This window comes from Rhodococcus sp. C3V, assembly GCF_029269915.1.
GTDB lineage: Bacteria > Actinomycetota > Actinomycetes > Mycobacteriales > Mycobacteriaceae > Rhodococcus_F > Rhodococcus_F qingshengii.
Window position 1 is genome coordinate 115,344 of record NZ_JARJBE010000012.1, and the last position, 57,671, is coordinate 173,014.

Annotated in this window: 50 protein-coding genes and 2 tRNA genes (2 of these 52 cut by a window edge); 33 read left to right on the top strand and 19 right to left on the bottom strand. The window is 63.0% G+C overall.

Annotation, left to right across the window (positions count from 1 at the left end; translation table 11 throughout):
• Positions 1-1,100: the 3' portion of an amidohydrolase family protein gene (locus P3G66_RS26200; protein WP_054187325.1), read on the top strand. Its footprint begins 133 nt before the window's first position; the window shows 1,100 of its 1,233 coding nt (coding positions 134-1,233); its start codon lies beyond the left edge, outside the window; it ends in the stop codon at positions 1,098-1,100.
• Between the two features lies 1 nt (position 1,101).
• Here P3G66_RS26200 and P3G66_RS26205 read toward each other — a convergent pair whose 3' ends face one another.
• Together P3G66_RS26205 and P3G66_RS26210 are read right to left on the bottom strand one after the other, a co-directional pair.
• On the bottom strand, positions 1,102-1,803 hold the full coding sequence (locus P3G66_RS26205) for an HNH endonuclease family protein (protein ID WP_042923156.1): 702 nt from the start codon (positions 1,801-1,803) through the stop codon (positions 1,102-1,104).
• Between the two features lie 80 nt (positions 1,804-1,883).
• Positions 1,884-2,804, bottom strand: coding sequence for an NADP-dependent oxidoreductase (locus P3G66_RS26210; RefSeq protein ID WP_276117328.1), 921 nt, complete (start codon positions 2,802-2,804; stop codon positions 1,884-1,886).
• A 63-nt stretch (positions 2,805-2,867) separates the two neighbouring features.
• On the opposite strand from P3G66_RS26210, the gene P3G66_RS26215 reads away from it, so the two are divergent.
• From P3G66_RS26215 to P3G66_RS26225, 3 genes are all read left to right on the top strand, one after another.
• Positions 2,868-5,684: a DEAD/DEAH box helicase gene (locus P3G66_RS26215; RefSeq protein ID WP_276117329.1), complete on the top strand. Its 2,817-nt coding sequence runs from the start codon at positions 2,868-2,870 to the stop codon at positions 5,682-5,684.
• Positions 5,681-6,454, top strand: coding sequence for an SWIM zinc finger family protein (locus tag P3G66_RS26220; protein WP_162114681.1), 774 nt, complete (start codon positions 5,681-5,683; stop codon positions 6,452-6,454). Before P3G66_RS26215 ends, P3G66_RS26220 begins: the two co-directional genes overlap by 4 nt.
• 149 nt (positions 6,455-6,603) lie before the next feature.
• Positions 6,604-7,353, top strand: a complete 750-nt coding sequence (locus P3G66_RS26225) for a GntR family transcriptional regulator (protein ID WP_007726130.1) — start codon at positions 6,604-6,606, stop codon at positions 7,351-7,353.
• Between the two features lie 54 nt (positions 7,354-7,407).
• Here P3G66_RS26225 and P3G66_RS26230 read toward each other — a convergent pair whose 3' ends face one another.
• Positions 7,408-7,866: a glucose PTS transporter subunit IIA gene (locus P3G66_RS26230; protein WP_019749215.1), complete on the bottom strand. Its 459-nt coding sequence runs from the start codon at positions 7,864-7,866 to the stop codon at positions 7,408-7,410.
• Entirely contained in the window at positions 7,863-8,093 is a 231-nt protein-coding gene (locus P3G66_RS26235; protein ID WP_003941324.1) for a PTS glucose/sucrose transporter subunit IIB, read from the bottom strand. Before P3G66_RS26235 ends, P3G66_RS26230 begins: the two co-directional genes overlap by 4 nt.
• A 327-nt stretch (positions 8,094-8,420) precedes the next feature.
• On the opposite strand from P3G66_RS26235, the gene P3G66_RS26240 reads away from it, so the two are divergent.
• The 11 genes from P3G66_RS26240 (at position 8,421) to P3G66_RS26290 (ending at position 20,041) form a co-directional block, all read left to right on the top strand.
• Entirely contained in the window at positions 8,421-9,764 is a 1,344-nt protein-coding gene (locus tag P3G66_RS26240) for a PTS transporter subunit EIIC (protein ID WP_003941307.1), read from the top strand.
• A 2-nt stretch (positions 9,765-9,766) separates the two neighbouring features.
• On the top strand, positions 9,767-10,036 hold the full coding sequence (locus P3G66_RS26245) for an HPr family phosphocarrier protein (protein ID WP_003941322.1): 270 nt from the start codon (positions 9,767-9,769) through the stop codon (positions 10,034-10,036).
• Entirely contained in the window at positions 10,036-11,709 is a 1,674-nt protein-coding gene (gene ptsP / locus P3G66_RS26250) for a phosphoenolpyruvate--protein phosphotransferase (RefSeq protein ID WP_083059485.1), read from the top strand. Before P3G66_RS26245 ends, ptsP begins: the two co-directional genes overlap by 1 nt.
• Complete coding sequence (locus P3G66_RS26255) at positions 11,706-12,947, top strand: N-acetylglucosamine-6-phosphate deacetylase (RefSeq protein ID WP_276117330.1); 1,242 nt, start codon at positions 11,706-11,708, stop codon at positions 12,945-12,947. Before ptsP ends, P3G66_RS26255 begins: the two co-directional genes overlap by 4 nt.
• Positions 12,935-13,714, top strand: a complete 780-nt coding sequence (gene nagB / locus P3G66_RS26260) for a glucosamine-6-phosphate deaminase (protein WP_007726140.1) — start codon at positions 12,935-12,937, stop codon at positions 13,712-13,714. The genes P3G66_RS26255 and nagB overlap by 13 nt, the downstream gene beginning before the upstream one ends.
• 1 nt (position 13,715) lies before the next feature.
• On the top strand, positions 13,716-14,438 hold the full coding sequence (locus P3G66_RS26265) for a copper homeostasis protein CutC (RefSeq protein ID WP_042445509.1): 723 nt from the start codon (positions 13,716-13,718) through the stop codon (positions 14,436-14,438).
• 129 nt (positions 14,439-14,567) lie between these two features.
• The gene (locus P3G66_RS26270; protein ID WP_042445510.1) at positions 14,568-16,118 is read left to right on the top strand and encodes a CoA-acylating methylmalonate-semialdehyde dehydrogenase; all 1,551 of its coding nucleotides are present in this window, start codon (positions 14,568-14,570) and stop codon (positions 16,116-16,118) included.
• 14 nt (positions 16,119-16,132) lie between these two features.
• On the top strand, positions 16,133-17,293 hold the full coding sequence (locus tag P3G66_RS26275; RefSeq protein ID WP_054187331.1) for an isobutyryl-CoA dehydrogenase: 1,161 nt from the start codon (positions 16,133-16,135) through the stop codon (positions 17,291-17,293).
• Entirely contained in the window at positions 17,290-18,348 is a 1,059-nt protein-coding gene (locus P3G66_RS26280; protein WP_042923165.1) for an enoyl-CoA hydratase/isomerase family protein, read from the top strand. The genes P3G66_RS26275 and P3G66_RS26280 overlap by 4 nt, the downstream gene beginning before the upstream one ends.
• A 23-nt stretch (positions 18,349-18,371) precedes the next feature.
• Entirely contained in the window at positions 18,372-19,265 is an 894-nt protein-coding gene (gene mmsB / locus P3G66_RS26285) for a 3-hydroxyisobutyrate dehydrogenase (RefSeq protein ID WP_003941308.1), read from the top strand.
• Positions 19,265-20,041: an enoyl-CoA hydratase gene (locus P3G66_RS26290; protein WP_054781510.1), complete on the top strand. Its 777-nt coding sequence runs from the start codon at positions 19,265-19,267 to the stop codon at positions 20,039-20,041. Before mmsB ends, P3G66_RS26290 begins: the two co-directional genes overlap by 1 nt.
• Before the next feature lie 93 nt (positions 20,042-20,134).
• On the opposite strand, the gene P3G66_RS26295 is transcribed toward P3G66_RS26290, so the two are convergent.
• Positions 20,135-20,668 (bottom strand): MarR family transcriptional regulator, encoded by a 534-nt coding sequence (locus tag P3G66_RS26295; protein WP_020970065.1) that lies wholly within the window; start codon positions 20,666-20,668, stop codon positions 20,135-20,137.
• Between the two features lie 85 nt (positions 20,669-20,753).
• On the opposite strand from P3G66_RS26295, the gene mraY reads away from it, so the two are divergent.
• Positions 20,754-21,830: a phospho-N-acetylmuramoyl-pentapeptide-transferase gene (gene mraY, locus P3G66_RS26300; RefSeq protein WP_276117331.1), complete on the top strand. Its 1,077-nt coding sequence runs from the start codon at positions 20,754-20,756 to the stop codon at positions 21,828-21,830.
• Here mraY and P3G66_RS26305 read toward each other — a convergent pair.
• A complete protein-coding gene (locus P3G66_RS26305) occupies positions 21,827-23,077 on the bottom strand; it encodes a multidrug effflux MFS transporter (RefSeq protein ID WP_276117332.1) in 1,251 nt (416 codons plus the stop codon). The two genes, mraY and P3G66_RS26305, sit on opposite strands and share 4 nt — an antisense overlap.
• Before the next feature lie 233 nt (positions 23,078-23,310).
• Here P3G66_RS26305 and P3G66_RS26310 point away from each other — a divergent pair.
• Positions 23,311-23,381, top strand: a tRNA-Cys gene (locus P3G66_RS26310).
• A 159-nt stretch (positions 23,382-23,540) separates the two neighbouring features.
• On the top strand, positions 23,541-24,836 hold the full coding sequence (dcm, locus tag P3G66_RS26315; protein WP_065456555.1) for a DNA (cytosine-5-)-methyltransferase: 1,296 nt from the start codon (positions 23,541-23,543) through the stop codon (positions 24,834-24,836).
• An 82-nt stretch (positions 24,837-24,918) separates the two neighbouring features.
• On the opposite strand, the gene P3G66_RS26320 is transcribed toward dcm, so the two are convergent.
• Positions 24,919-25,044: a hypothetical protein gene (locus P3G66_RS26320; protein ID WP_255246884.1), complete on the bottom strand. Its 126-nt coding sequence runs from the start codon at positions 25,042-25,044 to the stop codon at positions 24,919-24,921.
• 394 nt (positions 25,045-25,438) lie between these two features.
• A complete protein-coding gene (locus P3G66_RS26325; RefSeq protein ID WP_042923173.1) occupies positions 25,439-26,086 on the bottom strand; it encodes a TetR/AcrR family transcriptional regulator in 648 nt (215 codons plus the stop codon).
• 97 nt (positions 26,087-26,183) lie between these two features.
• Between P3G66_RS26325 and P3G66_RS26330 the strand changes: the two genes are divergently transcribed.
• Positions 26,184-27,974, top strand: a complete 1,791-nt coding sequence (locus P3G66_RS26330) for an amidohydrolase family protein (RefSeq protein WP_276117333.1) — start codon at positions 26,184-26,186, stop codon at positions 27,972-27,974.
• The gene (locus P3G66_RS26335) at positions 27,971-28,816 is read left to right on the top strand and encodes an alpha/beta fold hydrolase (protein WP_276117334.1); all 846 of its coding nucleotides are present in this window, start codon (positions 27,971-27,973) and stop codon (positions 28,814-28,816) included. Before P3G66_RS26330 ends, P3G66_RS26335 begins: the two co-directional genes overlap by 4 nt.
• A gap of 73 nt (positions 28,817-28,889) precedes the next feature.
• On the opposite strand, the gene P3G66_RS26340 is transcribed toward P3G66_RS26335, so the two are convergent.
• The 3 genes from P3G66_RS26340 to P3G66_RS26350 are packed head-to-tail and all read right to left on the bottom strand — an operon-like array spanning position 28,890 to position 31,988.
• Complete coding sequence (locus tag P3G66_RS26340) at positions 28,890-30,029, bottom strand: sulfotransferase (RefSeq protein ID WP_003941406.1); 1,140 nt, start codon at positions 30,027-30,029, stop codon at positions 28,890-28,892.
• A 7-nt stretch (positions 30,030-30,036) separates the two neighbouring features.
• Positions 30,037-30,819: an SDR family oxidoreductase gene (locus P3G66_RS26345; protein WP_054801046.1), complete on the bottom strand. Its 783-nt coding sequence runs from the start codon at positions 30,817-30,819 to the stop codon at positions 30,037-30,039.
• A 2-nt stretch (positions 30,820-30,821) separates the two neighbouring features.
• A complete protein-coding gene (locus P3G66_RS26350; protein ID WP_064075259.1) occupies positions 30,822-31,988 on the bottom strand; it encodes a hypothetical protein in 1,167 nt (388 codons plus the stop codon).
• A gap of 116 nt (positions 31,989-32,104) precedes the next feature.
• Between P3G66_RS26350 and P3G66_RS26355 the strand changes: the two genes are divergently transcribed.
• The 5 genes from P3G66_RS26355 (at position 32,105) to P3G66_RS26375 (ending at position 37,473) form a co-directional block, all read left to right on the top strand.
• Positions 32,105-33,040: a helix-turn-helix domain-containing protein gene (locus tag P3G66_RS26355; RefSeq protein WP_030537323.1), complete on the top strand. Its 936-nt coding sequence runs from the start codon at positions 32,105-32,107 to the stop codon at positions 33,038-33,040.
• Between the two features lie 143 nt (positions 33,041-33,183).
• The gene (cysD, locus tag P3G66_RS26360; protein WP_003941285.1) at positions 33,184-34,110 is read left to right on the top strand and encodes a sulfate adenylyltransferase subunit CysD; all 927 of its coding nucleotides are present in this window, start codon (positions 33,184-33,186) and stop codon (positions 34,108-34,110) included.
• Complete coding sequence (cysC, locus tag P3G66_RS26365) at positions 34,110-35,954, top strand: adenylyl-sulfate kinase (RefSeq protein WP_276117335.1); 1,845 nt, start codon at positions 34,110-34,112, stop codon at positions 35,952-35,954. The genes cysD and cysC overlap by 1 nt, the downstream gene beginning before the upstream one ends.
• On the top strand, positions 35,951-37,105 hold the full coding sequence (locus P3G66_RS26370; protein WP_047270166.1) for a 3'(2'),5'-bisphosphate nucleotidase CysQ: 1,155 nt from the start codon (positions 35,951-35,953) through the stop codon (positions 37,103-37,105). Before cysC ends, P3G66_RS26370 begins: the two co-directional genes overlap by 4 nt.
• The gene (locus P3G66_RS26375; protein ID WP_007726173.1) at positions 37,102-37,473 is read left to right on the top strand and encodes a limonene-1,2-epoxide hydrolase family protein; all 372 of its coding nucleotides are present in this window, start codon (positions 37,102-37,104) and stop codon (positions 37,471-37,473) included. The genes P3G66_RS26370 and P3G66_RS26375 overlap by 4 nt, the downstream gene beginning before the upstream one ends.
• A 9-nt stretch (positions 37,474-37,482) precedes the next feature.
• On the opposite strand, the gene P3G66_RS26380 is transcribed toward P3G66_RS26375, so the two are convergent.
• Together P3G66_RS26380 and P3G66_RS26385 are read right to left on the bottom strand one after the other, a co-directional pair.
• Positions 37,483-38,634, bottom strand: coding sequence for a N(5)-(carboxyethyl)ornithine synthase (locus tag P3G66_RS26380; RefSeq protein WP_030537325.1), 1,152 nt, complete (start codon positions 38,632-38,634; stop codon positions 37,483-37,485).
• 233 nt (positions 38,635-38,867) lie between these two features.
• Positions 38,868-39,245: a MarR family transcriptional regulator gene (locus P3G66_RS26385; RefSeq protein WP_003941367.1), complete on the bottom strand. Its 378-nt coding sequence runs from the start codon at positions 39,243-39,245 to the stop codon at positions 38,868-38,870.
• 85 nt (positions 39,246-39,330) lie between these two features.
• Between P3G66_RS26385 and P3G66_RS26390 the strand changes: the two genes are divergently transcribed.
• Positions 39,331-40,860: an MFS transporter gene (locus tag P3G66_RS26390; protein WP_212634098.1), complete on the top strand. Its 1,530-nt coding sequence runs from the start codon at positions 39,331-39,333 to the stop codon at positions 40,858-40,860.
• A gap of 73 nt (positions 40,861-40,933) precedes the next feature.
• Here the strand turns inward: P3G66_RS26390 and P3G66_RS26395 are convergent, their stop codons facing one another.
• From P3G66_RS26395 to P3G66_RS26410, 4 genes are all read right to left on the bottom strand, one after another.
• A complete protein-coding gene (locus P3G66_RS26395) occupies positions 40,934-42,811 on the bottom strand; it encodes an FAD-dependent monooxygenase (protein WP_065456556.1) in 1,878 nt (625 codons plus the stop codon).
• A 2-nt stretch (positions 42,812-42,813) separates the two neighbouring features.
• Complete coding sequence (locus tag P3G66_RS26400) at positions 42,814-44,142, bottom strand: MFS transporter (RefSeq protein WP_007726181.1); 1,329 nt, start codon at positions 44,140-44,142, stop codon at positions 42,814-42,816.
• Between the two features lie 128 nt (positions 44,143-44,270).
• On the bottom strand, positions 44,271-45,197 hold the full coding sequence (locus P3G66_RS26405) for a LysR substrate-binding domain-containing protein (protein WP_276117336.1): 927 nt from the start codon (positions 45,195-45,197) through the stop codon (positions 44,271-44,273).
• An 89-nt stretch (positions 45,198-45,286) separates the two neighbouring features.
• Positions 45,287-45,362: transfer RNA gene (locus tag P3G66_RS26410), tRNA-Arg, on the bottom strand.
• 243 nt (positions 45,363-45,605) lie between these two features.
• Here P3G66_RS26410 and P3G66_RS26415 point away from each other — a divergent pair.
• Entirely contained in the window at positions 45,606-47,975 is a 2,370-nt protein-coding gene (locus P3G66_RS26415; protein ID WP_276117337.1) for a phosphoketolase family protein, read from the top strand.
• Positions 47,976-48,030: 55 nt separating this feature from the next.
• Here the strand turns inward: P3G66_RS26415 and P3G66_RS26420 are convergent, their stop codons facing one another.
• A complete protein-coding gene (locus tag P3G66_RS26420; protein ID WP_276117338.1) occupies positions 48,031-48,750 on the bottom strand; it encodes a DUF305 domain-containing protein in 720 nt (239 codons plus the stop codon).
• Positions 48,743-49,570 (bottom strand): DUF3105 domain-containing protein, encoded by an 828-nt coding sequence (locus tag P3G66_RS26425; protein ID WP_003941378.1) that lies wholly within the window; start codon positions 49,568-49,570, stop codon positions 48,743-48,745. The genes P3G66_RS26420 and P3G66_RS26425 overlap by 8 nt, the downstream gene beginning before the upstream one ends.
• Before the next feature lie 216 nt (positions 49,571-49,786).
• On the opposite strand from P3G66_RS26425, the gene argS reads away from it, so the two are divergent.
• From argS to rho, 6 genes are all read left to right on the top strand, one after another.
• Positions 49,787-51,439, top strand: coding sequence for an arginine--tRNA ligase (gene argS, locus P3G66_RS26430; protein WP_003941360.1), 1,653 nt, complete (start codon positions 49,787-49,789; stop codon positions 51,437-51,439).
• On the top strand, positions 51,436-52,857 hold the full coding sequence (gene lysA / locus P3G66_RS26435; protein ID WP_030537331.1) for a diaminopimelate decarboxylase: 1,422 nt from the start codon (positions 51,436-51,438) through the stop codon (positions 52,855-52,857). The genes argS and lysA overlap by 4 nt, the downstream gene beginning before the upstream one ends.
• On the top strand, positions 52,854-54,167 hold the full coding sequence (locus P3G66_RS26440; protein ID WP_030537332.1) for a homoserine dehydrogenase: 1,314 nt from the start codon (positions 52,854-52,856) through the stop codon (positions 54,165-54,167). The genes lysA and P3G66_RS26440 overlap by 4 nt, the downstream gene beginning before the upstream one ends.
• Positions 54,164-55,246: a threonine synthase gene (gene thrC / locus P3G66_RS26445; RefSeq protein ID WP_003941280.1), complete on the top strand. Its 1,083-nt coding sequence runs from the start codon at positions 54,164-54,166 to the stop codon at positions 55,244-55,246. The genes P3G66_RS26440 and thrC overlap by 4 nt, the downstream gene beginning before the upstream one ends.
• 44 nt (positions 55,247-55,290) lie before the next feature.
• Entirely contained in the window at positions 55,291-56,235 is a 945-nt protein-coding gene (gene thrB / locus P3G66_RS26450) for a homoserine kinase (protein WP_007726194.1), read from the top strand.
• A 503-nt stretch (positions 56,236-56,738) separates the two neighbouring features.
• Positions 56,739-57,671 carry the 5' portion of a transcription termination factor Rho gene (rho, locus tag P3G66_RS26455; RefSeq protein WP_276117339.1) on the top strand. It continues 1,206 nt past the right edge of the window, so the window shows 933 of its 2,139 coding nt (coding positions 1-933); it begins with the start codon at positions 56,739-56,741; its stop codon lies beyond the right edge, outside the window.

A 57,671-nucleotide genomic window follows, 5' to 3' on the forward strand; every position in this document is an offset into this window, starting at 1 on the left:
TGCTGGACTGCGCTGGGCTGACAATCACGCCCGGCCTCATCGACGCACACGTTCATCTCGGTGGATCGAGCGATCTCGCACCGAGCCTGCGGCGTCAGATCTCGGTAGCCGAGCTCGCTGCAGACATGTTCGCGACCTGCGCATCGACCCTCGACGGGGGATTCACCACTGTTCGTGACTGCGGCGGAATCGACGGTGGACTCGCCGGAGTTGTCGCCTCGGGCAAGATTCCGGGTCCGCGGATCATTCAGTGCGGCCCGATCCAGTGCCAGACCGGTGGACACGGACACCTGGCGGCCGAATGGGAGCCGACTTCGGACTGGTCCGATCATGACATCCCCGGATTACGGTGTATGTCTCTGCTTTCCGACGGTCCGCACGAAATGCGAAAGAACGTTCGCGAGACGTTCCGCAGGGGTGCGGACTTCCTCAAACTGTGTGTTACCGGGGGAGTGGTATCCACTCATGACAAGCTCACCGATACCCAGTTCACGGTCGACGAGATCGAAGTTGCCGTCGAGGAAGCCAATGCGCGCGGTACCTATGTCACGGTGCATGCTCACAACAACGAGGGAATCCGTAACGCTGTCACTGCCGGCGCGAAATGCGTCGAGCACGGCTCTGATATCGACGACGAGACCGCCAAGTTGATGGCCGAGCACGACGTCGCCTTGGTGCCGACGTTGGCTGTGGTGCAGGCGCTCTCGGACAGCGCGGCGTCAGCAGGTCTACCCGAATCGATTTCGGCTCGGATCGGCCAGATGATGCAAGGTCAGATCGACGGGCTTCTTGCTGCTCGAAATGCCGGCGTCAGAGTGGGCTTGGGATCGGACCTCATCGGTACCGATCAAACGGGCCGTGGGATGGAGTTGGTCCTGCGCGCCAAGGTCGAAACACCCATGGATGCACTGGTTTCCGCTACCCGGATCAACGCCGATATTCTCGGAATCGCCGACGAGGTCGGCACCATCGAAGTCGGTAAGTTCGCCGACCTCGTTGCCTTCCGCGGCAATCCGTTGACGGATCCCTCGATCTTTGCCGATCGTGAGCGGATCGCACTCGTCATCCAGAGTGGGCGAGTGGTGAAGGACTGCCGCTAGATCAGCAGCGAGTGGCAAGGTCCGTCAGGGTCGAATGATCAGCTCGGCTGACTGGTAAGCCATAGGAAATCGCGACGGTCAGGTACTTGCCGGCGTAGAAGCATCGGTAAGCAGGATCGGGCGGCAACCAGTCACTGGGCGTGCTGTCGCCTTTCGCCTGGTTGTCGGGGCCGTTGACGGCCAACAGGTTCAGAGACATGTCGTTCGCGAACCTCATCCGCAACGCAGGAGTCCAGGAGTTCGCGCCGAAGTCCCAGGCCGCGGCGAGCGGGAAGACGTGGTCGATCTGGACGGACTTGGCCTGGCTGCGTTCGAATTCGATGCGATCTCCGGAGTACGGGTCGGTCATCGCGCCGGACAGTACGACGCAGTCACGTGTTCCTGGTTTGAACACCACGTCCGAGAGATCTTGGGCCAGGACGTTGTTGCGGGTATCGCACCCGTCGTGGCCACCAGGTGCGTCCTGGTCGTCGGACCACGCGGGGCCGAAGACGCAGGCCTCGCCGTTACCGCAGCCGCGCTGGTATCCACCCGGATGTGGTCGGGTGTCGACAATCGCTGTCCGGGACAGCAACTCTTCCAGTTCCGATCGCGTGGGGCTGCCAGGGGCCGACTCGAGACGCTCGTCCCCGAACCATCCGCAGGACGCGACGAGACATACGAGCGCGAGCGTCGACAGGATCGCAAATAACCGTGCAACCACCTGTGCCCCCGTCCGTCGTAGACGGTGATTCAACGCCGTCCGTCGTAGACGGTGATTGAACCATCGGGGGCCGACAGGAATCAGCCGAACTCGATCACCACTTTGCCGGCGGCATGGCCGTCTTCGACTGCAGCGAGCGCTTCCCCAGCGCGGGAGAATGGGTACCGCCCGGACACGGACGGGTCGAGGATCCCGTCGGCCACGAGCGCCGCGATCTCCGTGAATACTGCTGTAGTTCTTCGGCGTTCGACACCACCGCCGCCGAGTCGGCTCGCCGCCAGAGGATCGGCGATGCTCAGGATCGGTGCGTCCGGTCGGGCGAGCTCAGCGCCGCGAGTGAGAGTGTCCCCGCCGACCAGGTCGAAAACCGCGTCCACTCCGACTGGGGACAACGCGGACACGTCGTCTGCGAAGCCGTCCCCCGACGCAACCCAACGTGCTCCCGCTTCCTCGATCGCGGTTCTCTTGGACTCGCTCGCGACACCGATCACGTTGATACTCCGCGCCAGAGCAAGCGCGATCGTGCTGCGACCAACGCCGCCGCCGGCGCCGAGCAGCAGGAGTGTCGCCCCGGGTTTCAGACCGACATCGTGGAGTGCGTCGTAGGCCGTTCCTGCCGCAACCGTCAGCACTGCGGCATCGGCCCAGGACACGGTAGGCGGCTTGTGTGCTGTCGAGGAGACGTTGAGCAATGTCGACGCGGCGTAGCCGCCGAAGCCGGTCGCGGTAGCGCCGAACACTTCGTCGCCGACCTCGAACTCGGTGACCCGCGGACCTACTCCGATGACAACACCGGACACTTCGCGGCCCAGAACCGCAGGCAGCGTCACCGGGACAGTATCTTTTCGAGTACCCGCGCGAACTTTCCAGTCAGCGGGGTTGACGCCCGCCGCTCGGACCGACACCAGCAGTTGGCCGGCACCGGGCGGGGGCAAGGTGACGTCGAAGTAGGACTGTGTGTCGGGTCCGCCGTACTCGGTGAAGCCGTATGCCGTCGTCATGCCTGCCAGCCTATTGCCCGGTAGGCCGGAAGTGGTGTCGGTGGCACCTGATTGGATGGTCTGATGCTGCATGGACTCTGGTCACCGGGATCGGGGCTCAAACTGTGGGTCGACGGGCACGACGGTGCCGGGACCGACGATCCCCGTGATCCGGTCAGCGCTGTCCTGCATCGTAAGTTCCGTCATCGTGTGAATATCGCTATGCCGCCCGTACCTGGCGGACCTTTGCAGAGTGAGTACGCAGCTGTCGCGTTGGCGCCGCCGGACGCAGTCGATCTCCTGCTGCGGTTCAAGGCCGACGACCAGCGAATCGCGGGAGACCTGCACTTTCTCGTGCACGTGACGCGAGGAATCGACCGTTGGGTGCGCGCCGGGCGGGTGGTGCCGGCGCTGACGCGAGCCGAGGGTAGTTGGTGGCCGCGGTGGCAGTTGTCTGTGGGGGAACGCCAGCGCGTCTGGATCGGCGAATTGGTAGTGGCCATGCCGCCGGTGCAGCGGGCGGTCGGCTCGCCGAGGGCGACGATCGAAGACATCACGAACGAACTCACGGACCCGATCGTCCGTCGTGTTCTCGGTGACTCACATCCGGTGGTGCAGACCCCGCTGTGGCAGGCCGTGTTGTCCGGGGACGCTTTCGACGACGTGTCGGTACGAGCGGCCGAGGGACTCGCCGAATGGGGGGCGACGTTCACCGCCGGAGAGCCGGACCTGGTTCTGCGGCTGATCGAGCCTGAACTCGACGACAATTCCGATCCGGACGACGACGCGCTGTGGCGTCTGCAAGTGTGTTTGCGTCCCGAAGGTGAAGCGCCCGAACGTGTTCGACTGCACCGGGCCGATCCCAAACGTATCCAGCTCGGCAGCCGCAAGCTCGAAGACGCAATCAAGGCTTACCCACGTTTTCGCGACGTGCCGCGTGACGAGGACAGCCTCGACCTGTTGCTGCCCACACCTGTCGTGATGGACCTGGTCGGACACGGCGCGATTGTCCTGCGAGAGCGAGGGATCACGCTGTTGCTTCCTCGCGCATGGAACGTGGTGTCTCCATCCCTGCGTGTGCGCGTGACCTCGGCGGCATCTCCGATCGTTGCGGAGAATCGTACGGTCGGTATGGACCAATTGCTGGAATACGATTGGGAATTGGCGCTCGGAGACAAGGTACTCACCGCCGAGGAAATGACCCGACTCGTCGATGCGAAGTCCGATCTGGTCCAGTTGCGCGGCGAGTGGGTTCAGGCGGACAAAGACGTCCTGGCCCGCGCGGCTCGTTTTGTCAGTCAGCGGCACTCGAGCGGGGACCGAGCGATCGTCGATCTGATCAAGGATTTGATCGCCGACGACCTCAAAGACCTGCCGGTCGAGGAAGTGAAGGCAACCGGATGGGCTTCGGCACTGCTCGACCAGTCGGTGGCTCCGCGGCAGGTCGCGGTACCGTCGACGGTCAACGCGACTTTGCGTCCGTATCAACGACGCGGTCTCGACTGGTTGGCGTACATGAGTGCCCTCGGGCTCGGCGCGGTACTGGCCGACGACATGGGTCTGGGTAAGACGCTGCAACTGTTGGCGTTACTTGCGCACGAGAAGTCCAAGACAGCAACCCTTTTGGTGTGCCCGATGTCGGTTGTGGGTAACTGGCAGCGTGAAGCGGCGCGATTCGTGCCGAGCTTGCGCGTCTACGTTCATCACGGTTCGGATCGCGCTACCGGGGCGGAGTTGGAACAGGCAGTTCGTGAGAGTGACCTCGTGATCACCACCTACGCGCTCATGACCCGCGACGTCGCGGCCCTCAAGGATCTCGACTGGCGGCGCGTAGTGCTCGACGAGGCTCAACACATCAAGAACGCCAAAACATCTCAGGCGAGAGCTGCTCGCAGCATCCCCGCGGATCATCGCGTTGCTCTGACCGGAACGCCGGTGGAGAACCGACTGGACGAGCTGCGGTCCATCCTCGATTTTGCCAATCGCGGTGTACTCGGCTCGGAGCAGATGTTCCGCAAAAGGTTTGTCGTACCGATCGAGCGGGAAAAAGATCAGCTTGCCGTCTCGCGACTGCGAGCCGTCACGTCCCCCTTTGTGCTGCGGCGCGTGAAGACCGATCCCGCCGTGATCGCGGATCTCCCGGAGAAGTTGGAGATGACGGTTCGAGCGAATCTCAGCGAAGAGCAGGCCGCGTTGTACCGCGCCGTGGTGGACGAGATGATGGCGCAGATCAAGGGGACGGAAGGGATGAAGCGCAAGGGCGCCGTCCTGTCTGCGCTGACCAAACTCAAACAGGTGTGCAATCATCCCGCGCACTTCCTGCGCGACGGTTCGCCGGTGATGCGCCGCGGGCAACACCGTTCGGGAAAGCTCGGACTGGTCGAGGACATCGTCGAGTCGGTCATCGGCGACGACGAGAAGGTTCTGTTGTTCACACAGTTTCGTGAGTTCGGCGAATTGGTGGTGCCGTACCTGGCCGACCGGTTCACCACCGAAGTTCCGTTTCTCCACGGCGGAGTGTCGAAAGCCGGGCGCGACGCAATGGTCGAGGCATTTCAAGGTGAAGGCGGCCCGCCCATCATGGTGCTCTCGCTCAAGGCCGGCGGCACGGGTCTGAATCTCACGGCGGCCAACCATGTGGTTCACCTCGACAGATGGTGGAACCCGGCGGTAGAGAACCAGGCGACGGACCGTGTCTTCCGCATCGGTCAGAGAAAGAACGTTCAGGTACGCAAGATGGTGTGCGTCGGAACCTTGGAAGAGCGAATCGACACGATGATCGCGAGTAAAAGTGAACTCGCCGAACTTGCAGTCGGGACTGGTGAGAACTGGGTGACGGAGATGAGCGTCGAGCAACTGGACGAGCTGTTGCGACTCGGCGACGACGCGGTGGGCGAATGAGTCCGCGCGGTAAGGGCCCCGATTTCAGTGAGTACACCGGGCCTCGACGGCGAGCACCCGCGCCGGTCAAGCCTCGTCCAGCGTTCGGGAGGACGTTCTGGGGCAAGGCTTTTGTTCGGGTCGTCGAAGAGATTGGCGACAAACCTCGTGTCACGCGCGGGCGTACGTATGCGCGTTCGGGTCAGGTCTTGGCGCTCGACATCGAACCAGGAGTGGTGACGGCCGAGGTTCAGGGCAGCCAACTTCAACCGTTCGTTTCCACGCTGTCGATCGACACCCTTGATCAATCGGATATCGACGACATCATCACCAAGATCCGCCGCGTGCCGGGAAGTCTTGCCGCACTGGTGTCCGGCGTTGTCCCGGACATGCTTGCTGCTCAACTGATACCGGACGGTCCGTCGGCGTTTCGCTTCGACTGCACCTGCCCCGATGTCGGTTGGCCGTGCAAACACGCTGCGGCCGTGGCGTTCTTGACCGCGGAGCGAATCGACACCGATCCGCTCAGGTTGCTGAGACTTCGCGGGGTCGGCCTGGAGCAGTTGATCGGGGGAGTGGAAGACGAGTCGACTGTTTCGGTGGACGTCGAGAATTGGTTCGGAATCGCGGCTGCCCTCCCTGCGCTACCGAAGGTGCCTTTTCGCGCGGCGATCGACGATCTGGATATCAGGCGGTTGCGCGAGGCGGTTGCGGCATTGGGATTGGACATGGCTCAGCAGAACGTCGCCTTGGACGAAATACGGTCCATCTACCGACGGTTGGACGGTTGAAATCGGACAACTCCGGACTGGTGCTAGTTTCCTGTCGTAAATTCCAGTATCGTTAATTGGACCGGTCCGGTCGGGACCTGCCTGCGATTTCAGGTCGTTGTCGTCGGCGAATAGACGACTATTCATTTCTCGGAGGGACAGTCGCTGTGATGCCCGTTCATTTGCGCGACAGCGCAATACCCAAACACGAACAGTTGCGCACCATTCTCCTGCGCAAGTGCACCCAAGAACTCCAGCCTGGTGACTTGATGACCAGCGAGCGAAACCTGATGCAGGACTACGGCGTCAGTCGGATCACCGTTCGCGAGGCAATCGGGCAACTGGTCAATGACGGACACCTCGTTCGCGTGCGTGGCAAGGGAACCTTCGTTGCGCACCGTGCTGTCCAATCCAAGCTGCACCTTGCATCCTTCACCGAGGAAATGCGCGCCCAGGGGCATCACCCCACGACAGTGGTCCTGGTCAGCGAACAGGGGCCGGTCCCCGAAAACACTGCTGCCGCACTGAATATGCGACCGGGTTCCGACGGTTACCACGTCAAGCGCTTGCGCCTTGCCGACGGCGAGCCGGTGAGCGTGGACGACGGCTGGTTCAATCCCGAACTGTTGCCGGGTTTACTCGACATGGACTTGACGGGTTCGATCTATCGGGCAACCGCCGACAAGTACGACAAGCCGATCGATCGGGCAGAGCAGACGGTCAGTGCCGATGGTGCCAGTACGGAGATCGCGACTCTCCTGGGCACTCGTAAGGGCGCTCCGGTTCTGTACTTCGATCGAGTGTCGTTCAGCGAGATCGCACCGGTCGAGCACACTCGCAGTTGGTACCGATCCGACCGCTACCAGTTGCAGATGGAAGTCCAGGGCCAAGCGCGGCCCAAAACGCGCGGCGACCAATAGTCATCGTTCGAAGCGAAAGGGCGAGCACACCTTCCGGTGTGCTCGCCCTTTGCGTTACGCCGACCAGTCGAACAGAGTGTCGCCAGTGGCGACGTCCCCACCGACGGAAGGGGATTCGACGGTGTCCGGTTTGGAATCCATCACGACTACCGGGCAGATCGCCGAGTAACCGGTCGTGTCGATGTGCGCTGGATCGAAGCTGACAATGGGATCACCCGCATCGACGGTGTCACCCTCGGCGGCGATGAGGGTGAATCCGTCGCCTTCGAGCTTGACCGTGTCGATGCCGATATGGACCAGCACGCCGGTGGCTTTCTCGCCGAAGATCACGAACGCGTGGGGGTGAAGTTTCAGGATCTTTCCGCTGATCGGCGCCACGACCGTGAGCGGGCCCTGACCGCGAGCGGGTTCGATCGCGACGCCCGAACCGACCATCTGCTGAGCGAACACCGGGTCCGGTACGTCAGCGAGTGCGACGACCCGACCGGGGAGCGGGGCGAGGACGACCGTCACAGGATGTCCTCGATGTCCTCGGCAAGGGTGTCGGCCTCGGGCCCGACGATGACCTGGACAACCGTTCCGGCCTTGAGTACGCCGTGTGCGCCGGCAGCCTTGAGAGCGGACTCGTTCACCTTCGCTCCGTCCTTGACCTCGGTACGCAGGCGGGTGATGCAAGCCTCGATCTCGACGATGTTCTCTGCGCCGCCGAGGCCTTTGATGATTGCTTCCGCTTTCGACATTTGCTGCTCCTGATTGTCGGGTTGGTCGTGATCGTTGAACGGTCGTACAGGTGGGCTGACTAGTTGCTGGTCAAGGCTATCCCGGTTACGTATGTCACATTTGGGTGTTGACAACTCGCCTCCACCAGGTAAAACTACAACTGGTTATGACCGGACAGTACCCGTTGGAAGTCCGGCTCCACAACAGTTTCGACAAAACGGTTTCGGCCTCACTTCCGAGCAAGAACCGTGACCTGCATTTTCACGAAACCTGCACGTGTACGACACCCGAATTTCCAGAACCAGCGGCCGATCGCGACGCGGCCCGGCGAACGAAGAAGGTCCTTGATGACTCTCGAAGACACCCCGAAGAAGGAATCGAAAGTGTTCGCCGGGGTTCAACGCCTCGGCCGAAGCTTGATGCTTCCGATCGCCGTTCTGCCGGCTGCGGGAATCTTGCTCCGCCTCGGCCAGGACGACCTGCTCGGGCGATTCAGTTCGATGCACAGTGCTGCTGCAGTGATCTCTGCGGCAGGACAAGCAGTCTTCACGTGGCTGCCGCTGATCTTCGCCGTCGGTATCGCGATCGGCTGGGCCAAGAAGGCCGACGGATCGACTGCCTTGGCAGCCGTCGTCGGCTACATGGTGATCGACGGCGTGTTCAAGGCGATGTCGCCGATCGTCCTCGAAGGGAAGACGGACCCGAACGGGGATCAATCCCTGATCAACTACGGTGTGCTCGCCGGTATCGTGATGGGCTTGCTGTCGGCGATCTTGTGGCAGCGGTTCTATCGAACGAAGCTTCCCGATTATCTCGGGTTCTTCAACGGGCGCAGGCTCGTTCCCATCCTGACAGCGATCACCGGTCTTGTGGTCGGTGTCCTGATGGCATTCGTGTACCCCTTGTTCAACTCCGGCCTCAACTGGGTCGGTGAAGCAGTTGCTTCCAATACCGTTGTGGGCGGCGGCATTTACGGCGCAGCGAACCGCCTCCTGATCCCCACGGGCCTGCACCACATCTTGAACTCCGCCGTGTGGTTCCTGATCGGCGACTACCAGGACGCGAGCGGTCAGATCGTTCGCGGTGACCTCAACCGGTTCTTCGCCGGCGACCCCTCCGCCGGTACGTTCATGACCGGCTTCTTCCCGATCATGATGTTCGCCCTCCCCGCTGCAGCCTTCGCAATCTGGCGCAACGCCAAGCCTTCTCAGAAGAAGCTCGTCGGCGGCATCATGCTCTCCACCGGCCTGACCGCATTCCTCACCGGTATCACCGAGCCGCTCGAATTCTCCTTCATGTTCGTCGCGTGGCCCCTGTACGTCATCCACTCGCTCCTGACCGGAACGTCGATGGCCTTGGTCAATGCGCTGGGGATTCACGACGGATTCACGTTCTCCGCAGGCTTCTTCGACTACGTGTTGAACTTCGGCAAGGCAACCAACGCATGGATGTTGATCCCGATCGGACTCGGCTACGCCGTGATCTACTACTTCCTTTTCAGCTTCGTCATCAAGAAGTGGAATCTGCGCACGCCAGGACGAGAAGAAGAGGTCGAGGTGGCCGCAGGTGAGCCCGACCCAGCGCTGCTCGAAGCCGAACTGGCACTGGCTGCCGAAGGTGACAGCCGCACCGACGCCCCGCTCGTCGCCGAACTGGAAAACAAGCTCGACAAGGAACTGGAAGGACGCTGAACATGGCGATCGCAACCACGACAATCGGATCCCGCGTCGGACTCCACGCACGACCCGCAGCGCTCTTCGCGCGCGCCGCAGCCGATCTACCGGTAGACGTCACCATCGCGCTCGGCGACGGCGAACCCGTAGATGCCTCCAGCATGTTGTCTGTCATGACTCTCGGTGCAGCATTCGGGGATTCGGTGACCTTGCGTGCTGACGGTGACGGCGCCGACGCTGCGGTCGGTTCGCTCGCAGAGCTTCTCGCATCCGAACTGGACGAAGCCTGATGACGGCGAGTGTGGACAACCGCATCGCGGGTATCGGAGTGAGCGCGGGTTCGGTCTGCGCGCCGTGGTTGCGATTCTCCACGCCTGAGCCGACCTCGGCGGCGGACCCGATCACGGGCAGTCCCGAGGCGGAGCTGATCAGGATCCGTGAGGCACTGGACGCCGTCGCGGAGGAACTGCTCTCGCGTGCAAAGACAGTCGAGGGCGTCTCCGCGGAGATCCTGACGACGTCGGCTGCGATGGCGCGCGACGCGGGCATCGTGAAGGCGGCCAAGGCGAACCTGGAATCGGGGCTGCCGACCGCACACGCCGTCGCAGTCGCCTTCGACGCCTTCTGTGAAAAGCTCACGGCGCTCGGCGGGTACATGGCCGAACGGGCAACCGATCTGCGCGATCTCGGGCAGCGAGCCGTGGCCGTTCTTCGCGGGGAGCCGATGCCCGGAATCCCCACTCCCGGTTACCCGTACATACTGGTGGCGCGCGACCTCGCTCCGGCGGATACGGCGACGCTGGGCACCAGTGACGTGGTCGGATTGTTGACTGCCGAAGGAGGTCCGACCAGCCATACGGCTATCTTGGCGAAGTCGCTCGGAATCCCGGCCGTGGTCAACTGCTCGGGAACCGATCTGCTGGCGGAGGGGAAACTTCTCATCCTCGACGGCACCACCGGGACGGTCACCATCGATCCCTCGGCAGAAACGCGCGAGCGCGCAGTCCTCGAAGCATCGTTCGTGGCAGAGCAGTCGGCTTCGGCACAGGGTCCAGGACGCACGCGTGACGGGTTCGCGGTGAGGTTGTCGGCCAACATCGGAACCCTCGAGGACGCCGCGCGGGCCGGAGCGGCGGATTGCGAGGGCGTCGGACTGTTCCGTACCGAATTCTCGTATCTCGGGCGTCACGACGCACCGTCGGTGGAGGAGCAAGCACAGACGTACGCGTCGGTGCTCGGGCACTTCGCCGGACAGAAGGTGGTGGTCCGCACTCTCGATTCGGGTTCGGACAAGCCGTTGCCGTTTCTCGATCTCGGGGTCGAGGAGAATCCGGCCCTTGGTATCCGCGGGCTCCGTGTCGGCACGGTTTATCCCGACACCCTCATCAGCCAGCTCGACGCCCTCGCGGCGGCCGGCAATGCGACGGGTGCCGATCTGTGGGTCATGGCGCCGATGGTAGCTACGGCCGACGAGGCGAAAGACTTTGCAGAACTTGCGCGTTCGCGGGGGATCGGCAAGGTCGGAGCGATGATCGAGGTTCCAGCTGCAGCGTTGCGGGCGAAGGATATCCTCGAGCACCTCGATTTTGTCAGTATCGGTACCAATGATCTGAGCCAGTACACCTGCGCCGTGGATCGTATGGCCGGAGGCCTGGCGCAACTGCTCGATCCGTGGCAGCCGGCGGTCCTCGATCTGATCGCGATGGTCGGTCAGGCGGGCGCCGATGCCGGAAAACCAGTTGGTGTGTGCGGAGAATCCGCGTCGGACCCGCTGTTGGCTCCGGTTCTGGTCGGTTTGGGCGTGACGAGTCTGTCGATGTCGGTCCCGGCATTGGGCGCAGTTCGCGCGCAACTGGCCTCTCTCGATCTGGCGGTGTGCAAGGACATGGCCGCGGCGGCGCGGGGCGCGCGAAACCCGATCGAGGGTAGAGCGGCCGTCGCGCGGATTCGCGAGTCGGCATGAGTACATCAGGCTCGGCTGCTGTCGGCGATCCGATCGTATTGCGGGGAACTGTGATCGGATCTCCGGCCGGGAAGATTTACGACGGAGTCGTCGTCGTGGACGGCGAAAAGATCAGTTGGGTCGGCTCGGCTGCGGACTATGTGGCGTCCACACCCGTCGTCGTCATTCCGGAACGCACCGACACGGTGATCATGCCCGGCCTGATCGATGTCCACAGCCACGGCGCCGCGGGCGCCGGTTTCCCGAACACCGACGCCGATGGAGCGAGCCGCGCGGTGGCGCACCATTGTGAGCACGGCACGACCGGAATGCTGGCCAGCCTGGTCTCCGCACCGCGCGCAGATCTGGTGCGACAAGCAACGATGCTCGCCGATCTGGTCGAACGCGGAGAACTTCTGGGTATCCACCTCGAGGGGCCGTTCATCAACGGCGTCCGCTGCGGTGCCCAGGATCCGGCGGCGATCATTCCCGGTGATCCGGATCTGCTCGAAGCCGTGTGTGACGCCGCGCGTGGGACCGTGCGGTCCATGACCTTGGCGCCCGAGACCGAGAATTTCGAAGAGTTGCTCGCGATCATGCGTCATCGCAACATCGTGCCGAGTTTCGGTCACACCGATGCCGACGCGGCAACGACGTCGGCGCGGATCGATGCTGCGGTGCACGGGGATTGGGCCGGACAGATCAGCGCGACCCACCTCTTCAACGGGATGCCGCCCCTGCACCATCGATCTCCGGGTCCCGTCGCGGCGTGCCTGGCGGCTGCCGCGAGAGGCGAGATGGTGGTGGAACTGATCGCAGACGGTGTGCATCTTGCACCCGAGACCGTGTCGATGGTCTTCGATGCTGTCGGACCGGACCAGATCGCCTTGGTCAGCGATTCGATGGCCGCTGCGGGAATGGACGACGGCGACTACCAACTCGGTGCGCTCGACGTCACCGTACAGGCGGGCGTCGCACGGCTCGCGACGACCGACGGCTCGGTCGGCGCGATTGCCGGAGGGACCGCGAGGTTGCTCGACGTCCTGCGCAGCACCGTCTTCGACGGCGGCGTCCCGCTGGAAGATGCTGTCGCAGCGGCAACTCGGAGCCCAGCGCGTCTGCTGGGACTTGGCGACCTGATCGGATCGCTAGCCGTGGGCTGCCGAGCCGACATCCTGATCACCGATCGTCACTTGCGCCTGGGGCGTGTACTACTCGGCGGAAAAGTCGCCGGAAAGGAAAAATCATGGAAATCGTAATTCAGCCGACACCCGCGGAGGTCGACTCGACCGTCGCGGACATCGTCGAAGGCTACGTCAGAGCCGGGGCGACGACGCTCGGTCTCGCAACGGGGTCGTCGCCGATCGGAACCTATCGTGAACTGGCAGCGAGGCATCGCGACGCCGAACTCGACTTCTCGCTGGCTCGGGCATTCCTGCTCGACGAGTACCTGGGATTGCCGAAACGCCATCCGCAGTCGTACTACTCGGTGATTCGGTCGGAGTTCGTCGATCACGTCAACCTGGATCCCGCGATGGTGTCCAGTCCCAACGGTGAAGCGCCGTGCCCGGAGCAGGAGATCGCCCGGTACGACCAGAGCATCGCGGCGGCCGGGGGAGTGGACGTGCAGTTGCTCGGCATCGGTACCGACGGCCACATCGGCTTCAACGAGCCCGGATCGTCGTTGACCTCGAGAACCCGCGTGAAGACGCTGACCGAGCAGACCCGGATCGACAACGCACGCTTCTTCGACGGTGTGGACGACGTCCCACATCACGTGCTCACCCAGGGGCTCGGAACCATCAGCGATGCAAGGCATCTGGTGATGATCGCGACCGGAGAAGGCAAGGCTGACGCGATCGCCGCTGCCGTCGAAGGTCCGTTGTCTGCTTTCTGCCCGGCTTCGGTGATGCAATTGCATCGCCATGTCACCGTCGTCATCGACGAAGCTGCGGCCAGTTCACTCAAACTTGCCGACTACTACCGGTATGCGCTCGAACACAAGCCGTCGTGGCAGTCCTTCTGACATGACGGTTCTGGAGCTGGCTGTGCAGGACGTGCGGGGGGCGAGGATCGCGCGTTCGGTGGGAGCGACTCGAGTCGAGTTGTGTGCGGCACTCGGCCCGACGGGGGGATTGACGCCCAGCATCGGAGTGATCGAGGCTGTGTCGGAAGTGGGGATCGCGGTTCACCCGCTGATCCGTCCGCGCGCCGGAGGTTTTGTGTTCTCACCCGACGAAGTGTGGGTGATGGAGCACGACGTACATGCTGCTGTGGCCGGTGGAGCTTCCGGCATCGTGATCGGCGCGCTGACAGAAGATTATTCGATCGACACCGTCGTGCTGCGCCGCATCATCGGATGCGTGGACCGGGCGAGAGTCGAGGTGACAGTACATCGTGCGATGGACGTGGTGACCGACCGTCTGACCGCGCTGGACGAACTGATCGACCTGGGCGTGACCCGCGTGCTGACGTCCGGGGGTGCGGACACTTGCAATGAGGGACTCGACGAGATCGGTCGAATGGTCGAACATGCCGCGGGCCGGATCCAGATCATGGCCGGTGGCGGAATAACCGTCGACGACATCCCGGCAATCGCCGCCGTCGGCGTCGATGCGGTGCATCTCTCGGCGCGCAAGGTTGTCGCAGTTTCCGGCGGACCTGGTGGGGGATCGGACGGATACGACGTCACCGATGCAGTAGTCGCGCAGGAAGCGGCAGCCGCGCTCCGCGCTGTGCGCCTTTATTAACCCCCCGCGGTTAATAAAGGCGCACAGCCCTTGGGCTCTAGACATACATGGACATCCAACTATAGGATGGTAGACATATTCACTGCTGCCTCCTGGGCGGTCCATACGAGCAAGGAACGGGTTAGCACAATGGTTGAAAATGCGACGGTTCACGAGTTGACGCACTTCGTCGGTGGCAAGCGTGTTCCCGGGACATCTGATCGATTTGCGGACGTGTTCGATCCCAACACCGGCAAGGTGCAGGCCCGCGTTCCCCTCGCGAGCAAGGCCGAGACCGAAGCCATCATCGCCAATGCCGAAGAGGCGCAGCAGGTGTGGGCAGCGTTCAACCCGCAGAAGCGTGCCCGCGTGCTGATGAAGTTCCTGCAGCTCGCTCAGGCCGAGATGGATTCTCTGGCCCGCCTCCTCTCGTCCGAGCACGGCAAGACCGTCGCCGACGCCAAGGGTGACATCCAGCGCGGCCTCGAGGTCATCGAGTTCGCCGTCGGCGCTCCGCACCTGCTCAAGGGTGAATTCACCGAGAGTGCCGGCACCGGCATCGACGTGTACTCCATGCGTCAGCCGCTCGGCGTCGTTGCCGGCATCACGCCCTTCAACTTCCCCGCGATGATCCCGCTGTGGAAGGCCGGCCCCGCCCTCGCCGCCGGTAACGCCTTCATCCTCAAGCCCTCCGAGCGTGACCCCTCCGTGCCGCTGCGCCTGGCCGAGCTTTTCCTCGAAGCAGGACTGCCCGCGGGTGTGTTCAACGTCGTCAACGGTGACAAGGAAGTTGTCGACGTTCTGCTCACCGACGATCGCATCAAGGCCGTCGGCTTCGTCGGCTCCACGCCGATCGCTCAGTACATCTACGAGACGGCCGCAGCTCACGGCAAGCGCGCACAGTGCTTCGGTGGCGCCAAGAACCACGCGATCGTCATGCCGGACGCGGACCTCGACGAGGTTGCCGACGCCCTGATCGGTGCGGGCTACGGCAGCGCCGGCGAGCGTTGCATGGCCATCTCGGTTGCCGTTCCCGTCGGCGAGGAGACCGCGGACGCTCTTGTCGCGAAGCTGAAGGAGCGCGTCGCGAAGCTCAAGATCGGTCGCAGTGACGACGAAGGCGTCGATTTCGGACCGCTCGTTTGCCAGGATGCCCTCGACCGCGTCAACAACTACGTGCAGATCGGCATCGACGAGGGCGCAACGGCAGTCGTCGACGGCCGCGGCTTCACCCTCGAAGGCCACGAAGGTGGATTCTTCGCCGGCGCAACCCTGTTCGACAACGTCACCTCGGACATGCGCATCTACAAGGAAGAGATCTTCGGACCCGTCCTTCAGGTGGTCCGCGCTGCCGATTACGAAGAGGCACTGCGTCTTCCGACCGAACACGAGTACGGCAACGGCGTCTCCATCTTCACCCGCGACGGCGACACCGCGCGTGACTTCACCGCTCGCGTCAACGTCGGCATGGTCGGCGTGAACGTGCCGATCCCGGTCCCGATCGCGTACCACACCTTCGGTGGCTGGAAGCGCTCCGGATTCGGTGACCTGAACCAGCACGGTCCCGACTCCTTCCGCTTTTACACCAAGACCAAGACCGTGACGCAGCGCTGGCCTTCCGGCAAGAAGGAAGCAGGTCAGGAGGGTCGCTCCGTAGACTCCGCTCCTGACAACCACTTCGTCATCCCCACGATGAACTGATCGGAACACTTTCCATGTTTACTCTGACCGATGACGAGCGGGCGATTCGTGACACTGCCCGCGACTTCGCGGCCGAGCATCTGGCGCCCAACGCAGTGGAGTGGGATCAGACCAAGCATTTCCCGGTGGACGTCCTCCGTAAGGCGGCGTCCCTGGGAATGGGCGGTATCTACATTCGTGAAGACGTGGGTGGCAGTGAACTGAGTCGCGTCGACGCTGCCCGGATCTTCGAAGAACTGGCCAAGGGCGATCCGTCGATCGCAGCGTACATCTCCATCCACAACATGGTCACGTGGATGATCGACCAGTTCGGCAACGACGAACAGCGCCACAAATGGATCCCCGGACTCTGCTCGATGGATCAACTGGGCAGCTACTGCCTCACCGAACCCGGCGCTGGCTCCGATGCTGCGGGCCTGAGCACCAAGGCCGTCCGCGACGGTGACGACTACATCCTCAACGGCGTCAAGCAGTTCATCTCCGGCGCAGGCACTTCCGACGTGTACGTCGTGATGGCGCGCACCGGATCTGCCGGCGCCAAGGGGATCTCGGCGTTCATCGTGCCCAAGGATTCGCCCGGACTGTCCTTCGGTGCCAACGAGGTCAAGATGGGCTGGAACGCGCAGCCCACCCGTCAGGTGATCTTCGAAGACGTGCGAGTTCCTGCCGCCAACATGCTCGGTGAAGAGGGCAGCGGATTCCGCATCGCCATGAAGGGTCTCAACGGCGGCCGGCTGAACATCGCCGCCTGTTCGGTTGGTGGGGCCCAGGCAGCGCTGGAGAAGGCAGTCGCATATCTGGTGGACCGCAAAGCTTTCGGTTCGGCACTGATCGAGTCGCAGGCCCTGCAGTTCCAGCTCGCCGACATGCGTACCGAACTCGAAGCGGCCAGGACGTTGCTGTGGCGCGCCGCTGCCGCACTCGAAGACGGAGCGTCCGACGTCGTGGAGTTGTGTGCGATGGCCAAGCGCTTTGCCACCGACACCGGATTCGACGTAGCCAACAAGGCCCTCCAGCTTCACGGCGGGTACGGCTATCTTGCTGAGTACGGGATCGAGAAGATCGTCCGCGATCTTCGGGTTCATCAGATCCTCGAAGGCAGCAACGAGATCATGAGGGTGGTCATCGCCCGCAGCGTGGTCGCATCAGGTCAGGGAAAGCAGGGAGCAGCATGAGCGACGAGCTCGAGGTATTGATCGAAAAGCGTGACGGACTGGGGCTCATCACTCTCAACCGTCCCAAGGCGATCAATGCCCTCAACCACTCGATGGTCAAGGCGATGGCCAAGGCCCTCGAGGAATGGAAGTCCGACGACGACGTCAAGGCAGTCGTACTCACGGGCGCCGGCGAGCGTGGTCTGTGCGCCGGCGGCGACATCGTCTCGATCTACCATGACGCCAAGGACGGCAAGACCGGTTCGCTCGACTTCTGGCGTGAGGAGTACATCCTCAACTCCGAGATCGCGAACTACCCGAAGCCGTACGTCGCGATCATGGACGGGATCGTCATGGGCGGTGGCGTCGGAGTGTCCGCACACGGCGACATTCGCATCGTGACCGAGCGCTCGATGATCGGAATGCCCGAGACCGGAATCGGTTTCATTCCAGACGTGGGCGGAACTTACCTGCTCTCGCGTGCTCCCGGTGAACTCGGGACGCACATCGCGCTCACCACGGCACGACTGAGCGCCGGCGATGCCATCGCAGCAGGTTTCGCTGACCACTTCATCCCGTCGGAGAACATCGAGACGTTCATCGCCGCACTCGCGTCGTCTTCGGTTGCCGACGCCGTGGCGCAGTACGCGGAGCCGGCTCCGGTGTCGGAACTGTTGGCCCAGCAGAGCTGGATCGACGCCGCGTACTCCGCCGACGACGTATCCACCATCGTCGAGCGTCTTCGCGCAAGTGGAATCCCCGAAGCTGAGAAGGCAGCGGAGCAGATTCTCGGCAAGTCCCCGATTGCACTGTCGGTGACCCTGCGATCTCTGCGGCATGCCAAGGAAGCAGCAAGCTTGGAAGAAGTCCTCAACGAGGAGTTCCGGGTCTCGACCGCTGCGCTCGCCTCACACGATCTGGTCGAGGGCATTCGCGCCCAGGTCGTGGAGAAGGACCGAAACCCGAAGTGGTTGCCGGCAACTCTCGACGACGTCACGGCAGAATCCGTCGACGCCTACTTCGCCCCGCTGGGCGACAACGAGCTCGGACTCGCCCCTCAACCGCAAGGCAACTGATCACCGCCGAAGGAGCATCACTAATGAGCACCATTGGATTTATCGGACTCGGTCACATGGGTGGCCCGATGGCGGCCAATCTCGTCAAGGCCGGACACAAGGTCGTCGGTTTCGACCTGGCACCTGCGGCGCTGGAGCAGGCAGTCAAAGACGGTGCATCGGTGGCGGATTCGGCGGTCGACGCCGTTCGCGGTGCCGACGTCGTGATCACGATGCTGCCGAGCGGTAAGCACGTTCTGGGTCTGTACGAAGAGCTGCTGCCGGTGGCAACACCGGGCACGCTGTTCATCGACTGTTCCACCATCGACGTCGCCGACGCCCGCGAGGCACACGACAAGGCCGAAGCGGCCGGTCACCGCAGCGTCGACGCACCGGTCTCCGGTGGAGTCGTCGGGGCTACCGCAGGCACGCTGGCATTCATGGTCGGCGGTTCCGAGGCTGACTTCCAAGCCGCGTCACCGTTGCTGGACGTGATGGGCCGCAAGGTCGTTCACTGCGGCGACGCCGGTGTCGGCCAGGCAGCCAAGATCTGCAACAACATGATCCTCGGCATTTCGATGATCGCGATCAGCGAGGCGTTCGTGTTGGGCGAAAAGCTCGGCCTGAGCAACCAAGCGCTCTTCGACGTGGCGTCCAACGCCTCGGGGCAGTGCTGGGCACTGACCACCAACTGCCCGGTACCGGGACCGGTGCCCACCAGCCCGGCCAACAACGACTACCAGCCTGGCTTTGCTGTTGCACTGATGGACAAGGACCTGGGTCTGGCAGCAAATGCGCTGCGCAACAACGGCGTCGATGCGGAGATCGGACTCAAGGCCGCCGAGCTCTACAGTCGCTTCCATGCCGCAGGCGGTGGCGGTCAGGACTTCTCTGCCATCATCAACGACATCCGTGACCGTTCGACCGAAGGACAGTAGTGACCGACTTCAACACCATCATCCTCGAGCGTAAGGGTCGCGTCGGCGTCATCACGCTCAACCGCCCGAAGGCTCTCAACGCGCTGAACTCCGAGCTGATGAACGAGGTCGTCGCCGCGGTTGCCGACCTCGAAGCGGACAGCGGCATCGGAGCCATCCTGATCACCGGTTCCGAGCGCGCCTTCGCCGCCGGTGCCGACATCAAGGAAATGCAGTCCAAGACGTACATGGACGCATACGTCGAGGATTTCTTCACCCCGTGGGATCGCGTCGCAGCAGCTCGTAAGCCGCTGATCGCCGCCGTCTCCGGATACGCGCTCGGTGGTGGCTGCGAGCTTGCGATGCTCTGCGATTTCATCATCGCTTCGGATACCGCGAAGTTCGGCCAGCCCGAGATCAAGCTCGGTGTCATTCCGGGTATCGGTGGCTCGCAGCGCCTTACGCGCGCCGTGGGCAAGGCCAAGGCCATGGAGCTGTGCCTCACCGGCCGCAACATGGACGCAGAAGAAGCCGAACGTGCAGGCCTGGTTGCCCGGATCGTTCCGGCCGCCGATCTGCTCGACGATGCCTTGAAGACCGCAACCACCATCGCCGAGATGTCGCTGCCGATTGCGATGATGGCCAAGGAAGCAGTCAACCGCTCCTTCGAGACCACCCTCGCCGAGGGCGTCCGCTTCGAGCGTCGGGTGTTCCACTCGACCTTCGCGACGGAGGATCAGAAGGAAGGCATGACCGCGTTCGTGGAGAAGCGGTCGGCAGAATTCAAGCACCGCTGAATTTCAACAGCGCCGAATTTCAACAGCGCTGAAACTGCCCTCACACTCGTCGAGAGTGTGAGGGCAGTTTCTTTGTGTGTACGGGTGGTCGGTTCACCACTTGGTCGGTGCGCCGCCGGTGTCGAAGTCACCCGCAGTCTTGCGAAGTTCAGTGAGGATCGTCACCAATTGCTCGAGCTTGTCCTGCTGGAGTCCGGGGTGAGCGAACACCTTGCTGTTGAGCATTTCGGTCGCTTCGAGGGCCAGTGCGCGACCGGCGTCCGAGATCTCGATGAGCGTTGCACGGCGATCGCTGGGATGCGGGACCCGCCTGACCAACTCCGCTTTCTCCAAACGGTCGACGGCATTGGTGACGCTGGTGGGGTGAACCTGGAGTCGGGCACTTGCCTTGGCCATCGGGAGTGCGCCCGACCTGGTGAAGGTGAGAAGCGTCAGCAGTTCGTAGCGGGCGAAGGTCAGCCCGAGAGGCTTGAGTACCTCTTCGACCCGCGCCATCATGATCTGCTGCGCACGCATCACCGACGTGACCGCAGCCATACCGTCGGCGACATCGCTCCAACCGTGCTTCGTCCACTGACGATGCGCCTCTTCGATGGGGTCGAGGGGGAGCGGCGCGGGGGGAGACATAAGTTCGATCATCCCATGCTGGCAAGCGGTCGGGTGCCTTGTCTGATTGTGTGTCGCAGCCGCTTACGTCTGTAGAGTCCCACGGGTGATTTCAATCCTCGTAGCGGGTGGCGTCTCGTTGTTCGTCGCGCTCTTCCTGACTCCGTTTCTCATTCGTGTGCTTTCGCGGCAGGGGCTCGGGCACGAGATTCGGATCGAGGGTCCGCAGAGTCATCAGGGCAAGCGTGGCACCCCGTCGATGGGCGGGATCGCGATCATCGCCGGTATGTGGGCGGGCTACCTGGCGGCACACATCATCGGATTCGGCTCGCGGCTACCGCGGCTGTCTGCATCCGGTTGGCTGGTTCTCGCGCTCGCCACGTCACTGGGAATCGTCGGCTTTCTCGACGACTTCATCAAGATCCGTAAGAAGCGCAATCTCGGGCTCAACAAGACAGCGAAGACCGTCGGTCAGCTGGCGAGTGCCATCATCTTCGGCATTTTGTTCCTGCAGTTCTCCAACAACAACGGAGTCACTCCCGGAAGCCAGTACCTGTCCCATGTTCGTGACATCTCGGTGTTCTCCATGGGTGCCATCGGCTTTGTGGTCTTCTTCTGCATTCTGGTGTTCGCCTGGTCCAACTCCGTCAATTTCACCGACGGCCTCGACGGTCTCGCGGCCGGTTCGATGGGCATGATCCTGGGGACCTACGTCGTCATCGCCGGTTGGCAGTACCGGAACTCGTGTGTCCTCGAGCCTGCCGCCGGTTGCTACGACGTTCGTGACCCTCTCGATCTAGCGATCGTCGCTGCCGCCGCAGGCGGGGCGTGCCTCGGCTTCCTCTGGTGGAATGCCGCCCCGGCTCAGATCTTCATGGGCGACACCGGCTCCTTGGCACTCGGCGGCCTGGTTGTCGGCCTGTCCGTCACGACGCACACCGAGCTGCTGATGGTCATCATCGGCGCCCTGTTCGTCGCTGAGATCCTGTCGGTGATCATCCAGGTTCTGGTCTTCCGATCGTCCGGTCGACGCGTATTCAAGATGGCCCCGATCCATCATCACTTCGAGTTACTCGGTTGGCCGGAAACCGTCGTGATCGCAAGATTCTGGATCTTCGTCGCGATCTCGTGCGTCCTGGGACTTGCCACCTTCTACAGCGAGTGGTTCTCCGCTGCCGGTTAGACCGATTCACTCTTTCGGGACGTAGCCAGAAGAGCGATCAGACCGAGCGACACACACGCCGTCATCGTGACGGCCAGGGCTGTGCTCGTGTTTCCCAGTAGACCGACTGCCGGCGCGATGGCCGCACCGACGCCGAACTGGAATGCACCGAGCATTGCCGCGGCAGTACCGGCCGCTTCGCCGTGACGAGCGAGGGCCAGTGCCGGGGCGTTGGGCAGAACGAACCCGATGGCGCCGGCCATGACCCACAGTGCGATCACGAATCCGGCGAGTCCGCCGAGTTCCAGGACCGCGACAGCAATGACGACGGCCCCGGAGACAACCGCAGCCACGAGGGCCCACTTGGTGATCTGCTGAGGAGTCCAGCGATCGAGCAGTCGAACGTTGACCTGCGAAGCGCCGATCAACGCGATAGCGCCCGCACTGAAGAGCAGTGCGAACTCCTGCTGATTGAGGCCGTACTGATCCTGATAGACAAACGACGCGCCGGAGACATACGCGAACAACGACGCCATGCCGACGCTGGAGACGAGCGTGAGGACCATGAACGTGCGGTCGCCGAGCAGCGAACCGTAGGTACGGAGAACCGACGTCAATCCGCTCGGGCGACGCTTTTCCTTCGGCAATGTTTCGGACAGTCCGAACGCACCGATCATCGCTGTGCCGACGCCGATCAGTGCCAGTACGACGAAGATCCCGCGCCAGTCGAGGGCGACGAGGAGGGCGCCACCGATGCTGGGCGCCAGGATCGGCGCAACGCCGAGCACGAGCATCAGCCGGCTCATCACAACGGCAACGGTGTTACCGCTGTAGAGGTCGCGGACGATCGCCATGGTCACCACTGCCGCGGCCGCCGCGCCCATGCCCTGGAAAACCCGCAGGATGCCGAGGACCGCGATGCTCGGTGCGAAGACCGCCAGCAGCGAAGCCAGGATATGGACGCCGATTCCGGCAAGCAGCGGCTTTTTGCGGCCGAGAGTGTCCGAGAGCGGCCCGACCAACAGCTGGCCGAGTGCGAGGCCGATGAGAGTTCCGGTGATGGTCAGCTGAACCGTTGACGACGAGACCCCGAGATCGGCACCGATATCCGGCAGCGCGGGCAGGTACATGTCGATGGTGAAGGGCCCGAGTGCAGTCATGGAACCGAGGGCAAGAATCTTCCCGACGCTCGGCTTATGGTCGATACTGCTCGTTTCCAGCGGGGCTGCCTTCACAAGCGGGGCGATGGCGGTGTTCTCGGCACTCATGAAACCTTCTGGGTTGTCTGGGTCTGGCGAACTGCTCGGTCGTTCGGGCGAAATTCGGGCCGCAATCGAATGACCTGCGCCCACCGAGGGAGTCAGCATCGAGACTGACCGATTTGTTCCCGAAAGGCCCGCACTTTTCCCAGAGACTGGAACGCTTGGCGAGAACGCACTCGAATCATGCTGAGCGGAACTGTGGTTCGAGATCGTCACTCAGGGCAGAGTTACTCACTGACGCGGGTGTGGCTGAGTGGCTAGGCACCGGCCTGCAAAGCCGTTCACACGGGTTCGAGTCCCGTCATCCGCTCGTGTCGGAGACCGGCAGGCATATCGCCTGCCGGTCTCTCTTGTGTGGTCCCGGTTCGCGGGGTCGGCTGCGATAGTCTGGGCTGCCGGAGCGAGCGGACCACATGAGTGAGGCACTGAATTGATTTCGGGACAGGACCTGCGATCGCGGCGCTTGCACGTGGGGATCAGTCAGTTCCAGTTCGCCCGCCAGGCGGGAGTCTCGTCAGCAGTCGTCTCCGCGTGGGAACTCGACAAGGCATATCCGAAGCCACCGGTTGAGCGAGCAGTCCTCACGGCCCTCTCCGCGTTGGAAGCAGCCAAGCGTGAGGGCACGTACGCGGCCCCCCGGAAGCGATCGAGCGGTAGTACCCGTGCGCGTCGAGCGACACCGGTCAACGACCCCGCCTCGGTGGCCAGGCGTGCGGTCGCGGGGGCAGGAAACGGTGGCCCCACCGTATTGACGGCGTTCTCCGGTTGTGGCGGTATGGCCGAAGGCTTTCGGATGGCGGGGTTTTCGGTGGAGGGATACATCGAAGTCGTGCCGGAGGCGCGCGCGACCTTCGATCGGAACTTCCCCGGCGCGCGGTGCCTCGGTGAGGACATCCGGGCGATCGACGAAGCCCGTGTGAAAGATCTTCTGGCACAGGTGAATATCGATGTGTTGGCCGGGGGGCCGCCGTGTCAGGGTTTCAGTCTCGCCGGCCGGCGAGACCGCGACGATCCGCGTAACCATCTCTTCCGAAACCTACTCGAGCTCGCCGATCTGGTGAGGCCGAAGGTCGTGGTGATGGAAAATGTTCGGCTGCTGCTGAGCATGAAAGACCCGGACGGTGGGATGGTCGTCGACCGGATTCTCGGCGAGATGGCTGCATGCGGTTACGACGCGTCGGTCAACACGGTCAATGCGCAGGATTACGGCGTCCCGCAGTTCCGGGAACGAGTGTTCATCGTGGCGACCCGCCGCGACAGTGGTATCGGGCCGCTGCGTTTCCCGCCGAAGACTCACGGCGTGAATGATGTTGCGCCGCTGAGGACTTTCCGCGATGCCACCGTCGATCTGGCCCCGCTGGAATCCGGGCAGGCCTGCGAGACGGACCCGCTGCACTGGGCCGTCGAACATCCCGAGCACGTCTTGCGGTGGCTGCGTGATGTACCAGAAGGAATGTCGGCTCACGACAACGAAGATCCGGCGATGCGACCGTCGTCCGGATACAACACGACGTACAAGCGCCTCCGGTGGGACGAGCCGGCGTCCACGGTCGGAACCACTTTCGGGATGATCTCGGCTTCACGCAACGTGCATCCGAAACACACGCGATCGTTGACCGTTCGAGAAGCTGCTCGCCTCCAGACCTTTCCCGACGACTACGTCTTCGAGGGTAAGTGGGGAGCGGTGCGCACGATGATCGGCAATGCGGTGCCGCCGCAGCTGGCGTCGGTACTGGCAGGAGAGATCAAGAAGGCACTCGGCTGAGATAGGGCACCTACGGAAAATGGGGCCGACGATGTCGGCCCCATTTCGAGTTACGCCCTGGCAGGGGTGTGGTCCAAGCGAATCAGCTGAGGTTGAGCTTGGCGATCAACGGCTGGACGACCTTGATGATGTCGATGACGGCGCTGAGGGTGTTGATGGAACCCATGTTTCGGTCCTCCGTGTCGTATGTACAGGTTTGTATGTACAAGGTTGTGTCTGCGTGGTGTTTCTGTACGACCTTGTGTCGCAGACACAAGTTAGCAAACTGGACGCTTGTTTGGGTCGAAATGACCGCTTTGCGCTGAAGTTGCTGAAAAGTTCACGGATTGTTCAGGAACGTAAACAAAAAACAGGCCGGACTCCCCGAAGTCCGGCCTGTCGATGACGCTTTGCAATCAGCTGAATGCCGAAAGTGCGCTGATGAGGCCGATGCCCGCAACTGCGACCTTGAGGACACTCAAGACGTCTTCGAGCTTGACACCCTCGGGCAATACGTTTTCGACAGACTCCATGTTGGATCCTTCATGTGTTGGGGTCGTGGTCCAGTGCCACTGCAAGCAAGATACCCAATCGTGACCACCTGTGAAACCCCGGCACGAAGATCACAGTTGTGTTGCGCCGGACTCACTGGCCGTCGCGACAACGGTGGCTGCCACTATTTGCTCCACGCTGATGCCCGCTGCCGGTAGGCAGTGGTAGAAGATTCGTTCGCAGAGGTCGACCATTTCGCCTCGCTCGAGCGTCGGCTCGTCGATCCAGTTGACGACGATTTCCTCCATGAATGCCTGCCACCCGGCGATTGTCGCCTCCACGGTCGCATTCGATTCGATGCCTAGATTCGTCAGCGCAGCGACGATCCACGTGGTGAAAGTGCGGCGCATGCCTCGGTAGATCGTGCGCATTCGAACGTCGCCACTGCCGGCCATACGCATCACGGCGAGGTAAATGGTGGGGTGCTCGATAACGGCGTCGACGAATGTCTCGATACCTGAGCGCAGCTGGGACGTGATGGGTAGCTCGGGATCCGGTCGCATTCGATCTTCGAGATCGGCCGAGGCGGCCTCGAGGATGGCGTTCTGGAAACCCTTCTTGTTCTTGAAGTAGTGGAACAGCAGTGGCGGCGAGACACCGGCCTCGGCTGCGACGCGATCCATCGACAGTTGGTCGAAAGGCTCGGTCCGCAACATGTGTACTGCCACCTCGAGGATTTGCCTCTGACGGTCTTCGGGGGAGCGGGGGACTGCAGCCATTCCGTCATCTTATGTATTGGTTCGAATGGTTCATTGACTTTTACTCAACGCTGTCTATAACGTGAGGTAACACATACGTGAGGCGAGGAGTCCGACAGTGTCTGCTTTCGACATCGTGGTCAACGACGGGTTGTGGTTCGACGGGACGGGGGCTCCAGGTCTGCGTCGTAATCTCGGAATTCGAGACGGCGTGGTCGCGGAGGTGTCCACGACGCGCCTCGAGATCGGGCCGGACACAGAAGTGATCGACGCGGCCGGCAAATGGGTTCTCCCCGGCTTTGTCGACGTCCACACGCACTACGACGCCGAAGCCTTGGTCAGTCCAGGGCTTCCGGAATCGGTTCGCCACGGCGTCACGACGGTCGTGCTCGGCAATTGCTCGCTGTCGACGGTGTATTCGACCCCGCGCGAGATTGCGGATCTGTTCAGCCGGGTCGAAGCAGTTCCCCACGACGCGGTGCTGCGCATCCTCGAAGCGAACAAGACCTGGACCGGTCCCGCGGCGTACACCGCCGCCCTCGAAGCCCTTCCCCTCGGACCCAATGTCGCGGCCTTCATCGGTCATTCCGACATCCGCACGCACGTACTCGGACTGGGGCGCGGCACCGACAAGAAGGTCAAGCCGACTCGCTCGGAACTCGGCCGGATGGGCTCGATGCTCGAGGATGCCATCGACGCTGGGATGCTGGGCCTGTCGTCGATGACCAATGCCCTCGACAAGATCGACGGCGACGAATATCGTTCTCGCTCTTTGCCGTCGACGTATGCACGGCGGAAAGAGTTCCGATTCCTCAACCGCATCCTTCGTGATCGCGGAAAGATCTTGCAGAGCGCTCCGACCATCAACCTGCATCCGAACGTCGCGGCGTTCTTCGCCGAAAGCTCCGCGATCGGACGCAAGAAGCCGCTCAAGACGTCGCTGCTCTCAGGCGCGGATTCGAAGGCCTACCCGGTGATCGTGTACTTCATGCTCGCTGCGGCCCCACTGCTCAATCGCTTCGCCAAGACCGATTTCAAGTGGCAGCACCTGCCGGTTCCCTTCACCGTCTACGCGGATGGAATCGACCTCGTCGTGTTCGAGGAGTTCGGCGCCGGCGCCGCCGCTTTGCACCTCAAGGACCAGGTGGAGCGCAACGAACTGCTCCAGGACGAGTCGTACCGTCGCGCATTCCGTAAGGACTACGACAACAAGTTCTCACCCCGCATCTGGCATCGCAATTTCTACGATGCGGTCATCGTGGGATGCCCGGACGAGACGTTGATCGGCAAGAACTTCGGTCAGGTCGGTGACATCCGCGGAGTGCACCCGGTGGACGCGTACCTCGACCTGGTGGTGAAGTACGGGCGAGATCTTCGCTGGCGCACCACCATTGCCAATCACCGGCCCAAGTTCGCGAAGAAACTCGCCGCGAGTTCCGGTGTGCAGATGGGCTTCGGCGATGCCGGCGCGCATCTGCGCAACATGGCGTTCTACAACTACCCGGTGCGACTCCTCAAGCGCGTCAAGGACGCTCAGAGTGACCGCAAGCCGTTCCTCACCATCGAGCGCGCAATCCACCGCCTGACGGGCGAACTGGCGGACTGGTACGGCATCGACGCCGGGCATCTACGCCAGGGTGACCGCGCGGACTTCGTTGTCATCGACCCGGCCGGGCTCGACGAGTCGGTGGACGGGTTGTTCGAGGCAAAGGTTCCCGAGTACGGCGGGATCAGCCGGATGGTCAACCGCAGCGACGACGCAGCGGTCGCTACGGTGATCAACGGCCGACTCGTCTACCGCGAAGGTGAATTCGCCCCCGCATTCGGAATCGAAAAGACAGGTCAGTTCCTGCGTGCCGGTGAAAAGGCTCCGGTTACCAGGGCCGCGAAGACTAGCGTGGCGCTATGACTACACCGGCGGATCGCCTCACCTCGTACTCCCGGTCCGGGCTGACCTTCGACGTACGCGACGAAGGACCCGCCGACGGTCCGGTCGTGGTTCTCCTGCACGGGTTTCCGCAGGATTCCCGCTCATGGGATCACCTTGCGCCGTTACTGCACGACCGCGGCTTCCGGACCGTCGCACCGGATCAGCGAGGGTACTCACCCGGCGCCAGGCCGAAAGCGCGCTGGGCGTACCGTGGGTCCGAACTCGCCGCTGACACTGTCGCACTGATCGACGCGATCGCGGTGGGCAAAGTGCACCTGGTCGGCCACGACTGGGGTGCCGCAGTCGCATGGCAGGTGGCCGCCGAACGGCCGGACTTGCTCGATACCGTGACCGCGGTGTCGGTTCCGCACCCACTGGCGTTCGTCAAGGCGATGGTGACCAGCACACAGGGACTGAAGTCGTGGTACATGGGCGCGTTCCAATTACCCTTCTTCCCCGAGAAGATTCTGTCCTCCACGTCGGCAGGTGAAAAGTTCCTGATTTCGAGCGGGCAGACGCCGGAGAACGCGCGGCGCGATCTGAACGCCATGCTGGCTCCCGGTCGGCTACGCGGCGGTCTGAACTGGTACCGCGCGATGTGGATGACCAAGCCGAACCCCGCAACTGCCAGGGTCACCGTGCCGACCCTGCACGTCTGGAGTGACGGCGACGCCGCCATCGGCCCCAAAGGGTCTGCGCTCACCCCCGCGTTTGTCGACGGCCCGTACCGGTTCGAGGTTCTCAGCGGCGTGAGCCACTGGATTCCGGACGAGGCGCCGGTCGAGTTGGACCGACTGCTGGGTGAGCATCTCAGCAGCTGACCGCGTTTTGATCACTGAAGCCCCGCCGATCGGCGGGGCTTCAGTTGTCAGCAAGGTCGTCGGCCAGCGGTGGTCAGCGAGTTCCGAATCGCTCTTCCACCTGCTCCTTCGTCAGACCGAACTCCTCGAGCGTGTACTTGTGCGAAGGTTTGCGAGCACCCGAGCGGCTTTCCTCGTGCATGGCCTCCATCGACTGCTGCGCGGCAGCTGTCAACGGGATGTCGAAGTGCGTGTAGATGTTCTCGACGGTTCCCAGCGGATCGGTGACGAAGTCCTGATAGTCGACGTCGATGAACTGCGCGGGATTGTGGTGTGCGCGTGCACTGTCGAACTGCTCGAGCCCCCTGGCCCACAATTCGAGCTGACTTTCGCCGATCACCTTGTCGGTGAACGTGTTCGACCAACCCTCTGTCGCCTGGGCGGCCAGGCTGCACACCGACGGAATGATCGTCGTAGGGGAGCGGTGAGTCTGAATGACAAGCGCGTCGGGGTACGCCTCCATCAATTCGTCGAGCGCGAACAGGTGGCTCGGGTTCTTGAGGACCCACCGTCGATCCTGATCGGGCAGACCGATCAGCTGCAGGTTCTTCTTGTGTCGTGCATAGGCGTTCGACCACTCCTGGTCTTTCAGCCATGCGGAGTACGTGGGTAGATTCGCCAGGCACTCGTACGACACGGACTTGAACGTCTGACGCAAGAGTTGCCAACATTCTTCGACTTCGCTGGCCGACATGTAGTGCACGCCCATGAATTCGGGATGCTCGACGTGGTGTTGACCGAATGTCTCCTCGATCTTGGCGAAGACCGGGTTCGATTCCCACGTATCGCGAGGCGGGCGAGGCTGAGGGAACTCGGTCAGCCACATCTCGAGGCCCTGGTGAGCCGGGTCGACCGTGAGGAGGCGGTGCAAGGCAGTGGTGCCCGTCCGTGGCAATCCGGTGACGAAGATCGGCCGCTCGATCTTGACGTCGGCGTGCTCCGGATGCTCCTTCCACGCCGATTCGCTGAGCAGACGGGCCACCAGGGCGCCGCGAAGGAATACCCGAGAGATCTTGCTGCCGAAGGGCGTCAGATCCTCGTCACGGTCGTAAGACTCGAGCAGGACCGACAGAGCTTCGGTGTAATCGTCGACGCCGAAGTCCGTCAGGCCGGTCATCCGCGTCGCCGAGGCATGGAGATCCTCGACGGTGCCGACGTGAGTGCGTTCAGTCATGGTGCTCCTAGTGATGGAATTCGCCGCAGTTGACGTCGATGCATTGGCCGGTGATCGCGCTGGCCATCGGAGACGCCAGGAAGATCGCCGCATCGGATACTTCATCCGTCGTCGGCAGGCGCTTGAGGTCGGTGTTCGACGCAGTGTGCTCGTAGATCTGCTCGACAGTCATGCCGAACTTCTCCGCCTGGTGCGCGAAGTATCCCTTGAGGGTGTCTCCCCAGATATAGCCGGGTGCAATCGAATTGACACGAATTCCCTGCGGGCCGAGTTCGGTGGCCAGGGACTGCGACATGGCGAGCAGGGCCGACTTCGCCATCTTGTAGCTGCCGTAGCGCTCTTGCGAATGCCGCAACACCATCGAATTGATATTCACCACGGAGCCGTCCGACTCGCCAAGTGCCGGCGTGAACAGCTGAGTCAGGCGCAACGCACCCAGTACGGTCAGTTCGATGCTGTCGCGGATGTGCTGGTAATCGGTGCGAGCCAACGGTTTCATCGACGGAATCGAGAATGCATTGTTGATCAGAGTGTCCACTTTGCCGTAGGCGGCAATGGACTCGGCCACCAGATTCTCGGCGGAAGCCTGGTCGGTGATGTCGGTGGCAACGGTGACGGCGCGCCCACCGGCATCGACTATTTCCTTCGCAACGTCGTCGAGTCGCGATTGCGTACGTGCTGCGAGAACAAGACTCGCGCCGGCCGACGCACATCGAAGGGCCAGAGCGCGGCCGAGTGCCGGGCCGACTCCGGAGATGACTACTACACGGTCTTCGAGCAAGGCGGTCATGATTACCCCAGCATTCGGTTGTCGATGGCGGCCTGGCGCTGGGCAATGCGTGCTGCCCAGTCCTCGGCGGTGATGGCGTTGGTGTCGAAATGCGGCAGGTGCTTCGCAATATCTGCGACGGCGACGATTTCGACGGTGGGACCGTCCTGCGGCGTCAGCTCGCGGGACACGCGCTGCCAACGGAACTGCAGAATGCCGCGCGGATGTCCGACGGTTTCGATCCAGTTGGTGACACCGGGGTTCTTCTCGCTGACCACCATTCGAACCATCCCGTCCGGATCGACCTGTGCCTGGCCGTTGTTGAGGGAGGTCTGATGATTGACGTAGTCCAGTGAGATGTACCAGAGGCTCCCCAGTTGGAAGCCGAGATACGGTGCGTCGGAGGCGGGAACGGTGATGATCATCGCCTGCTCGTCGGTGAGTTCGTAATGTCCCACCGACGAGTACTGCGTTGCCAGCCCGCCCGGTGTCAGGCGTGGTTCGGTCATGGTGTTGACCGTGAGCTTGAGGTAGAACCACTCCGGGAACTGGAGCCACGTCTTGACCCGCGTGACCAGTGCCTTCCCAGCCCGGGCGTAACGCTTCTCGGTCTCTTCGGCGGTGAGAGGTGGCGGCGCGATCCCGATCGAATCGGTGCGCTCGATGCGGATCACACCGCGCTGCTGACTCCAGTCGCTGTAGACCTCGCGAACGACCAGCTGCGAGGATCCGGGCGCCAGGGTGTAGTAGTTGGCTCGGCCGTCGGCAGGGCCGGGGCCGAACCAAGCGACGAAGTTACCGTCGTCGTCTATCTCCAACTCGCGGTCGTCGAAGGCGATTTCGCTGCCGGGAACGTTCGAGTTGGTGTAGTTCCCACTCAACACCTGGAAGCTGAGATCGGCTGTGGTGCCGCGCTTTCCGGTGACCTTGTATTCCTTGTCGTCGTTGATACGGGCGCCGAAGTACAGAGTGTCGGGGTTGTCGAGGCCCATCTTGGTGAATGGTCCGGTGCCCTGGATGAAACTCGGATGGGTCTTTTCGCCGGCCCAGGCGGCATGCGTCGTCGCAATGATTCCGCCGGCCAGATATTGGTATCCCTCCAGTAGATCCTGTTCGGATCTGATGTGCGGCGCAGTCTCGATCAATTTCTCGGCTTCGGCGATCGCCTCGGCAAACGGGTCCGTCAGCACGCTGGCTCCTCACAGTTCCGACTATGTCGCCGGTCCAGAGCGTCGTGGTACAAATATGTACCTATTTGGTAGATGTTGGGTATTTCGACAATAGAACGCGTTCTAGGGAGTGGTCAATGGGTGGACCGGAGAAGGCGCCTGAAGCAGCACGCTCGAGGGGGAGGCAATCGCCTCCCACCGAACGGGTGGTTCAGGTGCTCGACTACCTCGTCGGCCGCCCTGATCAGCGGTTCGGGCTGTCGGAACTGGCCCGCGCGCTCGAGATCAGCAAGCCCACCTGCTTGGGAATCCTCACGGCGCTGGCTGATCGTGGATACCTGACTCGGGACGAGGTGTCGAAGACCTATGGGCTCGGTCCGGCCTTGATCGCGGCCGGACGTGCAGCTCAGCGGGGATTTGCCGTCGGACCCATTGCCCGCACCCATCTGGAGAAAGTGAGCACGGAGTTCGGGACGACGTGCACGGCGTCCGGTGTGATCGGTGATCAGATCAGCGTTCTCGAAGTGACCGGACCGATCGGCGCGCGTCGCGCCGCCAAGGTCGGTCAGGTGTACCCGTTCGCTCCACCGGTCGGACTGATGTACGTCCTCTGGGGTTCGGATCACGACATGGACAGTTGGCTGAGCAAAGAGCCGAGCCTACCGGTGCGCTTGGATCGCGAGCGTCTGTGGAACGTGGTCCGCGAGTGTCGGGCTGCGGGGTATCTGGTCGAGAGTCTGGATCCCGTCGGGCAGCGACTGCACACGCTGATGGCGGGCGTTGCGACGCACGATCTTCCGCCGGAGGTGCGTGAACTGCTCGGTGAGATGGTCTCGAGCCTGGGCGAGAGGGTGTATCTCGGACGCGACATCAGCTCTGACGACGAGCATCCGGTGAGTCTCATTGCCGCCCCGACCTACGACGCCGAGGGGCATCAGGCCCTTGTGCTCACTCTGTATGTGGGTGGGGCGATCACGGGCGCCGAGATCGAGCGCCGCGCCGCGGCGCTGGTTGCGGCGGCGGATGCGGTGACGGCGGAAGTTGGTGGCAGGAGTCCGGTTCGCGGTCTGTGACGTCTGATTGCCGGTCATTGACCTTTGGGTAGAACGAGTTCTATTCTGTGATTGCGTTCAATTTAGAACCAGTCCGGTACATAAATGTACCGATGCGGAAATGGTGTTCCGCACGGAGTACGTGATGCTCAGGAGCGAAAGACATGGCAACACTCCAGACCCCGCCCGCCTACGAGTTGTCGCATCTGCGAGCACTCGAAGCGGAGGCGGTCCATATTTTCCGCGAAGTCGCAGCGACTTTCGAAAAGCCGGTCCTCCTGTTCTCCGGAGGTAAGGATTCCGTCGTGATGCTGCACGTAGCGGCCAAGGCATTCTGGCCTGCCCCACTGCCGTTCGCTGTGATGCACGTCGACACCGGTCACAATTTCGACGAGGTGATCGAATTCCGCGACCAGACGGTCGATCGCTTCAACCTGCGTCTTGTCGTCTCCAGCGTGCAGGACGACATCGACGCCGGACGCGTCATCGAGGACACCGGAGTCGGTTCCAGTCGCAATCGCCTGCAGACGCACGCGTTGCTGCGCGGAATTCGCGACAACAAGTTCGACGCCGTGTTCGGTGGTGCTCGCCGAGACGAGGAGAAGGCGCGCGCCAAAGAGAGGGTGTTCAGCTTCCGGGACGAGTTCGGGCAATGGGATCCGAAGGTGCAGCGACCTGAACTGTGGAACCTGTACAACGGCAAACACCGTAAGGGCGAACATATTCGGATCTTCCCGCTCTCCAACTGGACAGAGCTCGACATCTGGCAGTACATCGAGAGCGAGCAGATCGACCTCCCCGGCATCTACTACGCCCATCGTCGCGAGGTGGTTCCACGCGACGGAATGTTGTTGGCACGCACCCGCTTCCTTGAGTTGCGCGCCGGCGAAGAGTCCTACGAGGCGTTGGTGCGCTTCCGTACGGTCGGCGACGCAACGTGTACCGGATGCGTCGAATCGTCGGCCGAAACACCGGGCGCTGTCGTGGAAGAAGTTGCGGCGAGCCGTATCACGGAGCGTGGCGCAACCAGAGCTGATGACCGGATTTCCGAAGCTGGCATGGAAGATCGTAAGAAAGAGGGGTACTTCTGATGCCGCAACTGCTGAGAGTCGCTACAGCGGGCAGTGTCGACGACGGAAAATCGACACTCATCGGCCGCTTGCTCTACGACTCCAAGTCGATCTTCGAGGACCAACTCGAGGCCGTGGAACGGAGCAGTCGAGAACGCGGCGACGAGTACGCCAACCTCGCGCTACTGACCGACGGATTGCGCGCCGAGCGTGAACAGGGCATCACGATCGACGTGGCCCACCGGTATTTCGCGACCCCTCATCGGAAGTTCATCATCGCGGACACTCCCGGGCACGAGCAGTACACCCGCAACATGGTGACCGGCGCGTCGACGGCCGACCTTGCCCTGATCCTGGTGGATGCTCGCAAAGGGGTGCTCGAACAGACGCGGCGGCACGCCTTCTTGTCCACTCTCCTGGGGATACCCCACCTCGTGCTGTGTGTGAACAAAATGGACCTGGTGGGCTGGTCTCAGGAACGGTTCGAGGAGATCAAGGAAGAATTCCGACAGTTCGCTATCAAGTTGGACGTTCACGACCTGACGTTCATTCCGGTCTCGGCGCTGTTGGGGGACAACATCGTTGCCCGGACCGAGAACATGTCCTGGTACGACGGGCCTTCTCTGCTGCACCATCTCGAGCAGGTGCACATCGCGTCGGATCGCAACTTGATCGACGCTCGGTTTCCGGTGCAGTACGTGATCCGTCCGCAGAAGCAAACCGACGCCGACCTCCACGATTTCCGTGGATACGCCGGAACGGTGGCCAGCGGCGTCTTCAAGCCCGGCGACGAAATCGTGGCTTTGCCTTCAGGATTCACCTCGACGGTGAAGGCAGCCCACGGGCCGGGCGGTGACGTGATCGACGAAGCGTTTGCGCCCTCGGCCGTATGCATCGAGCTGACCGACGATCTCGACGTCAGCCGCGGGGACCAATTGTGTCGGCTCAACAACCGGCCGCAGGTCGGGCAGGAAATCGATGCGATGGTCTGTTGGTTGACCGAACAGACAACTCTGTCGGAGAACAATCGCTACTCGTTGCTGCACACCACGCGCTCCACGAAAGCGCAGATCGTCAAGCTCGACTACCGGCTGGACGTCAATTCTCTGCACCGCGACGAGAAGGCAGAATCTCTGTCCCTCAACGAGATCGGCCGCATCTCGATCAAGACGCAGCAGCCGTTGATGTTCGATCCCTACCGCCGCAACCGCGTGACGGGCAGCTTCATTCTCGTGGACGAGACCACGGGCAATACCGTCGCCGCCGGAATGATCAACGGTCCGACGCTCAAGGAATCGCGCGTCGTCTGGCACAGTTCGGAGGTTTCTCGCGAGGAACGTGCGACTGCCGGCGCCACCGTGTGGCTCACCGGTCTCTCGGCCTCGGGTAAGTCGACGATCGCGGTGGAACTCGAACGCCGCTTGGTGGCCGCGGGTATCCCGGCGTACCGCCTCGACGGCGACAACCTCCGGCACGGATTGAACGCGGATCTGGGATTCAGTGCCGATGACCGCGCCGAGAACGTCCGCCGAGTCGGCTCGGTGGCGCAGTTGTTCGCTGATTCAGGTGCAGTGGCAGTGGCCTGCCTGATAAGCCCGTACCGCGAAGATCGTGATCGAGTGCGGGCGGCGCACGAGGCCGCCGGGCTGAAGTTCGTCGAGGTCTACGTCGACACCCCGATCGAGCAATGTGAAGCCCGAGACCCCAAGGGCATGTACGCCAAGGCCAGGGCCGGGGAAATCACGGGATTCACCGGAGTCGACGATCCCTACGAAGCTCCGACAAGTCCCGAGCTGGTGATCAGACCCGAAGACGGAACGCCTACCGAACTTGCGCTGCGAATTATGGAAGTGTTGGACCGGTGAGCGAATCCACACACAGCAGAATCGCCGACGAGGCACTCGCGGCGGAATTGGCGCAGGCCGCCGGTGCGATCCTCCTGGGGATCCGAGCCGAGGGTCTGGGTGTCGACGACGGTCGTGAACTGGGTCGCCGGGGCGACAAGGCCGCCGATTCCTACATCCTCGACCGGTTGGCTGCCGAGCGGCCGGGCGATGCCGTGCTCTCTGAGGAATCTGCCGACGATCGCAGTCGTCTGGATGCAGCTCGGGTCTGGATCATCGATCCGCTGGACGGCTCCAAGGAATACGGCTTGCCGAATCATGCGGATTGGGCAGTGCACGTGGCGCTTTGGGAGCGCGGTAGCGGAATTACCGCAGCCGCGGTTGCTCAGCCGGCGCTCGGAGCGGTGTACTCCAGTGGCGACGAGGCAGCTTCGGTTGCCGCCAACTCGCCGCTCCGCGTAGTAGTCAGCGGATCGCGACCACCCGCATTCACCGAAGCGGTGGCAGCCGAACTCGGCGCCGACGTGGTGCACATGGGATCGGCCGGCGCCAAGGCGATGGCGGTGGTGCGCGGCGAGGTCGACGCGTACCTGCACGCCGGTGGGCAGTGGGAATGGGATTCGGCTGCGCCCGTCGGCGTCGCACAGGCGGCGGGACTGCATTGCAGCCGCATCGACGGTTCGCCGCTGCTCTACAACGAATCTCATCCGTACCTGCCGGATCTCGTGATCTGCCGACCGGAGTTGTCGGAGTCGATCCTGGGCGCAATTGCCAAGCACTCCACGGAGTCTGCGGTCAGCGGACGCGTCGCCATGGCGCGTGAATACGTGAACGCATTGCTCACTCATGACGCAACGAAGGTCCGCTTCGCCGCCGACGCCTGGCGGGTCGAGAACGGTCAGCGAACCGGTGACAGCGGCGCCTTCATCAGCAACGAGCTCGAACAAGGCCAGCAATATCGCGGAATCGTGGCGATACGTGAACTCGCGCTGCGTGAGTGGGGCGAGAGCGTAGTAGCCCGGTATCTGCTCGACCTCGGAACACCCGGCCAGGCACCGGCCGTCACGGTTTTCGTGACCGAGTACTTCGGGATACCGGCAGGCGAGATCGAAAGCATCCTGGCAATCATCGAACCCCACGAAGACGATTCGAAAGAGGCTGGAACACAATGACATCGGACAAACTGATCACCGATTTCTGTGCGCTGTGGGCAGACGCCGATGTTGCAAAGATCGTCGACTACTTCACCGATGACGTCGTTTATCACAACATCCCGATGGAGCCCGTGGTCGGTCGCGAGGCCGTCCGGGCGTTCATCGAGCAGTTTGTCGGTGCCTTCGGCAACATCGACTTTCAGATCAAGCGTCAGGTCGCGGACGGCAACACCGTCATGAACGAGCGCGTCGACGTCTTCACCATCAACGGCGCCGAGGTAGCGCTCCCGGTCATGGGGGTGTTCGAAGTCGAGGACGGAAAGATCAAAGCCTGGCGCGACTATTTCGACATGGCGCCGATCAATGCGGCAGCCGGCCAGGCCTGATCGGGGCGCCTACTCCGCGATGACAGCGTGCGGGTAGTCCGACGAGCGGTGCTGGAAACGCGTAATGGCGGGATTCACGATGACGCCGTCACGGATTTCGATGGCGCGGTCGACGGTCTCGTCTGCCTTCCAGGCCGTCTCTCCTGCCATCACAGTGGGCAGGTAGGGAAGAAGTGATTCGCTGATCTCCCACGACGCGGAGTTCCACAGGTATGACGGACTGTGGTCGACACCGTAGTAGGTGATGTTGTCACCGACGATGAAGGTCGGCTCGGCAAACGAGGTGGGGCGAGCCCAACTGAAGCCCATGCCTTCGTCGCACGATACGTCCACGATGAGGCTGCCGGGTTGGAAGTCCATGAGGTCTTCCTCGGTCAGGAACGTCAGTGGGGCGTCCGTGTTCTGCAGTACGCAGTTGACGACGATGTCGTGCTCGGCCAAGAAACCGGGCACCGGCACGCTGTGGTTGTCGAGCATGACGTGGCTGCCACGGACGTCACCGTTGTTGTTGTCGAACGAGACCATGCGCGCCGAGTGGATGGGGGAGCTGACGGCGGTGACTCCACGCTGGGTGAGGACGTCCACTTCGTGGATACCGTGCGCCTTGAGTGCTGTGACCGCGCCGCGTGCAGTGGCTCCGAAACCGATCACGGCAGCGGTGAGACGCCGGCCGTAGTCACCGGTGGAACCGATCAACTGCAGGGCGTGCAGTACCGAGCAATAACCGGCGAGCTCGTTGTTCTTGTGGAACACATGCAGATTGAACGATCCGTCGCTGTGCCAGAAGTTCATGGCCTCGAAGGCGATGAGAGTCAGTTTCTTGTCGATCGCGATCTGTGTCAGTTCGGTGTCCTGGACACAGTGCGGCCAGCCCCAGAGAACCTGACCTGATCGTAGCTCGGCGAGGTCACGCACCAACGGCTTCGGTAGCAGAACCACATCGGTTTCCGCCAAAATCTGCTTGCGCGTGCGGATTCCGGCAACGAGGCGCGAGAGGTAGTCGTCGGAGTAGCCGAAGGGGTGACCGTAGCCTTCTTCGAGGTAGATCCGAGAACGTAGTTCGGCATCGATGCGATCGAAATGCGCAGGATGGATCGGCAACCGGCGTTCTGCCGGTTTGCTCGACTGTCCGATGACTCCAAGGGTGCGTGCGTTGTTCAATTGTGTATCTCTCGATAGGAGCAGGTAGAGATGTCAGGCAGGAGCCTGAGGGACTAGCAGAAGCCGCAGGAACGCTGGCAGATTGCCTCGGCCAGGACCGCGTGAAAGCGTGCTGGCTGCGCTGCTGTCGATCGCCGACGGCAACAGAAAGGCGCGTCGGTATGTGCTCAGTCTAGTCCGGAACGGCCCTCACCCGGTGGCCGGGCGCTGTGTTGTGCTCCGCTGACGTGTGGCTACTGCTCGCGCAGGCGTGAATCCAGTACGGCCAGTTGAATTTTGCTGGCGTCCGCGTGTACCTGACGTCCTTTGTCGGTGACGTCGACGAAGACTCCGCGCCGGTCGGCCTCGCACAGTGCTCGCTGAACCAGTCCGGCCTTCTCGAGACGGGCCACGCTACGGGAGAGCGCGCTGGGACTCAGGTACATCTCCGAGGCAAGCTCCTGCATGCGTGGACGTTCGCACGTGGCGTCCATGAGTCGGTCGAGAGCCTCGAAGTCGCTCATGCTCAGCCCATGCGCCGACTGCATCTGGCGATCGAGTTCGCACGCGATGTCGTTGTAGCTGGTCGACAGCGAGCGCCAGGTGTTGCGCAATTCGGATTCCGACGTCACGACCGCATTCTAGTTGAAGACTCGATTACGTGCAATTGCATTAAATGCTTGTGCATTATGTGCATGTGCATCTATTCTCGCTGACGTGACTTGCACAGACTCGACACTCAAACCATTCGATTCGCCGGACGCCCCGGTTTCTACGGAATCCTCGGTTCCGGCCACAGGGGAGGGCTGGTCCCTCAAGCTGTGGGGCATCCTCGCGGTGCTCTGCCTCGTGTTGTTCCTCGACGGTCTCGATGTGTCGATGGTGGGCGTCGCGCTTCCGTCCATCGGCAATGAACTGGGCCTGTCCACTACCTCGCTGCAGTGGATCATCAACGGCTACGTCCTCGGATTCGGCGGCCTGTTGCTACTCGGTGGACGTACCGCCGATCTTCTCGGGCGCAGGAAGGTCTTCCTGATCGCACTGACCGTGTTCGCAATCGCCTCGCTGGTCGGTGGCCTTGTCGACAACGGAACACTGCTGATCGCATCACGATTCGTGAAGGGATTGGCTGCGGCCTTCACCGCTCCGACCGCAATGTCCATTCTCACCACGACGTTCAAGGAAGGTCCGGCCCGTAACCGTGCGCTGTCGGTGTTCTCCGTGTTCGGCGCCAGTGGTTACTCGTCCGGTCTGATCCTCGGTGGGCTGTTGACCAGTGCCGGTTGGCGATTCACGTTCCTGATGCCGGTTCCGTTTGCCGTCATCGCGCTGATCGGTGGGTACTTCCTCATTCCGCGGGACCGTCCCGCAGATACCGGGGGACACGATCTCGTCGGCGCCGTCACCCTGGTGACGGGAATGCTTCTCACGGTGTACACGATGGTTTCGGCTCCGACCCGTGGATGGGCACACCCGATGACGCTGGGTTCGTTCGCTGTCGCAGCCGTGCTTCTGGCGACGTTCTTCTTCGTGGAGAAGAAGGTGGCGCATCCGCTTGTGCGACTTGGGCTTCTGCGCGTCGGCACCATCGTTCGTGCAAATCTGGCCATCATCGCGCTCTTCGGTTCCTACCTGAGCTTCCAGTTCATGATGACGATCTTCCTGCAGTCGGCCCTCGGCTGGTCGCCCCTGAAGATGGCGATGGCACTGCTGCCCGCGGGCATCATCGTCGCATTCGGATCGCCGTTCGTCGGACGGCTGGTCGACCTGTACGGCAGTGCCAAGCTCATCATCGCGGCACTGACCTCGCTCAGCGTCGGGTACCTCTGGTTCCTCTTCGCGGGCAGCGATTCACCGTCGTACGTCGTGGCGATTCTGCCGAGCGTCATCCTGCTCGGACTCGGATTCGCGCTGGGGTACACCTCGATCATGGCCCAGGCCACCTCGGGTGTCGACGACTCGGAGCAGGGTTTGGCGTCCGGGCTGGTGAACACCTCCGCTCAGGTCGGTGCGGCGCTCGTGCTCGCTCTGACCACTGCCCTCGTGACCGCTGGATCGCACACCGCGTCCGGCGCCGGTACCGCCGGATTCGAGCAGTTCCATCCCGGACTGATCCTGGTTACCGGAGTCGCGCTGGTGGGCTTGGCGATCACCGTCTCGCCGCTGTTACGTGGAAGGTCGCAGCGGGGAAGATCCGTGCGTGAAAGGCGCGCTGAGGAAGAAAAGGAATTGGCCGAGGTCAACTGAATACTTGCTTCATCCGCGAATGCGCTCGGCCGCGTAGGAGACAATCCTGCGCGGCCGAGTTGCTGTGTCTGAACTATCGGGTGGCAGATTTCAGGGCAGCGTCTTTCAGTGCTACGTCGAAGCTCGTCGACGTAGCTTGCGAACCGAGAATCAAGGCAAGGCGCGCCAACATGGCTTCGCGGTCGGACGGATCAGCCTGATCCAGTGCATTCGACAGTGCCAACCAGACGTGTTCGCGGTGGCCCTCGTCGTCGACCACCGCAGTTGTCGCCGACTGTGCCGTATCGAAGTGCGTCGGCGCAGTGCCGGCGGTGAGGTGTTTGGCCACGTCGTTCAATTGCGTGGGATCGCTGATGCGGCACAGCACCAATCCGTCGGGCCGAATCACGAAGATTTCGCCGACACGAGCGCCGAGGGCAGATGCGAGATTGCCTTCGGCATCGGGAACCGTGGAGTCGGTAGTTCCCACGGTGATCACGCGTACGGTTTCCGGTGCAAGGGCCTGAGCAAGGATTTCGGCTTGCGTGTCGAGTTCGGATACCAGCTCAGCTGACAGTCCGAAAGCCAGCAGGCCGAATCCAGTACCGCGCAGACTGTTCAAGGAGGTAGATGAACCGTCCGCCGAGACCTGGACGACCCTGTCTTCCAACGGATCGCCGGGTAGTACGCCCTCGGCGCCCGCAGCTGTCGGCCACGTCAGCGGGGAGAGCCGGGCGTGCGTCGCACTCGACTGGCGCGGGTTGATGAGGTGCGCGAATTCGCTTCGCTTGGTGGCGAGTTCGAGTACGGCATCGCGGGTGGTCCGGTAGCCGTGACTTCCCGGCGACATGATGAGCGTCGACTTGCCTGCGTTGTCGACGTTCTGCTGCCACGCGCTGCGACGTTCCTTCGAATACGCGTCGAGGATGGTGGAATCGGCAGCTCCGTTGATGACGGCGGCTAGTTGCCACACCAAGGTCTCGGCGTCTTCCATGCCCGAGTTCAGGCCGCGAACACCGAAGATCGGAACGAGATGCGCGGCGTCGCCGGCAAAAAGCACACGGCCGTGAGTGAAATCTTCCAGAGCGAGTGCGTGGGCGCGGTAGAAGCCGAACCATTCCAGGGTCCAGGGGATGTCGCTCTGGAGCCATTCGAGGTGACGCGTGATGCGGTCACGGATGCGATCTTCTTGCGTCTCCGCTTCCGGATCGTCCGAGGCGTCGAGCTGGTAGTCGATGCGCCAGATGTCCCGTGGTTGGCGATGCATGATGATCGTGGACCCCGGGTTGCTGGGTGCGTCGAACCACACCAGACGCTCGGCCGGGAGTTCCGATTCCCAATGAATGTCGGCAATGACGTAGTTGCCCTCGTAGCTGTTGCCCTGCAAGCGGATTCCGCTGAGTTCGCGCATCTTGCTGCGTCCACCATCGGCGGCAACGACCCACGCCGCGCGCAGTTCGCGGGTTCCGAACGCGGTGTCGACGGTCAGAGTCACCTCGTTGTCACCGACGGAGATGCCGGCGATCGACGACGACCAGTGGAAGTTCACCAGTGGGTGAGCGAGCAGCTTGTCGGTCATGATCTGCTCGAACTCGGATTGCGAGACGTTGACCATGGGTCCACGCGCGTCGTGCTCGGCGGATGCCATGCGGAACTGCAGTACTTCCTGATCGCGGTAGTAACTCCGACCACCCACCCACGGCAGAACGAGGTCTTCGAGCTCGGCACCGAAGCCGAGGCGTTCGGCAACTTCGAGGCTGTGGCGTGACACGCAGATCGCGCGACTGCCGAACGAGACCTGATCGGCCGCTTCGAGAATCGTGACGGCAATGCCGCGCTGCGCCAAGCCCATGGCTACGCCCATGCCGACGGGGCCGGCTCCGACGATCACGACGGGAAGTGCGTCGGCCGAAGGCGCCAGGGAGGCGAAGTCCTCGGGTGCGTACTTCTTCGGATGAAAGTAGGTCGACATGGTCACGAGGCTTTCTGTGCGGCAGTGTTTTTCGGGATCAATTGAGGTTCCGGGAGCAGCAGGATGGAAACCAGGCTGATCACGGCAATGATCACGAAGTAGGCGGTGATGGCGAACGAGGTGTCGAAGGCGGCGTAGAGCGCGGTGGCGATCATCGGGGCCAGACCGCCGCCGAGGATTGCGCCGATCTGGTAGCCGAGTGACGCTCCGCTGTAGCGGATGTGTGCGGGAAACAATTCGGCGAACAGTGCCGCTTGTGGGCCGGCGCAGCAGCCGAGCGTGAAGCCGAGGGCGATCATCGATACGAGCATCACCGGAACGATCGCTGTGTCGATCAGCGGAAAGAACACCGCTGCCGCCACTACCAGGGTGATCGAACTGCGGATGTAGACGGTCCGGCGTCCGAGAGTGTCCGACTTGTGAGCGCTGAAAGCCATTCCCGCCATCCAGAACGGGCAGGATGCGATGAGAAGAAAGAGCATCGTGGTCTTGCTGAAGCCGAGTTCGGTCTCGCCGTACTTGAGGACGTAAACCATGTACGCGTACGCGATTCCGTTGGTGGCGATGAAGGTTCCACCGGCGAGGAGCACAGTCTTCCAGTGTCTGGTGAGAACCTCGAGAATCGGCATGGACTCCGCCGGTGCCTCGGACTTCGACGCGGTGAACTCGTCACTTTCCTCGAGGCCGAGACGGATCCACATCGCAACGCCCACCAGAACTGCGCTGAGCAGGAACGGGATTCGCCATCCCCAGGAGTTGAATGCATCGTCGTCCATGAAGGCGGCGAGGGGGAGATAGACGAGATTGGCCACCAGTACGCCTGCGGGAACACCGATTTGTGGTGCGCTGCCGTACAGCCCCTTCCTGCCCTCGGGTGCGTTTTCGGTGGCGACCAGAACTGCGCCGCCCCACTCGCCGCCGACACCGAGTCCCTGAACGAATCGCAAGGTCACCAGGAGTATGGGGGCAAAGACGCCGATAGCGGCGTAGTTGGGTAGCAGCCCGATGGCAACGGTGGCGCAGCCCATCAGCATCAGCGAGGTGACCAACATGGATTTGCGTCCGATGCGGTCGCCGAAGTGGCCCATCACGATTCCGCCGATGGGACGCGCGACGAATCCGACGGCGAGGGTGGCGAAGGCGGCGAGGGTGCCGGCCAGATCGGACGTGCCGGGGAAGAACTGCTTGCCGAGCACGAGTGCGGCGGCGGTGCCGTAGATGAAGAAGTCGTACCACTCGATGGCGGTGCCGACAAAGCTGCCGAGGGCGGCCTTACGCGCCTTGACCGTCGCGGCGGCGCGCGTTGCGGTCGGTGAGGCGATGGAGGTCATGAAGTGCCTTTCGAGATGAATGTGGCTTGAAGAAACAATGACGTGCGCCACAACAATTGAAAAGCGAAAGAATTGGAGGTTCTTGCACGGAAAATACGTGGAACCAGCTCCGCTGCCTGGTAGCGGGACTATTGGGCAGGTTCTGAGGGTGAAACGAATTCTATGAAAGCGCGTGCGACGCGGCTGAGGCGAGTGTTCTGGTGCCAAGCGAGAACTACGTGCACCGACGGCACGGCGGGGGAAGCGATGGTCTTGACGACCACCTCGAGCCCCTCGTACGTGACGTCGATCTTGGGCCGCTGGAGTAGCAGCGTCCAGCCGAGGCCACGGCCGACAAATGCTCGCGCCGTCTCGAAGTTCGCAGTTCTGTAGGCAACCTTCGGGGCGAATCCGCCTGCGCGACAGACGTCGAGCGCGTGTTTGGTGCTCGGCGGCGCGTCGAGGAGAACCATCGGGTGTTCCGCGAGGTCCGGAAGATGGATCGGTCGCTCGGACCGCGCGAGTGGGTGTTCTGCACCCAGGACGATCAAGGGTTCGCGGATGGCCAACGGAACTGTGCGCAATTGTGGAGACAGGTCCAGGTCGTAAGCGATTGCGAGGTCCAACTCGCCGTTCTCGAGATGTGTCTGGAGCCGATTCTGAGTGTCCTCGCGGAACTCCACCTGCGCGTCAGGATTCTCACGGGTGAACCCGGCGATCATCGACGGCAATACCGTCGGCCCCAGAGCGGGATAACAGCCGATCGCGATGGGCCCCGACACGCTTCCGCCGGTTCCGAGCGCATCGGATTCGAGTTCCCCGGCTTGCTGAAGTAGCGCCCGGGCGCGCACCAGAACGGATTCGCCGGTGCGGGTCAGTTGAATGCCGAATGAGCGACGGCGAACGCACAGTTGAACTTTGAGCGCGCGTTCGAGTTCGGTGAGCGCCGCGGACAGGGCGGAAGGAGAGAAGTGCAGGCGCTCGGCCGCGGCACTGATCGTTCCGGTCTCGGCTACCGCGACAAACGCGGCCAGCTGACGCATCGTGTACGTGGGAGCAGGATCGATGCGAGGCATGAGATCGACAGTAGTCGGGTAGATTGCCCTGAATATTTTGGTGTGGCACCGTGAAGAAGTCGACGATCAATCGCTGACCTTCGTCTTCGTGGTGCCCCCGGCAGGATTCGAACCTGCGACCTTTCGCTCCGGAGGCGAACGCTCTATCCCCTGAGCTACGGGGGCGCACCGAACTTTCGGTGTGCCGATTGGGCTGCGTTAGCGTAGCGCATCACGGGGGGACAAGACCAAACCGGCACCCGTCTCGGCATGGCGTCCTCGCGGGAGGTAGTCGAGGATGCGGCCGGGGACCATGGTCGTCGAATCATCTGTACCGACTGACTCGGATGCTTTTTACGCCTAGGCTCGGCTCTGAGCACAGGCTCGGGCGGACTGCTCGGGCACCCTCGTGAGGTACGGGAGTCGTTGATGACCGATCACCACTATTCCGAAGACCAGCTCGCGCTCGACCTGAAGTGGTGGGCAGCGGCCAACTACCTGACCGTCGCGCAGATCTATCTGAAGGACAACACGCTTCTGCGGGAACCGTTGCGTGCCGAGCACATCAAGCCCCGACTGCTCGGGCACTGGGGGACCAGCCCCGGCTTGTCGATGATCTACACGCTCCTCAATCGGCACATCGTCGCCACCGGCGCAGACTGGCTTTACGTGACCGGTCCCGGGCACGGCGGTCCGGCGCTGGTCGCGTCGACGTATCTCGAGGGAACGTACTCGGAGATCTATCCGGAAGTCTCGGACGACGCCGAGGGCATCCACCGGATGTGTCGGCGATTCTCCGCTCCCGGCGGAGTGCCCAGCCATGTGAGTGTGCAGACACCCGGAAGCATCCACGAAGGCGGCGAGCTCGGCTACGCCCTTGCCCATGCGGCCGGCGCTGCCTTCGATCATCCGAACCTCGTGGTGGCCTGTGTGATCGGCGACGGCGAAGCGGAGACCGGGCCGTTGTCCGGTTCGTGGAAGCTCCCGGCGTTCCTGAATCCACGACGCGACGGCGCGGTACTGCCGATCCTGCACGTGAACGGTGCCAAGATCGCCGGGCCGACGGTCTACGGACGCAGCAGCGACGAAGACATCCAGGCCTATCTTGGTGGACAGGGGTGGGCGCCGATCGTCGTCTCCGGTGACGACCCCGACGCGGTGTTTCCTCAGCTGTATCAAGCGATCTCGCAGGCGCACGAGAAGATCCGCGAGATGCAGGGTGCCGCACGCCGCGGAGAGGAGTGGACGGGTTCGTGGCCGGCAATCGTGTTGCGGACGCCGAAAGGATGGACCGGTCCACACACCGTCGACGGAATCTTGGTCGAGGGCACACATCGTGCGCACCAGGTGCCGTTGTCCGGCGTGCGAAGCAACGAATCACATCTGCGGCAACTCGAAGAGTGGATGCGGTCGTACCGTCCGGACGAGTTGTTCGACGCCAACGGATCACTGGCCGCGGAACTGGCGGCGCTCTCGCCGACGGGGGACAAGCGCATGGGGAGCACTCCCTACGCGAACGGTGGACGACTTCGCGTCGATCTCCCGATGCCGCCGCTCGAAAAGTATGCGCTTCCCATCCAATCCCCGGGTTCGACCTTCCACGAGACGACGCGAGTTCTCGGCGAGCTTCTGCGCGACATCTACGCCGCCACGGAAACCGAGGACAGCGGCGGGATCTTCCGACTCTTCTGTCCGGACGAGACGTCGAGCAATCGCCTCGGCGCCGTATTCGAGACAACCGATCGCTGCTGGCAACTGCCGATCACCGACTACGACGACGGGCTGTCCGCGGACGGTCGTGTCATGGAGGTCCTCAGCGAGCACCTCTGCGAGGGATGGCTCGAGGGCTATCTGCTGTCGGGCCGACACGGGATGTTCGCGAGCTACGAAGCATTTGCGATGGTGAGCGTGTCGATGCTCATCCAGCACGCCAAGTGGCTCCAACATGCCGTCGACCTGCCGTGGCGGGCGTCTGTTGCTTCGCTCAACGTGCTGTTGACCAGTACGTGCTGGCGCAACGACCACAACGGATTCAGTCACCAGGGCCCCGGCATGATCGACGCCGTTATTCCCTTGGCACCCAGTGTGATCCGCGTGTGGCTGCCGCCGGATTCCAACACGTTGCTCTCGATCTCGGATCACTGCCTGCGTAGTACCGACCACGTCAACCTGATAGTCGTGGACAAGCAACCGCACCTGCAGTACCTCACGCTCGAGCAAGCGCACGAGCACTGCGCGGCGGGCGCTTCGGTCTGGGAATGGGCCGGAACCGAGGCTCGCGGACAGGAACCGGACGTGGTCCTGGCCGCCGCGGGAGATGTGCCGACGCAGGAGATCCTGGCTGCTGCACAGTTGCTGCGCGATCACACACCCGAACTGATCACCCGCGTCGTCAACGTCGTCGATCTGATGGCCTTGCTGACGCCAACCGAGCATCCCCACGGATTCGGGGAGCGGGTCTTCCTCGATCTGTTCTCCGCGCAGACCGACGTCGTGTTCGCATTCCACGGATACTCGCGTGCCGTGCACGAACTGATTCACGGGCGTCCGAGTCCCGAGCGCTTCCACGTTCGCGGATTCAGTGAACAGGGAACAACCACAACACCGTTCGACATGGTTGTCCTCAACAAGATGAGCCGCTACCACCTGGTGATCGAGGCGCTACGACGCTCCAAGCGTCGGCCGGCCGGGGCGTCCGAGTTGGCGGAGTTCTGCCGCACACAACTCGAAAAGCACTCGCGTTACATCGTCGAGCACCTCGAAGACATGCCGGAAGTAGAAAACTGGACCTGGTCCTGAAATTCAGGACCAGGCCCAGTTGGGTCTGAACATTCTCGGCTCAGTTCAGTTCTGCTCAGTTCATGGGCAGTGGCATTGCGCCGCGAGCTGCCAACATGTCGGTCATCAGCTTGGACTCGCTCTGCTGCGTGTTGACCATCGTCTGCGCCAGGCTGCGCACCGGCCCCTCGGTGGCGTCGGCTGCTGCGTGCTCCATCATCGGAAGCCCACCTTCGTGGTGACGAAGCATCAGCTGCAGGAACAAGGTGTCGAGTTGCAGACCTTCCGCTGCGCGGAGAGCCGCAAGGTCCTCGGGGGACGCCATGCCGGGCATGGTGTCGACCGGCCCGGAATGACTCATGTCCATCGTGGCCGAAGTCCCGTGCGATCCATGGCCGGAGCCCGAATCGGACGACATCCACTCCATGTACGGGCCCACCTTGGACAGCGGCTGATCCCACATAGTCAGCCACGCCTGCATCTGACCGAGCTGGTTCTGCTGCGTGGTCAAGATGTCGAACGCGAGCGTGCGTACGTCGTTGTCGGTGGACTTCGTCAGGGCGATGGACGCCATGTCGACGGCCTGGCTGTGATGCACGCTCATGTCCTGCGCGAAGCCCACGTCCACCGAATCCGAAGCCGGAACGGTCAGTGACGACTTCGCATCGGGTCCGAGGAGGTTGGTCAGTGCGCCGAGCGCAAAACCGACGGCGATCGCGCCGATCAGACCGATGATCAGCAGTGCGGTGCGCTGACTCGGCTTCGAAGACTGATCGGTGTTCGTCGAACTATCCACCGGCGGGAATCTGTTCGTCGGTGGCCGGGGTAGCGCCCGTGCCGTCCATCTGGATGGCGTCGGCGCCCGGAGGTGTCGGATCGAACGGCGACGTCGACGGAGTGAACAGCGGGTTGGTGCAGCTCGCGCCGACCTCGGGGTAGACGTTCGGGTTCTGGTTCAGCGCAGTGATGAACTGATCGATGCGATCGTCGTCGGCCTTGTCGATCTCGAGGCGATGGCCCCACGACTGCAGAGAAATGGGGCTGCTCTGACCGGGGTACGGCGACATCAGCATGTAGGACTTGCCGTTCACGCGTCCGGCGAGACTGTCGATCTGGTCCTGGTCGACGAGATCGGGGTTGTACGTGATCCAGATGGCGCCGTGCTCGAGCGAGTGGACGGCGTTCTCGGTGCGAATCGGGTCGGCGTACACGGTTCCGGTGCAGTTAGCCCAGGTGGCGTCGTGCGGGCCACCGAACGGCGGGGTCTGGTCGTACGCCACGCGCTGAGTGGAATCGACGTGCTGGCCGGCCGGGTACTCGATCTTGAGGACGCCGTCGATCTTGTCGGACGGATCCTTGTTCTCCGAGCTGTACTTGTACGGCTCGAGGGCCTGCCGCTCCTCGACCTTGGGCCACAGATTGATACCGAGCACGGCGATGAGTGCGAGCACAGCCACACCGGCGCCGATCGACAGCCAGGGGATCTGGCGGGGAGCGGGGACGCCGCCCTTGCCCTTCTTGGCCGGCCGACTGTTCTTGTTGGCGGCCTTGATGGCCTTGGCTGATTTGGCCCCGGAGTTCTTGTTGGGACCGCGACTATCGGAACCGCTTGGCATCGATTGGGCTCTTTCGGTGTGTGGGCTTGAGGTGTGGCGCGCCCGCGCATGAAGGTACGCGGTGGTAGCTCGGGCATTACCACTGTACTTTCCGAGTCTGAGGGCAAACTTTGAGAGTGGCGTGCGACACGCCACAGCGGCCCCGCGCACGTTCACGGAGAGCGAGGCGTGAGGCGAGTCTCCACTTCCGGTGTGCAGGCAATAGGATGAATACCTGTGACTCCAGCTGACCTTGCCGAACTGCTCCGCGGAACCGCAGCGAGCGTCCTTGCCGATCGTGGCCTCGACGTATCCGTGCTACCCGAAACCCTCACCGTCGAGCGACCACGCAACCCCGAGCACGGCGATTACGCCACCAACATTGCCATGCAGGTAGCCAAGAAGGTCGGCACCAATCCCCGCGAGCTGGCGGGCTGGATCGCCGAAGCCCTCACCGCTGCCGACGGAATCGAATCCGCCGAGATCGCCGGGCCCGGCTTCCTCAACATTCGGTTGGACAAGGACGCCCAGGGCGCGATCGTCGTGTCGGTTCTCGAAGCCGGTGCGTCGTACGGCTCGGGTGACTCCCTCGCCGGCAAGAAGATCAACCTCGAATTCGTCTCCGCCAACCCCACCGGACCGATTCACCTCGGTGGAACCCGTTGGGCCGCAGTCGGAGACGCGCTCGGACGCATTCTGTCCGCGCAGGGTGGTTTGGTAACACGTGAGTACTACTTCAACGATCACGGTGCCCAGATCGACCGCTTCTCGCGTTCGCTGATCGCTGCAGCGAAGGGTGAACCTGCTCCCGAAGACGGTTACGCCGGTGCGTACATCGCCGACATCGCCGCCTCGGTTCTGAAGCAGCGTCCCGACGTCATGGATCTGCCTGCCGACGAGCAGCAGGAAACCTTCCGCGCCATCGGCGTCGAATTGATGTTCACGCACATCAAGCAGACCCTGCACGACTTCGGCGTCGACTTCGACGTCTACTTCCACGAGAACTCGCTCTTCGAATCCGGTGCGGTCGAGAAGGCCGTCGAATCCCTCAAGGGTTCGGGCAACCTCTTCCACGAAGACGGTGCGTGGTGGCTCAAGAGCACCGACTACGGCGACGACAAGGACCGCGTCGTCATCAAGAGCGATGGCAACGCCGCCTACATCGCCGGTGACATCGCCTACTTCCAGAACAAGCGCGCCCGTGGGTTCGACCTCTGTATCTACATGCTCGGCGCCGACCATCACGGTTACATCGGCCGTCTCAAGGCTGCCGCTGCCGCATTCGGCGACGATCCGGACACCGTCGAGGTGCTGATCGGCCAGATGGTCAACCTCGTCAAGGACGGCACTGCCGTCAAGATGAGCAAGCGTGCAGGCACCGTCATCACCCTCGACGACCTGGTCGAGGCAATCGGCGTCGACGCCTCGCGTTACGTCATGATCCGCTCGTCGGTCGACTCGAGCATCGACATCGACCTCGACCTGTGGACCAAGACCAGCAGCGAGAACCCCGTCTACTACGTGCAGTACGCGCACGCACGCCTCTCGGCGATCGCTCGGAACGCCGCAGACCTCGGTCTGTCCGCCGACGCGAGCAACCTCGCCCTGCTCACCGTCGAGCAGGAGGGTGACCTCATCCGCACGATCGGCGAGTACCCACGCGTCGTGTCGAGCGCTGCGAATCTGCGTGAGCCGCACCGTATTGCCCGCTACCTCGAAGAACTCGCGGGTGCGTACCACCGCTTCTACGGCGCGTGCCGCATCCTTCCGCAAGGCGACGAAGACGCCACCGACGTGCACCGCGCGCGTCTGGCTCTCTGCGCCGCCACCCGACAGGTCCTGGCCAACGGTCTCGAACTGCTCGGCGTCACCGCACCGGAGCAAATGTGAACGCGCACCCCGCCGGCCCCAAGCACGCCGAGCAGTTGCAGGCCCCCGGCTTGCCCGACCGTCCGACCAGCCCCGAAGCCTTCGGCGAACTCTCACCGCAGGTGTGGCCGCGCAACGCTTCTCGTGGCGACGACGGTGAAGTGACCCTCGCGGGTGTCAAGGTCGGTGAACTTGCCGAGAAGTACGGCACTCCGTTGTTCGTCATCGACGAGGACGACTTCCGCTCGCGCTGCCGTGACATGGCCCGCGCCTTCGGCCCGGATGCCAAGGTGCACTACGCATCCAAGGCATTCCTCTGTGGCGAGATCGCACGCTGGGTCGCCGACGAAGGCCTCTCGCTCGACGTCTGCTCCGGCGGCGAACTGGCGATCGCGTTGCACGCGGACTTCCCGGCCGAGCGAATTGCCATGCACGGCAACAACAAGTCAGTCGCCGAACTGGCCGCTGGTGTCGCCGCGGGCGTCGGACACGTCGTGCTCGACTCGTCGATCGAGATCGACCGACTCGATCGTGTCGCCGGTGAGGCCGGTGTCGTTCAGGACGTGTTGATCCGACTGACCGTCGGCGTCGAAGCGCATACCCATGAATTCATCTCCACCGCACACGAGGACCAGAAGTTCGGTTTCTCGCTGGCCGGGGGAGCGGCGATCGACGCGGTCCGTCGCGTCTTCGCCGCCGAAAACCTGCGACTGGTCGGCCTGCACAGCCACATCGGTTCGCAGATCTTCGACGTCGACGGTTTCGAGGTGGCAGCGCACCGCGTGATCGGTTTGCTCCGCGACGTCGTCACCGAGTTCGGAGTCGAGAAGACCAAGCAGATTTCGATCATCGACCTCGGCGGCGGCATGGGGATCTCGTACATCCCCTCCGACGACCCGCCGCCCGTCGACGAACTGGCAGCAAAGCTCGGCCACATCGTGCGCAACGAGTCAGCACTGGCCGGATTGCCGGAGCCGACGCTTGCCGTCGAACCCGGCCGCGCCATCGCCGGACCTGGCACGGTGACGCTCTACGAGGTCGGCACCATCAAGGACGTCACGGTGGGTAGCTCGCTGACACGCCGCTACATCAGCGTCGACGGCGGGATGAGCGACAACATCCGCACGTCCCTCTACGGTGCGGAGTACGAAGCCAAGTTGGTTTCGCGAACTTCCGAGGCTGATCCCGTCGTTGCACGTATCGTCGGTAAGCACTGCGAGTCCGGTGACGTGGTCATTCGGGACACCTGGATGCCCGAGGACGTCGGGCCCGGTGATTTACTAGCGGTAGCAGCGACCGGTGCATACTGCTATTCGATGTCGAGCAGGTACAACCTGCTCACCCGCCCAGCCGTGGTGGCGGTGCGTGACGGAGTCTCACGCGTGATTCTGCGGAGGGAAACAGTGGAAGATCTGCTCAGCTTGGAGGTATCGCAGTGACGAGCGAATCGGCGCATCGCGCTATCGGTGTGGCCGTTCTCGGCCTCGGCAACGTCGGGAGCGAGGTCGTCCGGATCATTCGTGAGCAGGCCGAGGAACTCGAAGCTCGCGTCGGCGCCCCGTTGGAACTGCGGGGGGTTGCCGTCCGCCGTATCGGCTCGGACCGCGGAATTCCCGAGGAACTGCAGACGACGGACGCCGAGTCCCTGGTCGGTCGTGACGACGTCGACATCGTGGTCGAGGTGATCGGCGGAATCGAGCTCCCTCGCAAGCTGATTCTCTCTTCCCTCAACTCCGGTAAGTCGGTCGTAACCGCCAACAAGGCGCTGCTCGCGGACCACACCGGTGAATTGGCGGAGGCTGCAGAGGCCAACTCTGTCGACCTGTACTTCGAGGCCGCTGTTGCCGGCGCGATCCCCGTGATCCGCCCGCTCACACAGTCGTTGGCCGGAGACCGTGTCAACAAGGTCGCCGGAATCGTGAACGGCACCACCAATTTCATCCTTTCGGCGATGGACGAGACCGGCGCCGACTACGAAGAGACCTTGGCCGAAGCCGGACGCCTCGGATACGCGGAAGCCGACCCGACCGCGGACGTCGAAGGCTACGACGCCGCGGCGAAGGCAGCGATCCTCGCGTCGATCGCGTTCCACACCCGCGTCACTGCCGCGGACGTGTACCGCGAAGGAATCTCCACGATCACCTCCGCCGACCTGGCGTCGGCCAAGGCACTCGAGTGCACGATCAAGTTGCTCTCGATCTGCGAGCGCATCGTCACGCCCAAGGGCAAGGAGCGGATTTCCGCTCGCGTGTACCCGGCGCTGGTTCCGCTCAGCCATCCGCTGGCCTCGGTCAACGGCGCGTTCAACGCCGTTGTCGTGGAAGCAGAGAACGCCGGCCGGCTCATGTTCTACGGCCAGGGCGCAGGCGGCGCCCCCACCGCTTCCGCGGTGATGGGTGACCTGGTGATGGCTGCGCGCAACAAGGTTCACGGCGGCCGCGGCCCCCGCGAGTCCAAGTACGCCAAGCTGAAGGTCGCCCCGATGGGCGACATCCTCACGCGCTACTACGTGAACATGGAGGTCGCGGACAAGGAAGGTGTGCTGTCCGCAGTCGCCGCCGAGTTCGCCAAGCACGGCGTGAGCATCTCCGTCGTCCGCCAGGAGGGCGCCGGCGCCGGCGCGCGTCTGGTGGTCGTCACTCATGTAGCAACCGACGCGGCTCTCTCCGAGACCGTGGCGGCTCTCAACGAACTCGAATTCGTCACCGCTGTGACCAGCGTGCTGCGACTGGAAGGCACTGAACAATGACCGGCATCGTCAACCCCGTCCACAAGGCATGGCCGGGTCTCATCGAGGCATACCGGGACCGTCTCGCGATCGGTGACAACTGGAAGACCGTCACCCTGCGCGAAGGCGGCACCCCGCTCCTGCCGGCCGGCCACCTCTCCGAGATCACCGGCTGCGACGTCTACCTCAAGGTCGAGGGTCTCAACCCCACCGGTTCCTTCAAGGACCGCGGCATGACGATGGCCGTCACCGACGCCTTGGCCCGTGGCCAGCGTGCAGTTCTGTGCGCGTCCACCGGCAACACCTCCGCCTCGGCCGCTGCGTATGCAGCCAAGGCAGGCATGACCTGCGCCGTGCTCATCCCGCAGGGCAAGATCGCCATGGGCAAGCTTGCGCAGGCAGTCATGCACGGTGCCAAGATCATTCAGGTCCAGGGCAACTTCGACGACTGCCTCGAGCTGGCACGCAAGACCACGGCCGAGTTCCCCACCATCGGCCTCGTCAACTCGGTCAACCCGGTGCGCATCGAAGGCCAGAAGACCGCGGCATTCGAGATCATGGACGTGCTCGGCAAGGCTCCCGACGTGCACGCACTCCCGGTCGGAAACGCCGGTAACATCACCGCGTACTGGCGCGGATACTCCGAGTACTACGCGGACGGTCTGACCACGGTCAAGCCCCGCATGCTCGGTGTCCAGGCAGCCGGAGCGGCTCCGCTGGTCAACGGTGCACCCGTCAAGGATCCCGAAACCATCGCCACCGCAATCCGAATCGGTTCTCCCGCGTCCTGGAACGGCGCTGTCGCCGCGAAGGAAGAGTCGAACGGTGCATTCCGTGCCGCCACCGACGAGAAGATCCTCGAGGCTTACCGTCTGATCGCCGCCACCGAGGGCGTCTTCGTCGAACCGGCGTCGGCAGCCAGTGTCGCCGGCCTGCTCGCCGCACGTGCAGAGGGCTGGCTCGAGCCGGGCCTGACCGTCGTGTGCACGGTGACCGGTAACGGTCTCAAGGATCCTGACACGGCTTTGAAGGGTATGCCGAACGTCGAGCCGATCGGTGTCGATCCCGTTGCCGTCGCGGCTGCCCTCGAGCTTGCATAGTGTCCGTGGATTCATCGACCACTCCGCGGAATCCGGTGTCTGACATGACTATAACCCTGCCTATCGGCCTTTCGGTGACTGCTCGCGTCCCGGCCTCGAGTGCGAACTTGGGGCCGGGGTTCGACACCCTCGGTCTGGCGTTGGGGTTGTACGACGAAATCGTGGTCACCACAACGGATTCAGGCCTTCAGATTCGCGTCGAAGGTGAAGGCGCTGCCGACGTGCCCTGGGGTCCTTCGCATCTCGTGGTCCGCGCCATCGAGCGTGGTCTCGAGGCGGCCGGAGTGTGGGCCAGTGGCCTGGACGTGTTGTGCCGCAACGCGATTCCGCATTCGCGCGGGTTGGGATCCTCGGCTTCCGCGGCTGTCGGTGGATTGGCAGCAGCCAACGGTCTGGCGCGCGCTCTCGATGCCGAGATCGGCTTGACGGAAGAGCAGTTGGTTCAACTCTCGTCCGAGTTCGAAGGTCACCCGGACAACGCGTCTGCCAGTGTTCTCGGTGGCGCAGTCGTCTCGTGGAGTTGCCCACCGGCCGTCGAAGGCGACGAGCCGATCTACTCCGCGGCCAAACTCGACGTCCATCCCGACATCCGTGCTGTGGCACTGGTTCCCGAGGAGCGGTCGTCCACCGCACACACTCGCGGGCTCCTGCCCGAATTGGTTCCGCACCAGGATGCCTCGTTCAACGCGAGCCGCAGCGCGCTCGCCGTCGTTGCGCTCACTGCTCGGCCCGATCTGTTGATGGCAGCCACCGAGGATCGCCTGCATCAGGCACAGCGCGCACCCGCGCTTCCGCTCACGACGCGATGGATCGGGATCCTGCGCGAGGCGGGTATTGCTGCGACCGTTTCGGGAGCCGGCCCCACCGTGTTGGCGCTCAGCACAGAACCTTTCCCCGTCGAACTCGCGGAAGCGGCGCGGGCAGACGGACTACGTGTGCTCGAATTGGACATCGCCGACGGCGTCGAAGTATCCACGACGACGGTCTGATCCCTGCCTTGGTCCAGGTGATCGCCCACTACCGATCGGTAGTGAACTGACACACCCAGTCGTCCAAATTCTTGCCGGACTCAGGTTTGGGCGCTATCCTGGGCTATGTCCGTACATCGTGCGCGTCAGTCGCCGGTGCATCACCAGGGGGCAAAACTCCTTCCCAATCGGGGTCCACAGTCCTTGGCATGATTCTCGCAGGCATGATCCTCACGCTTGTACCTTCTCCGAAGGTTTGAATCCTCCGCGGATCGAACACTCAGAGGTTCCATCACTCTGGGGTTCAACACACGGGGGAGTGAATCGTCGACGAAGGCGCGTTGGGCAGGTTTGCGAGCGCATGAAAAGTTTGAGGCGAGAGTTTCCGACAATCATGTGACGGCGGACAAGCCGGCAGTTCTGGACAGCAACCACGTACGGCACCACCGAGTTCGGTATTCAATCGAACTGCGGGACGAACCCTCGACTTTGCGCAGTGCGAGTGAGGGAAGGAAAGGACCTCCGTGACCGATACGGACCTCATCGCCACTTCTGCACCCGCCGGGTCGGAATCAGGCGACAATTCTCAGGCGTCATCTTCAGCACCGAACGGTGCGGTGGCGACCTCCACGAAGCGTGCCGAAACGCGCCGTGGTGCCGGACTCTCCGGCATGGTGCTCACCGAACTCCGCACTCTTGCGGGTGAACTGGGCATCAAAGGCACTTCCGGCATGCGCAAGGGTGACCTGATCGCAGCCATCAAGGAGCGCCAGGGCGGCAGCGCGAAGGCTGCACCCGCACAGAGTGAACTCACTCTCGACGACGCACCCGTTGCGCGCACTCGTGCCAAGAGCACTCGCGCCGCACGCACCGAAGCCCCCGCAGCCGAAACAGCTCCGGCAGCCGAATCGGCTCCTGCCGAGGCCGCGCCTGCGCGTACCGAATCCGCCGAGGATTCCGATCAGAGCGCACCCCGTCGCGGACGTCAGCGTCGTGGCGCCGCTCGTCGTGCAGGTTCACCCGACCAGGGTGAACTGAGCATCGAGCAGGAAGCTCCTTCGGCGAAGTCCGACGCGGACACCGCGAAGGCCGCCGATTCTTCGAAGGTCGCCGAGACCGCCAAGGCCGAGGCTCCGGCCGAGCGTCCTGCGCGCACCGAGGGCAAGTCCGACGCTGATCAGGCTCCCGCCGAGCAGGGCAACGAGCGTCCCCGCCGCGAGCGCAACCGCGACAATCAGGGCCAGCGCGACAACCAGGGCCAGCGGGACAACCAAGGCCAGCGGGACAACCAAGGCAACCGGGGCAACCAGGACCGCCAGGACCGCGGCAATCAGAACAACGCCGGCCAGAACAACGCCGGTCCTCGCACGGACAACCGCAACAACGGGCCGGACGACGACGAAGAGGGTGGACGCGGACGCCGCGGACGCCGTTTCCGCGAGCGCCGTGGCCGTGGT

Excerpts from the sequence above, each read along its gene's own strand:
- P3G66_RS26210 (WP_276117328.1), bottom strand. The coding sequence starts at position 2,804 with ATGACGACGGCATACGGCTTCACCGAGTACGGCGGACCCGACACACAG.
- P3G66_RS26215 (WP_276117329.1), top strand. The coding sequence starts at position 2,868 with ATGCTGCATGGACTCTGGTCACCGGGATCGGGGCTCAAACTGTGGGTC.
- P3G66_RS26220 (WP_162114681.1), top strand. The coding sequence starts at position 5,681 with ATGAGTCCGCGCGGTAAGGGCCCCGATTTCAGTGAGTACACCGGGCCT.
- P3G66_RS26225 (WP_007726130.1), top strand. The coding sequence starts at position 6,604 with ATGCCCGTTCATTTGCGCGACAGCGCAATACCCAAACACGAACAGTTG.
- P3G66_RS26235 (WP_003941324.1), bottom strand. The coding sequence starts at position 8,093 with ATGTCGAAAGCGGAAGCAATCATCAAAGGCCTCGGCGGCGCAGAGAAC.
- P3G66_RS26240 (WP_003941307.1), top strand. The coding sequence starts at position 8,421 with ATGACTCTCGAAGACACCCCGAAGAAGGAATCGAAAGTGTTCGCCGGG.
- P3G66_RS26245 (WP_003941322.1), top strand. The coding sequence starts at position 9,767 with ATGGCGATCGCAACCACGACAATCGGATCCCGCGTCGGACTCCACGCA.
- ptsP (WP_083059485.1), top strand. The coding sequence starts at position 10,036 with ATGACGGCGAGTGTGGACAACCGCATCGCGGGTATCGGAGTGAGCGCG.
- P3G66_RS26255 (WP_276117330.1), top strand. The coding sequence starts at position 11,706 with ATGAGTACATCAGGCTCGGCTGCTGTCGGCGATCCGATCGTATTGCGG.
- nagB (WP_007726140.1), top strand. The coding sequence starts at position 12,935 with ATGGAAATCGTAATTCAGCCGACACCCGCGGAGGTCGACTCGACCGTC.
- P3G66_RS26265 (WP_042445509.1), top strand. The coding sequence starts at position 13,716 with ATGACGGTTCTGGAGCTGGCTGTGCAGGACGTGCGGGGGGCGAGGATC.
- P3G66_RS26270 (WP_042445510.1), top strand. The coding sequence starts at position 14,568 with ATGGTTGAAAATGCGACGGTTCACGAGTTGACGCACTTCGTCGGTGGC.
- P3G66_RS26275 (WP_054187331.1), top strand. The coding sequence starts at position 16,133 with ATGTTTACTCTGACCGATGACGAGCGGGCGATTCGTGACACTGCCCGC.
- P3G66_RS26280 (WP_042923165.1), top strand. The coding sequence starts at position 17,290 with ATGAGCGACGAGCTCGAGGTATTGATCGAAAAGCGTGACGGACTGGGG.
- mmsB (WP_003941308.1), top strand. The coding sequence starts at position 18,372 with ATGAGCACCATTGGATTTATCGGACTCGGTCACATGGGTGGCCCGATG.
- P3G66_RS26295 (WP_020970065.1), bottom strand. The coding sequence starts at position 20,668 with ATGTCTCCCCCCGCGCCGCTCCCCCTCGACCCCATCGAAGAGGCGCAT.
- P3G66_RS26305 (WP_276117332.1), bottom strand. The coding sequence starts at position 23,077 with ATGAGTGCCGAGAACACCGCCATCGCCCCGCTTGTGAAGGCAGCCCCG.
- P3G66_RS26325 (WP_042923173.1), bottom strand. The coding sequence starts at position 26,086 with ATGGCTGCAGTCCCCCGCTCCCCCGAAGACCGTCAGAGGCAAATCCTC.
- P3G66_RS26335 (WP_276117334.1), top strand. The coding sequence starts at position 27,971 with ATGACTACACCGGCGGATCGCCTCACCTCGTACTCCCGGTCCGGGCTG.
- P3G66_RS26340 (WP_003941406.1), bottom strand. The coding sequence starts at position 30,029 with ATGACTGAACGCACTCACGTCGGCACCGTCGAGGATCTCCATGCCTCG.
- P3G66_RS26345 (WP_054801046.1), bottom strand. The coding sequence starts at position 30,819 with ATGACCGCCTTGCTCGAAGACCGTGTAGTAGTCATCTCCGGAGTCGGC.
- P3G66_RS26355 (WP_030537323.1), top strand. The coding sequence starts at position 32,105 with ATGGGTGGACCGGAGAAGGCGCCTGAAGCAGCACGCTCGAGGGGGAGG.
- cysD (WP_003941285.1), top strand. The coding sequence starts at position 33,184 with ATGGCAACACTCCAGACCCCGCCCGCCTACGAGTTGTCGCATCTGCGA.
- cysC (WP_276117335.1), top strand. The coding sequence starts at position 34,110 with ATGCCGCAACTGCTGAGAGTCGCTACAGCGGGCAGTGTCGACGACGGA.
- P3G66_RS26375 (WP_007726173.1), top strand. The coding sequence starts at position 37,102 with ATGACATCGGACAAACTGATCACCGATTTCTGTGCGCTGTGGGCAGAC.
- P3G66_RS26395 (WP_065456556.1), bottom strand. The coding sequence starts at position 42,811 with ATGTCGACCTACTTTCATCCGAAGAAGTACGCACCCGAGGACTTCGCC.
- P3G66_RS26400 (WP_007726181.1), bottom strand. The coding sequence starts at position 44,142 with ATGACCTCCATCGCCTCACCGACCGCAACGCGCGCCGCCGCGACGGTC.
- P3G66_RS26405 (WP_276117336.1), bottom strand. The coding sequence starts at position 45,197 with ATGCCTCGCATCGATCCTGCTCCCACGTACACGATGCGTCAGCTGGCC.
- P3G66_RS26415 (WP_276117337.1), top strand. The coding sequence starts at position 45,606 with ATGACCGATCACCACTATTCCGAAGACCAGCTCGCGCTCGACCTGAAG.
- P3G66_RS26425 (WP_003941378.1), bottom strand. The coding sequence starts at position 49,570 with ATGCCAAGCGGTTCCGATAGTCGCGGTCCCAACAAGAACTCCGGGGCC.
- thrC (WP_003941280.1), top strand. The coding sequence starts at position 54,164 with ATGACCGGCATCGTCAACCCCGTCCACAAGGCATGGCCGGGTCTCATC.
- thrB (WP_007726194.1), top strand. The coding sequence starts at position 55,291 with ATGACTATAACCCTGCCTATCGGCCTTTCGGTGACTGCTCGCGTCCCG.